Origin of the sequence: Agromyces agglutinans, from assembly GCF_009647605.1 — a bacterium.
Lineage (GTDB): Bacteria > Actinomycetota > Actinomycetes > Actinomycetales > Microbacteriaceae > Agromyces > Agromyces agglutinans.
This window is the reverse complement of record NZ_WJIF01000004.1, coordinates 230,687-284,572: the sequence shown is the minus strand read 5'-3', so window position 1 is coordinate 284,572 and position 53,886 is coordinate 230,687. Positions and strand designations below refer to the sequence as shown.

Here is a 53,886-nt window from a genome sequence, read left to right as displayed (position 1 = left end):
CGCGGCGCGCGCCGCGAACCGCTCGACGACGGATGCCCCGCCGAGCGCGTCGACCCACACCACGATGTCGACGCCCTCGCCGATGCGGGCGAGGCCGGCCTCGCCCTGGTCGAAGCGCACCTGGTACTTGCCCTGCGAGGCGGGCGGGTAGCTCGTCATGCCCTCACGCTAGCGGGGGCGGCGACCGCCGGACGTCAGCCGTGTGATCCGTCGTAACGTGCGAGGGCCTCGGCGTCGGAGGCCCGCGCGGCCGCTCGCCGGGCGGCGTCGAGCGCGGCCACCGGGTCGGGTTCCTGGCGGGCGATCACGAGTTGGCGCTCGGCCTCGGCGAGGCGCGTGCGCGCATCGGCGCCGACATGCGAACGGCCGCGGTCGACGAGTCCGCGCGCGACGAGGATCCGGCTCTCGGCGATCGCCAGCGCTCCGCCGAGCGCCGACCGGGCGCCGTGCAGCCGCGACGACGCGCGACGCGCATCGGCGCGGGCGGCCTCGACGCGGTCGCGCGCGGCCCGCAGTCGGTCTCGCAGGAGGAACGGGTCGGCGAGCGCGGGCGCCGGTTCGGCGAGCAGGGCGGATGCCTGCCGCAGGGCGGCGCCGAGATCGACCGCGGCGGCCGCGACACCGGGTTCGGCGGCGTCCGAGCCGTCGGCCAGCCCGTCGCGTTGGGCGCGCGCCTCGGCCAGCTCGACATCGAGGCGTGCGGCCTCGGCGCGGGCCTCATCGGAGGCCGTCGCGAGGTCGGCCTCGAGGCGCTCGACGGCCTCGAGTCGGCGCTCCGCCTGTTCGGCAGCCGCGCGGGCCCGGCCGAGCAGGTCCGCGGCGGGCTCCTCGGCGGCATCGCCCGCTCCGGCCGTGGCGGCGCGCTGCGCGGCCACCTCGACCGCCACCCCGGCCTCGGCGACGGCGGCCGACGCCCGTCGCCGATCGGCGTCGGCCGCCGCCAGCGTCGAGGAGGCGAAGCGTCGGCCGAGATGCTCGAGCGCGGCATCCGCGGTCGCGAGGCGGCGCTGCAGTTGCGCGATCCGCTCGCGCAGCACCGGCAGCTCGTCGGCGACGTCGCGCTCGGCGGCGCGCGCGGCGGTCAGCTCGGCCGTCGCTGCGTCGACCAGGGCGATCGCGGAGCGGCAGCCGTCGGCGATGCGCGAGCTCCAGGTGCGACGTTCCGCGGCGGTGTCGGGCTCCGCGTCGTCGAGCCGCTGCTGCAGCAGCAGCGCCTCCCGCAGCAGTCCCCCGGCCCGGTCCACCGCCTCGCGCAGCGGGGCCGCGCGGGCCGCGCCGAACTGCGCCTCGGCGAAGGCGACCTCGCGGCGCCCCTCGCGCACGCTCTCGTCGGCGCGCACGATGAGGCCCTTCGCCTCGATCTCGAGCCTCCGCCCGGCATCCAGCTCGACTTGCCCGCGACGGGAGGCGGCACGCCGCACGCCGACCATGACGAGCACGGCACCGACGGCGGCCGCGCCGAACACGACCACCGACGGGAGCCACCACGCAGCCTCGAGCATGCGGGCGAGTCTAGAACGCCGAACCGACCGGGACCCGAACCCCTCTCCGGCTTGGCCGCGTCGGGCGTCGCGCCTACGCTCGGCACATGCGGGTGCTCCTGAAGCTGACGCTCGACGCACCGGTCGACGCCGTCTGGCGCGCGATCCGGTCGCCCGCCGTGCTCCGCGAGGTCATCACCCCGTGGCTCGACTTCGCGTCGCTCGAGGACGGGGGCCTGCCCACCACCTGGCCCGAGGGGCGGCACCGCCTGCGGGCGCTCGCGTTCCGCCGCGTGCCCGCGGGCGAGGAGGTCGTCGACATCTCGTACCCTACGTCGATCCCCTCGGGCGTGCGCATGCTCCGCGACGGCGGCGGCGCGGTCACCGGGCCGCTCGCCGCATTCTCGGAGTGGGACCACCGCATGGCCGTCTCGCCGCTGCCCGGCGGACGGACGCTCTACCGCGACCGGCTCCTCGCCTCGAGCGGCGCGCCGGTGCTCGACGCGGCGCTCTGGTACCCGACCTGGCTGTTCTGGCAGTGGCGCGGTGCGCGATTGCGAGCGCTCGCGCCGACGTGGTCGTTCGACCCGCCGGGTACGGCCGACGCCGTCGACGCGAGCGCCGGCGCCGCCGAGGGTGATGACGCCGGTGCAGGCGCCGACCCCGGAGCATCCGGTGCTGCGCCGACGACGGGCCGCACGGAGACCGCCGCATGACCGCGTCGCTCGGCACGCTCCAGCTCGCCGACTGGCGGCGCCGCGTCGCGGGCCTCTACGCGGGCGTGCGCCAGTTGAGCGCGACCGACCCGGCCGCGGGCCACGAGCTGTGGCGGTCGGGGCGAGACGAGCTGTTCGCGGGGCATCCGCAGTCGCCGCTGCTGCCCGACGACCGCGCGCGGTTCACGGGCCTCACGGTCTCGCGCTACGACCCCGACTGGCGGTTCGAGCTCGAGGTGCGCCGCACCGCCGAGCCCGTGCGCATCGTCGTCGACTCGGCGACCGACGGACCGATCCCGTTCACGCTCGTGGGCACCGTGCGCGTGCCGGCGACCGGCACGCTCGACCTGTGGCGGGTCGCCGGGTACGCGGGCGGCCTGTTCCTGCCCGTGAAGGACGCACTCGCGGGCGCGCCCGGTGGCACCTACGGCGGCGGCCGCTACCTGCTCGACACCATGAAGGGCGCCGACCTCGGCGCGGGTGCGGGCGACGACACGATCGTCGTCGACTTCAACTTCGCCTACAACCCGTCGTGCGCGTACGACCCGTCGTGGTCGTGCCCGCTCGCGCAGGCCGGCAACACGGTGGCCGAGGAGATCCCGGTCGGCGAGCGGATGCCCCGCTGACGCGCCGGCCCGCGATGCTGAGTGCCCTTCGCAGGCCCATGGGCTATGCTCGACCACGGTGTGCGCGTTGCCGCGTCGCCCGCGTCGTAGAACGCTTCCGGGCTTCGGGCCCGATGACTCATTCATACGGCGAACGGATTCGCCGACCGGCGACTTCGCCATGCTCCCACCGTCGGGCCCTGAACCGGCTGCCTCGCAGTCGTTGGACCGACCGTGGCACCCTGCCCGAAAGGCACCACCCCTTGACCGAAACCACGTTCCGCACGCTCGGCGTGCCCGCACCGCTCGTCGCCGTCCTCGAGGCCGACGGCAAGACCACCCCGTTCCCGATCCAGGCCGACACGCTGCCCGACACGCTCGCCGGGCGCGACGTGCTCGGCCGCGGCAAGACCGGATCCGGCAAGACGATCGCGTTCGCGCTGCCCATGGTCGCGCGCCTCGGCACCTCGCTCGCGGGCGGCAAGCGCCGCCCCGGTCGCCCGCTCGGGCTCGTGCTCGCGCCGACTCGCGAGCTCGCGACGCAGATCGATGCGGTGCTCGCGCCGCTCGCCGCCGCGTACGGCATGAAGACCACGACGATCTTCGGCGGCATCAACCAGAAGCGCCAGGTCGAGGCGCTGCGCGCCGGCGTCGACATCGTCGTCGCCTGCCCCGGACGCCTCGAGGACCTCATGAAGCAGGGCTTCGCGAGCCTCGACGCGGTCGAGATCACGGTGCTCGACGAGGCCGACCACATGGCCGACCTCGGCTTCCTGCCCGTCGTCACGCGCATCATGGACAAGACGCCCCAGTCGGGCCAGCGCCTGCTGTTCTCGGCGACCCTCGACAACGGCGTGGACAAGCTCGTCAAGCGCTTCCTCCACAACGAGGTGCTGCACTCGGTCGACGAGGCCACCTCGCACGTCGCCGCGATGACCCACCACGTGTTCCAGGTCGACGACCTGGAAGCGAAGAACGACCTCGTGAAGACGCTCGCGTCGGGTACCGGGCGTCGCATCCTGTTCATGCGCACCAAGCACCAGGCCAAGAAGCTCGCGAAGAAGCTCACCGAGCAGGGCATCCCCGCCGTCGACCTGCACGGCAACCTGTCGCAGCCGCAGCGCGACCGCAACCTGGCCGCGTTCGGCGACGGCTCGGTCAACGTCATGGTGGCGACGGATGTCGCGGCGCGCGGCGTGCACGTCGACGACATCGAGCTGGTCATCCACGTCGACCCGCCCATGGAGCACAAGGCGTACCTGCACCGCTCGGGCCGCACGGCCCGCGCCGGCAGCGAGGGCGACGTCGTGACCATCGCGATCCCGTCGCAGATGGACGACCTGAAGAAGCTGCTCCGCAAGGCCGACATCCGCGTGACGCCCGAGCGCGTGACCCCCGAGTCGCGGAACGTCGTCGCCCTCGTGGGCGACGTCGCCCCGTACGTGAAGCCCGCGCCCCGCGCCGAGACCCAGCACCAGGGCGGCGGCGGTCGATCGCAGGGCGCCAACGCCCAGCGCAAGCGCGCCGCTCGCGACGAGCGCAGCGGCGAAGCGCGGACGGGCGGCGGCCAGGGTCGCGGTCGCGGCCGCGGCGGCAACGGCGGTCAGACGGATGTCGCGAGCGCCCCCCGTCGCGACCGTTCCGGCCGCCCCGCCGAGGCCCGTGCGAACGCCCCGAAGCAGGGCGGCGGCCAGGGCCGCGGCGCCCAGTCGACCGGCGCTCAGCGGAGCACCTCCAACCGCTCCTCCGGCGGCAAGGCGCCCCTGCGCGTCGGCAGCCTCGTGTCGCCCTCGGGCAACTCGCGCAGCAACCGCCGCGCACAGGGCTGATCCAGCCGCACGAGCACCGACGGCCCGTCACCTCGCGGTGGCGGGCCGTCGTCGATTTCGGAGTTCGAGAGGCGTCGCCTACCCTTGGTGGCATGAGCACCGATGTCGTTGCCACCGTCGTCCGCCCCATCCGCGACTCCGATGTCGAGGCCCTCGGTCGCGTCCACGCGACCTGCTGGCACGAGACGTACGACCACCTGATCAGCGCTGCCGCGTTCGAGCACCTCTCGCCGCGCCGCATGGCCGAACTGTGGAACCACTACGCCGAGCGCGGCGAGGAGTACTCGCAGTACGCGGCCCTCGTCGACGGCGAGATCGTGGGCTTCGTCGGCTCGGGCCCCGCTCGCGACGAGAACCCGCCGCGCGAGCGCGAGCTGTACTTCATCTACCTGCTCGACGCGTACCACGGCACGGGCATCGGGCAGCAGCTCTTCGACGCCGCGTGCGGCGAGGACCCCGTGTACCTGTGGGTCGCGTCCGACAACCCGCGCGCGCACCGGTTCTACGCGCGCAACGGGTTCACGCCCGACGGGGCCGAGCAGGTGCAGCCGTTCCTCGGCGAGGAGATCCACGAGGTGCGGCTGGTCCGCTGACGCGGCGGCCGGCGGCCGGCGGTCGAGGAGCTACCCGAGCGCGCCGACCGACGCGAGCGCCTGCCGCACGAGCACGCCGCGGCCGCCCTCGAGCTCGTCGCCGACCGACTGGGCGACGGCCTCCTGCGGCGGCATCCAGGTCACCTCGAGCGCGTCCTGCCGCGGCTCGCACGTGCCGGTCACGGGCACGACGTAGACGAGCGACACCGCGTGCTGGCGCTCGTCGGTGAACGGCGTGATGCCCGGCATGGGGAAGTACTCGGCGACCGCCGCGGGCACCGGGCTCGCGGGCAGCAGCGGGAACGCCATCGGTCCGAGGTCCTTCTCGAGGTGGCGGAAGAGCGCGTCGCGCACGGTCTCGCCGTACATCACGCGCCCGGAGACGAGGGTTCGGGTCATCTCGCCGACCGCGTTGGCGCGCAGCAGCAGCCCGACCTCGGTGACCTGGCCGAGCCCGTCGACGCGCACCGGCACCGCCTCGACGTACAGGAGGGGCAGGCGGCCTCGCACCTCGGCGAGCTCGAGATCGGTGAGCCAGCCGGGGTTCGCCGGGGCTCGGTCGTCGGGCTCGTCGTCGTGCCAATCGGGGTCCGGGGTGCGCACGCTCATGCGTCGATTCTGCCTCACCGGGCGCTCGACGCCGTGGCGTACGCTGCTCTGATGCGCATCGACGACGACGCCGTCCTCTGGTCGGCCTCCCCCGCCGACCGGCAGGGGCGGCCGCTGCTCGTGCTCCTGCACGGGTACAACTCGCACGAGGGCGACCTGTTCGGCCTCGCGCCCTACCTGCCGTTGCAGCCGGTCATCGCGTCGCTGCGCGCCCCGATCGCCGCCGACTTCGGACACGCCTGGTTCGCGCTCCTCGACGAGGGCCGCCAGCGCTCGGTCGATCAGGCGCAGTCGGCCACGACCGCCGTGATCGACTGGCTCGACCGGGTGTGGCCGGGCGAGGCATCCGTGGGCCTGCTCGGATTCTCGCAGGGCGGTGCGATGGCGCTGGAACTGCTGCGTCGCGACCCCGATCGCTTCTCGTACGCCGTCAGCCTGGCGGGCTTCGCCCTCCCGGGCGAGCGCGAGGCCGACGATCGCCTCGCCGAACTCGCACCGCCCGTGTTTTGGGGGCGCGGCACGGCCGACACGGTGATCCCGGGCGATGCCGTCGAACACACGCGCACCTGGCTGCCGGCGCACTCGTCGCTCGACGAGCGCATCTACGAGGGCGTCGCGCACTCGGTCTCCGAGGCCGAGCTCGCCGACGTCACGGCGTTCGTGCGTGCGCAGTACGCCGCCTGACGCGGCGCCGGACCGGCGGGCGGAGCGTCAGACCCCGCCGCCTCCGGAACGACGGGCATCGGATGCCCCGCGCGCGGCGCGCTCCTTGTCGCGCTCGGCGACGCGCACCTTCTCGGCGCGCACGGCCGCCTGCGTCGCGCGCTCGGTCACGAGCCACTCGGGCGGAGCGGCGAGCAGCGCCTTGATCTCGGCGGTGGTCAGCGGGTCGGTGATGCCCGAACGCGCGAGGCCCGAGTTCGAGATGCCGAGCTTCTCGGCGACGACGCGCTTGGGGTGCGGGCCTTCGCGGCGCAGCGTGGCGAGCCACTCGGGCGGGTCGGCCTGCAGTGCGGCGAGCTCGTCGCGGGTCACCGTGCCCTCGCGGAACGACTCGGGCGCGGCCTCCAGCAGGATGCCGAGCTTCTTCGCCGCGTTCTCAGGTTTCATCGACTGGCTCACCCTCATACGGTAGCCGATGCCGCTGGGAGCTGGCCGGTCCGCGGCGGGCCCGCCGAGGCCCGGCCGGCCGGTCGAAGGGACCGGCCGGCCCGCTCCCTCAGTTCAGCGTGAACGTCAGCGTCGTGGCGTTCCCCGCGACGTCGTACACGACGAGGGTGTTCGCGCCGCGCACGGCCCCGAAGACGCCGGGGCGGAGGAAGTTCACGTCGGACCACGCGTGGTCGTTCAGGTCCTTCACGACGCCGTTGATGCTCACGCGGTCGACCTTGCCCGCGTCGTGCAGCTTGTAGCTGACGCGGTCGTAGGTGTCGCCCGTCGGCACGGTGAACGACGGGCCGTCCTTCACCGTCACGGTGGGCGCCGTCGCGTCGACGGTGAATCCGAACGTCCCGGTCTTCGAGATGTTCCCCGCGAGGTCCTGCGAGTTGAACTTCACGGTGTAGGCGCCGTCGGCCAGCGGCACCGTCGCGGTGTGCGTGCCGCTCGTCGCGCCTCCGGCCACGGCCGACTGCGTGCTCTTCACGAGCTTGCCGTCCCGGTACACGTTCGCCACGATGCGCGAGAGACCCTGGTCGTCGGTCGCGTCGACCTGCACCGCGAGCGACTGGAACGGCCCCGCGGTCGACGGCGACACGAGCGTCGCCGTGGGCCGCTCGGTGTCGACCGCGAGCGTCGATGTGCAGCTCGCGCACGTACCGCCCAAGGTCGCGACCGACGCCGTGGCCGTCATCGCCCCGCCCGGCGCGCCCTTCGACACCGTCGCCTCGAACGAGACGGTCACGACGGGTGCGCCGACCGCCGCCTCGGGGACCGTCCACGCGAGCGTGGTGCCGTCGAGCGTCAGGCCGTCGGGCAGCTCGCCGGCGTCGATCGCCGCCCGCTCGAGCACCTCCGCGAGGTCGACGGTGACGACCGAGCTCGCCAGCGGCACCGGCCCGGTGTTCGTCGCGCGCAGCGTGTAGCCGACGACGTCCCCCGCCGCGAGCACGCTCGACGCGGCGTCGGCCACGAGTTCGACGGTGAGCTTCTCGGGCCAGGCCGGCTTGCCCGGCTCGAGGATCCAGTCGGCGTAGAACGCGTCGAGGTCGCGGCCCGACAGCTCCTCGGCGAGCGCCTTCAGGTCGGCGCCCGTCCGACTCGTGCCGGCGTAGCGCGTCTGCCACTGCTCGATCAGCGCGAAGAACGCGTCGTCGCCGATCGCCACGCGCAGCGCGGCCCAGAACTGCGCACCGCGCGTGTAGGTCTGGTAGCCGTACAGCTCGGCCGAGTCGGTCTGCGAGCCCGGCGGGATCGACCAGTTCGGGCTGCTCGCGGCCTGCCCGTTCCACGAGTTGAAGTACGTCGTCTCGCTCGGCGTGGTGCCCGTGCCGAAGCCCTCGGCCGAGTTGTAGTACGAGGGACCCCACGTGGCCATGCCCTCGCCGATCCAGATGTCGGTCCAGGTCGTCGGCGAGACGTTGTCGCCGTACCACTGGTGCACGAGCTCGTGGATCAGCGTGTTGCCGGCCACCGAGTTCGTCGACGGGAAGAACGAGCGGTCCTGCGTCTCGAGCGCGTAGTTGATGCCGCCCGGGACCGTGTCGACCACGACGCCCGTGCTGCCGCCGGGGTACGGGCCGTACAGCGTCTCGAGGTTGCGGATGATCGCCCCGAGCTGCGCGGCACGGTCGCGGATGCGGGTCTTGTTCGCCTCGGACAGCGCCGAGTCCATGAACGACCACGACGGGATGACCCGGCCGTCGGTGAGCTCGAACTGCGCCTCGATCACGTCGTACCGGCCGATCGAGACGATCGCGAGTTCGGATGCCATCGGCCTCGCCTGCTCCCACACCCAGGTGGTGCGGCTGCCGTCGGCCGACGGCGTGCGCGCGACGAGCTCGCCGTTGCCGACAGCGGCGCCCGCACCGGGTGCCGTGCCCGAGACGTCGTTCAGCACGGTCGGGATGTCGAGGGTGAACGTGTACGTCGCCTTGTCGGCCGGCGTGTTGTTGTGCGGATACCCCGCCATCGAGCCGATCGGCTGGCCGAGCATGATCGCGCCGTCGGAGGTGCCGTTCCAGCCCTCTGAGGAGCCGTCGAGGTCGGTGTGGGAGCTCGGCACGCCGTGGTAGTCGACGGTGACCGTGAACTCGCCGCTCACGGGCGTCGCCGGCGTGACGACCAACTTGTACTTGATCGCGTCGGGGTCGGTGTCGCGGACCCAGGCGGCCGGCACGCCGTCGACCCGCACGGCGTCGACCTCGAGCCCCTCGAAGTCGAGCGAGAAGCTCCGCAGCGGTGCGGGCGCCGTCGCGGTCATCGTGGTCGATGCGACGATCGAGCCGGTGATCGTCGTGCCGGTCTGCGCAGCGTCGGGAGTCCAGGCGATGGCGACGTCGTAGTCGAGCGCGTCGTAGCCGCCGTTGCCGACGTTCGGGAACATCGGATCGGTCGAGGTGCGCGCTCCGTCGACGGGCTCGGCGGCACCGGCCGGCGCGACGGGGCCCATGGCGATCAGCCCGGCGACGAGCAGGCCGGGTGCCGCGAGAGCGAGCGAGCGACGGAGGCCGCTGCGGCCCCGTTCGCGGATTCGGGTTGGGGATGTCATCGAGGCTCCTCCGGTTGGGCTACCGCGCCACGCCGACCGGGCGGGCGTTCGAACGGTATCGGCGAGACGTTTCGGCAGTGTGCCGCGCGCGTTGCGATCGTCGTCGATCGGTGCGCCGGCACCTGGCTCGACCATATTCGGTTCGCACGCGCAGGGGAATGGGCGTTCCAGCACCGGCCGGTAGGCTGACCGGATGACCCTGAGGCTCGGCTACGTCGCGGGCGTGAGCCCCGGGCGCTGGCTGCGCACCTGGGCCGATCTCCGCCCCGACCTTCCCCTCGAGGCGACCCGGGTCGAGCAGTCGGCGCAGCTCGACGGCATCGTCGACGGCTCGCACGACGTCGCGTTCGTGCGCCTGCCGGTGCCCACCGAGGGACTGCACGCCATTCCCCTGTGGGAGGAGGTCGCCGTCGCGGTGCTGCCGAAGGAGCATCCGTTCGCCGAGGCCGAGTCGATCGTGCTCGCCGATCTCGAGGGCGAGCCGGCGGCGCCCGTGCAGCACGAGGCCGCGATGACCGTCGAACTCGTCGCCGCCGGCACCGGCTACGCGATCCTGCCGCACGGCGTCGCGCGGCTGCACCACCGTCGCGACGTGGTCGCCGTCACCGTGACGGATGCCCCGCCCACGCGCATCGCGCTCGTATGGCGCGTCGACCGCGACGACGACGACATCCAGGAGCTGGTCGGCGTCATCCGCGGCCGCGGCGCGAAGAGCTCGCGCGGGCAGGCCGGCGACGAGCCGGCGCTCTCGCCGGCGAAGGCCGCGAAGCGCGCGGCCGCCGAGCGACGCGCGGCCGAGGCCGCGAAGGGCGGCAAGGGCAAGAATGGCGCCAAGTCCGCGAAGGGCGGGAAGACCGGCGGGCCGGCCCCGCGCACGGGCCGGGGCGCCAAGCAGCGCAACACCCGGAGGGGTCGATGACCGGTCCGCGGCCGTTCCTGCTGGTGTCGGCGCGGCCAGAAGTCGAGGCGGTCGGGCCCGAGTACGAATCCTTCCGCGGCGCCACCGGGCTCGACGCGGGCCGGCTCGAGCACCTGCGCCTCGACGTCGACCCGCTCGAGACGGTCGACCTCGCCGGATTCGCGGGCGTGATGGTCGGCGGCAGCCCGTTCAACGTGGCCACGCCCGAACACCGCAAGCATCCCGTCCAGGTGCGCGTCGAGGCCGACCTGGCCCGACTCGCCGAGCATGCACTCGAGGCCGACCTGCCCGTGCTGTTCACCTGCTTCGGCATCGGCGTCCTGACGCGCGTGCTGGGCGGCGAAGTGGGGCGGGAGCATCCCGAGCAGGCCGCGGCCGTCGAGCTCCGACTGACCGACGCCGGTCTCGCCGATCCGCTCACCGCGGGCCTGCCGCCCCGGTTCCAGGCACTGGCCGCGCACAACGAATCGACGTCCCGGCTGCCCGACGGCGCGACGCTGCTCGCGTCGTCGGCGGCATGCCCGGTGCAGCTCTACCGCGCCGGCCGCCGGGTCTACGCGACGCAGTTCCACCCCGAGGTGACCCCCGCCGACTTCGCGGCCCGCGCCCAGGTGTACCGTCACCACGGCTACTTCCCGGCGAGCGAGCTCGCCGCGGTGCGCGAGCGCCTGGCCGCGGCATCCATCAGCGAGCCGCAGCGGATGCTGCGCCGCTTCGTCGATCTCGCCGACGCCTGATTCCGGGCACGCCGCAGACCCCGGCCGTCGGGCCGGGGTCTCGGCGTTCGCGGATCGAGTGAGACGGGGTCAGGCGGCCGTGCGGTCGCGGCGGCCGACGATGAGCCCGTAGATGAGCAGCACGATGATCGCGCCGGCGATCGCCAGCAGCCAGGTGCCGAGATCCCAGAACTCGGTGAGCGGCCGGTTGAGGATGAGGCTGCCGAGCCACCCGCCGAGCAGGGCGCCGACGACGCCGAGCAGCAGCGTGATGAACCACCCGCCGCCCTGCTTGCCGGGCAGGATCAGCTTGGCGATGGCCCCGGCGATGAGGCCGAGGAGGAGGAAGCCGAGGAAACTCATGTGAACTCCTTCGATTCGGATGCCTCAGGAAACCACCGGCGCCGGTGCGCGACAACCCCTTGCGTGGTACCCGTCGGGCGCGCTACGGGGCGCGCACAGTCGCCGAGGAGCGGGAAGCCCTCAGGCCCGGGCGAGCGCCTTCACGCGCTGCTTCGCCTTCTTCTCGACGAGCACGGGCACGAAGTCGCGCACCGGGCGCCCGTCGAACGCCTCGTGCTCTTCCGCGACGATGCCCTGGATCAGGGCCGGATCGATGTCGGGGTACTTCTCGCTGAGGCGACCGATGACCTCATCGACGCTTCGCTGTTCGCTGTCTTCCGGTCGGGAGGTTCCGCTGCCCATGGTGCGAGTCTCAGCGCCCGCGCGTTCGTTGTCAATTCAGGATCGGGCGACGGCCCTCTGTGCCCGGGCGCGCCCGCGGAGTACGGTGAGAAGGTCTCGAGACGAACCCCGAGGGGGCGACGATGCCGAAGAAGAAGGTCGTCAAGGCTGCGAAGCGGGCGCTGGCCGAGGCCAGGGCCGCCGTGACCGAAGCCGAACGCGCCGTGGCGAAGCTCGAACGGCAGTCGCGCCGCGAGGCGAGCGACCTGCGTCGCGATCTGGAAGCGGCCGAGAAATCCGCTCGCAAGACCGCGAAGCGCGACGCGCGGAGCGCGGAGCGGCGCGAGCCGGAGCGGCCGAACGCCGCGCCGAAAGACGCGCCGAAGGCCGGGTCGAAGGCCGTGCCGAAGCCGCGGCCCGCCGCCGACGCACCCGACGCACCAGAGGCCGCCGACGCGCCGAGCTTCCGTGAACTGCGAGCCCGGGCAAAGGACAAGGGCGTCCGCGGCTACTCCCGCATGGACAAGGCTGCCCTCGAGGCCGCGCTCCAACAGTCCTGACCGCCCCGACTCCGGCGCCGGATCGGTTCAGGCCGGCCCGCCGCCGAGGTCGCCGAAGAGGAAGCCGGCGCGCTGCTCGCGCGCGCGCCGCTCGACCTCCATCGGGTCGAGTTGGTCTCCGTCGTCGGCCACGACAGCGGCGCGGCCGGAGTCGTCGACCACCGCGACGGGATCGGCCTCCTGCCGCAGCCGCTCGTCGGCCGCATGCTCGACGAGCGCGGGCAGGTATTCGCGGACCGGGTTGCCGGCCAGCCGGGTGACCTCCTCGTCGATCACGGCCCGCACATGCGCACGGCCCAGCGACGGGTAGCGCGCGTCGAGTCGTTCGACGACGTTCTGGATGGCGTGCTGCTCCACCGGATCTCCCATCCGTGCATTGTCGACCGCCGCGCACCGGCCGGGCAAGGCTTCGCAGGCGACGAACGGGTGAACGACGCCGGCCTCGCGGCCCCGTCATGCCGTGGCCTGCGGCGGCACGGGCAGCGGGAAGCGCCGGCGCAGGAGCATCCGTTGCACGAGGGTCCACGCGACGGTGACCATCAGGTAGAGCCCGGCGGCGAGCGGCACGAACGCCGCGATCACCGCCGTCAGGTACGGCAGGAACTGCAGCGCGCCCAGCAGGCCGGGCGGCACGGCGGCCGGCTGGGCCGCAGTCGGCTGCGCGGCGGCGGCCGGCACCGGACGGAACACCCGCCGGGTGACCTCGGCGATGGCCGCGATCACGAGGATGACCGCGCCGAACACCAGGAGGTCGGCGACCGTGAGCGTACCGTGCACGACTTCGCCGACGAGGCTCGAGCCGAGGGGCACGCCCGCGAACGTCTCGGTGAGCAGGTCGTTCGGGTGCCCGTTGACCGTCGGCAGGATGAACAGGGCGTAGATCACGCCGACGACCGGCGCCTGCACGAGCATCGGAAGGCAACCGGCGAGCGGCGACGTGCCCTCATCGGCGTAGAGCTTCATCATCTCTCGCTGCAGCCGTTCGGGGTTGTCACGGTGCTTCTGCTGGATGGCCTGCAGCTTCGGGGCCAGCCGGGCGCGCGCCTGCTCGCCCTTCGACATCGATACGGCGGTCGGGATGAGCGCGGCGCGCACGATCAGCGTGACGAGCACGATCGCGGCGGCGGCGCTGGTGACGCCGATCAGCGGCTCGAGCAGGCCGGCGAGGCCCATGAGCAGGGCGTAGGCGCCGTCGAGGACGGCGGCGATGGGCGGGAAGGCGTAGAGGTCCATGAGCGTGCGCTCCTTGCGGTCGGTCGGATATCGGCATCCGTCTGGCCGCGCGGGCTCGCCGCTGCCACCCCGGCACGGGGTGCGCGAAGGCGGCGACTACGCGGCCGGGATGCCCCGACCGGGCGCCCTGGGGCGCGCGCGTCCGGGCGCGTCGGGGTCGCTCTGCGAGAGGAGGCGCCACGGATCGGCGGTCTGCCGAAGACGCTGCGAGGCCCCGGCGGGATCGGCCGCGACGAGCGCGGGCACGGCGCGCGAGGTGATGATCACCACGGCGAGCGCTGCGGCGCCCACCACGCCGACGAGCATCGCGGTCAGGCCCGAGTCGGAGGCCAGGGCGATCTCAAGGACGGCCTGGTGCGAACGCCAGAGGGCGACGAACGTCTCGATCACGTCGGCTCCCTCCGGGTCTCGCTCGCCGCGCGGAGCGCGGCACGTCGGCCACGCTAACACGCGGGACCGCGTGCGGCCCCGTCGCGGGGCATCCGGACGCGTCGGTGCCGGCTTCGCGCAGCCCGCCGCGCAGCCCGCACCGCCTACGCGTCGACCCGCTCGACGGTGTAGCCGGCCGCCTCGGCCGCTGCGAGGAATCCGTCGAGGTCGGACGCCTCCCGCAGCAGCTCCCCCAACTCGCCCTCGGTCTCGGCGGTGTGGAACGTCGCAGTCGCGAAGGGATGCGTCACCGGACCGGTGCCGGGCCTCGGCGGCGGCGCCGAGACGCTCACGAGGATCCCGGGTTCGCCGCGGATCTCGAGCACGAGCCGGCCGTCGCGGCTCAGCCGGTACTGCTCCGGCACGTGGGATGCTGCGGATGCCTCGGGAGCTTCGGATGCCTCGTTCACGGTGTTCCTCCGGACTGGTAGACCTGCTCGAGCAGCGTGAACATGCCCGCGTCGTTCGTCTCGAGCCACGCCCGCGTGTACTTCGCGACCGTCGCCTCATCGGTACTGTACGGATGTCCGTGGTACGCCGCGACGGAGTTCGCGAAGTACTCCTCCTTGTTCGCGGCCGAGTACCACGCGGGGTCGAGCCAGATGTCGGTCGCGGGGCCCGCGGGCGTCGTCTGGGTGATCGGCCCGCTCGTCGTGAGCCGCGCCGCGTGCAGCGCGGTCAGCTGGGTGACCTGCTCCGGCGTGAGGGCCGAGGCCTGCAGGCCGTGGCCGCCCTCGTGCGCCGCGAGGAATCCCGGCCCGTAGCCCGCGGCGGTGCCCGGTACCGAGACGAGGTCCTCCTCGGCGATCGCGACCCGGCGCACGCCGTTCACCTCGGTCTGGATGCCCCGGACGTCGTCCCAGAGGCGGCCGTCGAACGTCCTCGTCCCCGCGAGGTGGGCGTAGGGCGCGAGTTCGGTGAGCTTCTGGTCGTGCGGGATCACGTCGATCGTGATCGGGTCGGCCTCCATGCGCGTGCGGTTCTCGGCCGCGATGCCGCCGTACAGCTCGATCGCCTGCACGCGCGCCTGCGCGACCGCGGCGTCGGAGGAACCGTGGCCCTCGATCGTGCAGATGCCCTCGAGCGGGTCGGCCTCGGGTTCGGGCTCCGGCTCGGGTTCGGGCTCCGGCTCGGGACCGGGACCGGCGTCGAGCGCGCCCCAGGTGAGCGGGCCGACGATGCCGTCGACGGCGAGCCCCTGCTGCGTCTGAAATGCGCGCACCGCGGCATCCGTCAGCGGGCCGAAGATGCCGTCGACGGCGAGCGGCGGCTGGGCGCCGCGCTCGTTGAGCCTCGTCTGCAGGTCGTTCACCGACGAACCGACCGAACCGCGCCGCAGCATCGGGCGGGCCGGTGCGCCGGTCGCGGCGCCGGCGCCGGCCCCGCCCGCCGTCGTCGGCGCCTGCGGCAGCTGCGCGGGCCCGGCCTCCGTCGGTGCCTGGCCGAGCGATCCCGGGCCCGCGGGCTCCTCCTCGACGGACTGCCGGGAAACGACGACGAGATGGGTCGTCGCGCGGTTGCCCGCGGCGTGCTGGAGCCGTTGCACCATCGGACGGGCGGCCGAAGGCGACACCGATGCCAGGCCGGGGGCCGCGGCGGTCGCGGTCGTCGTCGCGCCCTGCTCCGCGCCGGCCGCGGCCGGCGAGGCATCCGATGCGACGGCGTGCGCCGCATGGTCGAGGTCGTCACGATCGCCCTGGGCGTGGGTTCCGTGCATGCTCCGAGGATGCCCGGCCCGGCCATGGCGCGCAGCAGGGGCCAGTCCGTCGACCGGGCAGCGCCGGGTGCCCCATCGGGCAACGAGGCGGGCGGCCTCCTACTCGCCGCGTTCCGCCATGGGATCGCCCGGCCGCGTCGTGGCGTCGTCGGCGATGTCGATACGCGTGACGCCGTCGTGCTCGGTGACCTCGACCTGCGAGGGGAGGTCTTCGGGGTTCTCGATCTCGCCGACCTTCTCGGATCGATCGCCGGTGCTGCTCGTGGCCTGGCGGCCGTCGGAATCCGACACGGGTGCCCCTCTCGGTTCGCGGTTCGGTTCGAACGTACGCCTGCGGCCCGCCGGCGTCGAGGCGCTTGCCCGCTGGGCGCGGGTGGGATACGGCGATCGCCGCGGAGGCCTACGCTGAGACGGTCGAAGCCCCCTCCTTCCCGCGGAAACACGGGAGGGAAAGGGCTTCGGAGTGGCGGTACCGGTGGGATTTGAACCCACGGTGCGCTTTCACGCACACAACTTTTCGAGAGTTGCACCTTCGGCCGCTCGGACACGGTACCGGGATCGATCTTAGGCGAACGTTCCGAATCAGGCAAAACGAGCGGATGCCCCGCGCCACACCGGCCCGGCCTCGTAGCGCGCGCACGGCGGGCGCTCAGCGGCCGTCCAGCAGCCGGTCGTATCTTCCTGCGCATGAGGGACGAACCGCGGGCCGAGGCATCCGTCATCGAGGCGATCGCGCCCGTCGCGCTCGTCGGCGGCCTCGTCGTCGGCACCGCGCTGGCGGCGCGCGCCGCGTGGCAGGCGTTCCGCGCCAGGCTCACGCGCAACAGCCTGATCCTCAACGAGACGCTGCCCGTGCACTCGAAGTGGTGGCGCGACCACGCGAAGGCGCCGGGCGAGGTGCTCTACGTCGCCCTCGGGGACAGCGCTGCGCAGGGCATCGGCGCGAGCCGGCCCGACCACAGCTACGTGGGCGTGCTCGCCCGCGAGATCCGATCGGTCACCGGGCGCAGCGTCCGCGTCGTGAACCTCGCCGTCTCGGGGGCGACGGTCGAACTCGCGGTGCGCGACCAGCTGCCGAAGCTCGCGAAGTTCCGGCCCGACGTGATGACCGTCGCCATCGGCGCGAACGACATCGCGGTGTGGGACGAAGCGGCGTTCGAACGCGGCATCCGCACGATCCTCGCGGCGGTGCCGCCGCACACGCTCGTGGCCGACCTCCCCTACTTCTACTTCCCGCGCAACGAGCGGCGGGTGGCGGTCGCGAACCGGATCATCCGCGCGGTGGCCGCCGAGCACGGGCTCACCGTCGTGCCGCTGCACGACGAGACGCGCTACCAGGGCGTCCGCCGCATGTTCACGCACTTCGCGATGGACTGGTTCCACCCGAACGACCACGGTTACCGGGTCTGGGCCGACGCCTTCCGGCCGTCGCTGGTCGCGTCGCTCACGGCGCGGTTCCCGGCCGATCCGGCGATCGCGCCGTCTGCGACCGATGCGGCGACGGTGGATGCCTCGGCCGATGCCGTGGCGGATGTCACGGCGGATGTCGCCGCCGGTGTCGGTGGCGCCCGCTAGTCTCGCCGCATGGCCAGACCCCCCGCATCCTCGTTCCGTTGCAGCGAATGCGGGTGGACCACCGTCAAGTGGGCGGGGCGCTGCGGCGAGTGCCAGCAGTGGGGCACGGTCGTCGACGTGGCCGAGCAGACCGGCATCGTGCGAGCGCTGAAGCCGGTCGCGCCATCGGGCGACCGCCGTGCACGCCCGATCGCCGAGGTCGAGGTCGCCGAGACCCCGCACCGGCCGAGCGGCATCGGCGAGTTCGACCGCGTGCTGGGCGGCGGCATCGTCGCGGGCGCCGCGATCCTGCTCTCGGGCGAGCCGGGCGTCGGCAAGTCGACGCTGCTGCTCGAGGTGGCCGCGCGCGCGGCCGCGGGCGGGCGGCGCGTGCTGTACGTGAGCGCCGAGGAGTCGGCGGCGCAGGTGCGCATTCGCGCCGGTCGCACCGGCGCGCTCACGCCCGAGCTGTACCTCGCCGCCGAGACCGACCTGGCGACGATCCTCGGCCAGGTCGACGAGGTCTCCCCCGACCTGCTCGTCGTCGACTCGGTGCAGACCGTCTCGAGCTCGCTCTCCGACGGCCTGCCGGGCCAGCCGAGCCAGGTTCGCGAGGTCGCGTCGACGCTCATCCGCATCGCGAAGGAGCGCCAGCTTCCCGTGCTCATCGTCGGCCACGTCACGAAAGACGGCACGATCGCGGGCCCGCGCCTACTCGAGCACCTGGTCGACGTGGTGTGCCAGTTCGAGGGCGACCGCCAGACCTCGCTGCGATTCGTGCGTGCTCTCAAGAACCGGTTCGGGCCGACCGACGAGGTCGGCTGCTTCGAGATGACCGGCGACGGCATCGCCGAGGTGCCAGACCCTTCCGGGCTCTTCCTCAGCCGGTCGCGGGCCGCGGTGAGCGGCACGTGCGTGACGGTCGCCCTCGAAGGTCGTCGAGCGCTGCCAGTCGAGGTGCAGGCGCTCGTCGTCGAGTCGAAGGCACCGCAGCCCCGCCGGGTCGTGAACGGGGTCGACCCGTCGCGCGTGGCGATGATCCTCGCCGTGCTCGAACGCCGCGCGGGGCTGCGCAGGCTCGCCGAGCACGACGTGTACGTCTCGACCGTCGGCGGGGTCCGCCTCGTGGAGCCCGCCGCCGACCTCGCCATCGCCGTCGCGATCGCGTCGGCCGTACGCGACCGCGCCGTGCCGCACGAGCTCGCCGCGTTCGGCGAGATCAGCCTCGCGGGCGAGGTGCGGCCCGTCACCGCGGCCAAGCAGCGCAGCGCCGAGGCATCCCGGCTCGGCTACTCGGCCATCCTCGACGTCGAGGCCGGCAGCGTTCGCGCGGCCGTCGACCGCGCGATGATGGCGTCGACGAGCCCGCGCGAACGCGAACTCGACGCGGCGTTCTGAGGGCCCGGCGTTCAGCGGGCCCGGCGTCTCCAGGCGGTGCTACACCTCGAGCGCGCGCAGCAGCTCGGCGGGCGGCGCCTGCATCGGGTGCGGCCCGGCGATGTCGAGGAACACCGTGGTGATCGTCGACTCGTAGCGCTTGAGGAACGTCTTCAGCCAGCCCGGGCTCTGCAGGCCGACGGCGGGCGGAAGGTTGGCCGGCTTGTTCGCGGCATCGCTGAACAGCAGGAGTGCCACGTCACCGGTGTTCGGGTCCTTGTAGGTCCACACCTCGCCGCCGTCGAGCGGCTTGTCGCGCGGGCCGGGCTTGATCAGCGGCACGACGGTGTTGCCGTTGCGCAGCGCGAGGGCGACGGCCGCCATGTCCTGCCGTTCGAGCGCCTCGGCGAGTGCCTGCGAGCGGAACTCCACGGGCTCGGCCGGCTTGCCGGACTTCTTGCGCGCCTTGCCTGCCATGCCTTCCAGCCTACCCAGCGAGCCCAAGGCCCGATGCCTCCCCAGCACGCGCTGTGATGTCGCGCAATCTGTCTCCATCCGGCCCGAGTGCGCGCAGTTTGCGCGACATCACGCGGGCGGGCGGGCACACGGCGGGCGGCGGCTGGGCGGGCACGCGGCGGGCGGCGCGCGCGTCAGTAGAGCAGGAACTGCTTGGACTCGGCCGACTCGAACCCGTCGACGGCGACCGAGAGGTGGTACGACGCTCCGCCCGCGGGCACGGCCTCGCGGGCTCCCTCGCAGGTGTCGACGCTCGAACGCGTGCGGTCCCAGATGATCGGCACGCTCGACGAGATCGGGGTGCCCGGCGTGAGCGACACCTCCGCGTCGACGGGGTCGACCTGGCAGTCGGTCGAGGTCCAGTAGACCTCGTCGCCGCTCTTGATGGTGAACACCTGCGCGTTGGTGCCGGCGTTCAGCACGCACGCGTTCTTGCCCGTGTTCGTGATCGTCACCGAGAGGTTCGGCTGCTCGCCGGCCGCGTACTCCGTCTTGTCGGTGACCGCCTCGACGAGCACCTGCGACTCCTTGCAGGCGTCGCCGTCGGCCGCGACCGACTCGGTCGGGATCGTGGTCGGCGGCGGCTCCGTGGCCTCGGTCGACGGGGAGGTCGAGGGCGAGGCATCCTTCTCGTCACCCTGACTGGCACCCGGGCGCACGATGATGAGCACCACGGCGACGATCACCGCGACGAGGCCCAGCAGGACGACGAGACGCCTCCGGCGGTAGACCGCGGGCGAGACCCGCCCGGTCGGGGTGCGGTTCGTCGACATGTGCACAGGGTACGACCGCGGAGGGCGCTCTCCGGGACGCGCGCCCGGCGCGCCACGCGAGGCTCAGAGCAGTTTCAGCATCCGCGTGTTGCCGAGCGTGTTCTGCTTCACGCGCGCGAGGTCGAGGAACTCCGCGACGCCCTCGTCGTGCGAACGCACGAGCTCGGCGTACACCTCGGGGTCGACCGACTCCTGCCCCATGTCCTGGAAGCCGTGCCGCCCGAAGAAGTCGACCTCGAACGTGAGGCAGAACAGGCGGCTGAGCCCGAGCTCGCGCGCATCGTGCTCGAGTGTCTCGAGCAGCGCGTGGCCCACGCCGTGTCCGAGCCACGCATCGTTGACGGCGAGCGTGCGCACCTCGCCGAGGTCCTCCCACATGACGTGCAGGGCGCCGCAGCCGATGACCTCGCCCGCGTCGGTCTCGGCGACGACGAACTCCTGCAGCGACCCGTAGAGGTCGACCCGCTCCTTGCCGAGCAGGATTCGTCGCTGCACCAGCGGCTCCACGAGGTCGACGATCTTCACCACGTCGCTCGTGCGCGCCCGGCGCACCTGGAATCCGGTCATCCGTTCATCGTATTCCCGGCCGGATGCCGCTCCGCCCATGTCGCCCACCCCGACGGCCGACCACGCACGCCGCTCGCGCCAGCCCATTCAGGAGGAATGGCGCGACACGCCGACAGGGGACGCCGCCGAAGCGGCGTGTCGCGAAGAATTCCTGAATCGTCGGGACCGCGCCGGACCGGTACACCGGACGGCAGCGCGGGAACGCCGCGTCCCGGCGTACGACGAAGGGGCGGATGCCGCAGCATCCGCCCCTTCGTGAACCCGTGCCTACTCGCCCGAGGCGGCGGCCAGGTCGGGCGTCGCCGGCCCGGTGCCGAGCGCGGCACCGGCGTTCACGCCGACCCCGACGGGCAGGGCCCGCTGGGTGGTCGTGAACACGAACTCGCCGTCCTGGAAGTCGACGTGCACGTGGTCGCCCGAGTTGAGCTCGCCGTGCAGGATCTTCTCCGACAGCCGGTCTTCGACCTCGTGCTGCACCGCGCGGCGCAGCGGCCGGGCACCGAGGGCCGGATCGAATCCGACCTCGATGAGCCGTTCCTTCGCGGCCTGCGCGAGCTCGATCGTCATGTCGCGGTCGAGCATGCGCTCGCTGAGGCGCTTGATGAACAGGTCGACGATCTGCAGCAGCTCGGGCTTGGTGAGCTGCGGGAACACGATGATCTCGTCGACGCGGTTCAGGAACTCGGGCTTGAAGTGCTTCTTCAGCTCGTCGTTCACCTTCGCGCGCATGAGGTCGTACCCGGTGCGCGTGTCGCCCTCGATCTGGAAGCCGACCGGCCCGCCCGAAATGTCCTTCGTGCCGAGGTTCGTGGTCATGATGATCACGGTGTTCTTGAAGTCGACGACGCGGCCCTGGCCGTCGGTGAGGCGGCCCTCCTCGAGGATCTGCAGCAGCGAGTTGAAGATGTCGGGGTGCGCCTTCTCGATCTCGTCGAAGAGCACGACGCTGAAGGGCTTGCGCCGCACCTTCTCGGTGAGCTGGCCACCCTCCTCGAAGCCGACAAACCCGGGAGGGGCGCCGAACAGCCGCGAGACGGTGTGCTTCTCGCCGTACTCCGACATGTCGAGCGAGATCATCGCGGCCTCGTCGTCGAAGAGGAACTCCGCGAGCGCCTTGGCGAGCTCGGTCTTGCCGACGCCCGTGGGGCCGGCGAAGATGAACGACCCCGACGGGCGCTTCGGGTCCTTCAGACCCGCACGCGTGCGGCGGATCGTCTTGGAGAGGGCGGCGATCGCCTCCTCCTGGCCGATGACGCGCTCGTGCAGCGCCTTCTCCATGAAGACCAGGCGCGAGCTCTCCTCTTCGGTGAGCTTGAACACGGGGATGCCGGTCGCCTGGGCGAGCACCTCGGCGATCAGGCCCTCGTCGACGACCGCGGTCGTCTTGACGTCGCCCGACTTCCACTGCTTCTCGAGGCGCAGCCGCTCACCGAGCAGGTTCTTCTCCTCGTCGCGCAGCGACGCGGCCTTCTCGAAGTCCTGCTCCTCGATCGCGGTCTCCTTGGCGGCGCGAACGACGGCGATCTTCTCGTCGAACTCGCGCAGCTCGGGCGGCGACGAGAGGATCGAGAGGCGCAGGCGTGCACCGGCCTCGTCGATCAGGTCGATCGCCTTGTCGGGCAGGAACCGGTCGCTGATGTAGCGGTCGGCGAGGTTCGCGGCGGCGACGATCGCGCCGTCGGTGATCGAGACCTTGTGGTGCGCCTCGTAGCGGTCGCGCAGGCCCTTCAGGATGTTGATCGCGTGGGGCAGGCTCGGCTCCGCGACCTGGATCGGCTGGAACCGGCGCTCGAGCGCGGCGTCCTTCTCGAAGTGCTTGCGGTACTCATCGAGCGTCGTGGCGCCGATGGTCTGCAGCTCGCCGCGCGCGAGCAGCGGCTTGAGGATCGAGGCCGCGTCGATCGCGCCCTCGGCGGCGCCGGCACCCACGAGGGTGTGGATCTCGTCGATGAAGACGATGATGTCGCCGCGCGTGCGGATCTCCTTCGTGACCTTCTTCAGGCGCTCCTCGAAGTCGCCGCGGTAGCGGCTGCCGGCGATGAGCGAGCCGAGGTCGAGCGAGTAGAGCTGCTTGTCTTTGAGCGTCTCGGGGACCTCGTTCTTGACGATCGCCTGCGCGAGGCCCTCGACGACGGCGGTCTTGCCGACGCCGGGCTCGCCGATCAGCACGGGGTTGTTCTTGGACCGGCGGGAGAGGATCTGCATGACCCGCTCGATCTCCTTCTCGCGCCCGATCACCGGGTCGAGCTTGGACTCGCGAGCGGCCTGCGTGAGGTTGCGGCCGAACTGGTCGAGGATCTGCGACCCGCCCTGCGGCTGCACCTGGTCGTTGGCGCCGACCTGCACCTGCTCCTTGCCCTGGTAGCCCGAGAGCAGCTGGATGACCTGCTGGCGCACGCGGTTGAGGTCGGCGCCGAGCTTGACCAGCACCTGGGCCGCGACGCCCTCGCCCTCGCGGATGAGGCCGAGCAGGATGTGCTCGGTGCCGATGTAGTTGTGGCCGAGCTGCAGCGCCTCGCGCAGCGACAGCTCGAGCACCTTCTTGGCGCGCGGCGTGAACGGGATGTGCCCGGTCGGCGGCTGCTGGCCCTGGCCGATGATGTCTTGAACCTGCTCGCGCACCGCGTCGAGCGAGATGTTCAGCGACTCGAGCGCCTTGGCGGCCACGCCCTCACCCTCGTGGATGAGGCCGAGCAGGATGTGCTCGGTGCCGATGTAGTTGTGGTTCAGCATCTTGGCCTCTTCTTGGGCCAGGACGACGACACGACGGGCTCGGTCGGTGAATCTCTCGAACATGCTCAACTCCTCACGACCCCGGGTGCGGACGGGGCGCCGTTAGAACGAGCGTAAACAGATCGGATGCCGCGTGGGCCGGTGTTCGCCGTAGGCGCAGCGATGCTTGACCCTTCGGGACATCCGGCCTACCATATCGATATTCGTTGTTATCGACTTTCGATATGGAGATCCCGGATGTCCCTGACCAGCGCCACCACCCGCCTGAGCGCCGGCGATCGCGTCGGCATGTACCTGACGGTCGTGCTCGCGGCGATCGGCGTCGCCGTCACCGCCTGGGCGGTGGGCGCCCGCCTGGTCGAAGTGCTGCCCGGTACGGATGTCCCGGTGCTCGTGCCGTTCGTCGGCGAGCAGGCGACGCTGCCGATCGGACCCGACGGCGCGCCGGTCGAGGTCGACGTCGACCGGGCGGTCGTCACCGTCCCGCAGCCGGCCGCCGCGACGCAGTTCGCCCTCGTCGCCCAGCCGATCGTGACCGGCGCCGCGACCATCGCCGCGATCGCGATGCTCGCGCTGTTCGCCTGGAACGTCGCGCGCGGCCGCGCCTTCGCCCGCGCCAACGTGCGCATCGTGATCGCCGCGACGTTCACCCTGCTCGCCGGCTGGGTCTTCGGCAGCCTCTTCACCACGATGGGCGTGAACGGCGCCCTCTCGGCGGTCAGCGAGTACACCTACGACGGAGTCCTCTTCTCGACGGACTGGACGGCGTTCTGGGGCATCCTCGCGCTCGGCGCGCTCGGCGCCGCGTTCCAGATCGGCGAGCGCCTGCAGCGCGAGACCGAGGGCCTGGTCTGATGACCCCGGCCGAACCCGACGACTCGGGCGACATCCACTGCCGGCTCGACGAGCTGCTCGCCGATCGCGGCCTGACGCTCGCCCGGCTCAGCGAACTCGTCGGCGTCAGCGTCGTGAACCTCAGCGTGCTGAAGAACGACCGGGCCCGGGCCATCCGCTTCACGACGCTGCAGGCGATCTGCGAGGCGCTGGACTGCGAGGTCGGCGACCTGCTGGTGAGACGACGAGAGGGCCGGCACGGGCCGACCCTCTCGGAAGCTGCGGACGAACCGGCTACTTGACCGGGACCTCGATCTCGGTGCCGTCGATGTGCACGGTGAAGACCTCGGTCGGCGCGATGTTCATCGGGGTCCAGAACACCGAGGTGTAGGGCACCAGGTCCATGGTGCAGACCTGGTCGTCGGGGTACTGCTTGGTGATGATCTCGACGGCGTTGCCCTGGCCGGCGGGCTCGAGCACGCGCAGGTCGGTGCCGACCACCGGGCAGGTCGACGAGCCCCACGTGGTCACCGCGAACTGGCCGCCCTGGCCGAGCCAGACCGCGCTGGTCTCGCCCTCGACGGCGTGCTCCTCGCTCTCCTCGGCGGCCTCCTCGTCTTCTTCGACGGCGTGCTCGATGACCGGCTCGCCGGGGAAGGTCTCGGCGACCGACTTCGGCGGCGCGCACGCGGCGAGGACGAAGACGGAGGCGAGCGCGACGCTCGCGAGCACGGCGCGACGGATCGAGGTTGAGGCCATGCCCGCAATCGTACCGGTTCGCGACCCCTCGGACCGAGCGCCGGGGGTCGCGTCGGCGACGCCGCGTCGTCGCATCGCGCGCGTAGGATTCCGCCCATGAGCAACCTCGAACGCGAGCCCGTCGAACTGCTCTGCCCGCCGGAGCCCGCGCGGTCGCCGTCGATCGAGGTACTGGCCCCTCGCGACGTGCCGCTCGGCGGTCCCCGCGCGATGCAGGTGCGGCGCACCCTCCCCCAGCGCGGCCGCACGACGATCGGCGCCTGGTGCTTCGCCGACCACTACGGTCCCGACGACGTCGCGGCCACCGGCGGCATGGTCGTGCCGCCGCACCCGCACACCGGCCTGCAGACCGTGAGCTGGCTCTTCGAGGGCGAGATCGAGCACCGCGACTCGACCGGCAGCGTCGAGCTCGTGCGGCCCGGCGCGGTCAACCTGATGACCGCCGGACGCGGCATCTCGCACTCCGAGGTGTCGCTCGCGACGACGTCGACGCTCCACGGCGTGCAGCTCTGGGTAGCGCTGCCGGATGCCTCGCGCCACGGCGTGCCGTTCTTCGAGCACGCCGACACCGAGGAGGAGCGGGTCGACGACGCCCGCGTGCGCGTGTTCGCCGGGGCGCTGCCGGGGCTCGGGCGCGGGGCATCCGTCACCGTGTTCTCGCCGCTCGTGGGCGCGCAGGTCGAGCTGCCGGCGGGCGGCGAGGCGTGGATCGACCTCGATCCGGCGTTCGAGCACGGCGTGCTCGTCGACCGCGGCCCGGTGCGCGTGACGATCGCCGCGCTCGACGACGAGCCCGACGACCGGCCCGACGACGCCGATCCGCTGACCGAGACCGGTCATTCGTCGCTCGTCGAGTGGAGCGAGCTCGCGTACCTTCCGACGGGTCACGAGGGCGTCCGGCTGACGGCGACGGATGCCCCGGTTCGCGTCGTGCTCATCGGCGGCGTGCCGTTCGGCGAGGAGCTCGTGATGTGGTGGAACTTCATCGGTCGCAGCCACGACGAGGTCGCGGACTCGCGACGGCAGTGGCAGGCCGAGGTCATCGACCACGGGGACCCCGCGGGGCGGTTCGGCACGGTCGGCGGCTACGACGGCTCGCCGCTGCCGGCGCCCGAGCTGCCGACCGTGCGACTGAAGCCGCGGGCCTGAGCCGAAGGGCCGGAGCGACCGCATGCGCTCGATCCCGATCGCGCCGGCCCTCCTGCTCGCGCTGCTCGCCACGGTGCGTGCCGCCAGGCTCGGTCCTTCGCGCGACGAGCTCGCGACGCAGGCGTTCGCCGCGCTCGACCTCGACGCCCTGTGGCGCGCGGTCTCGCACGTCGACCTCGTGCTGGCGCCGTACTACGTCGTGGCGCACACGGCGTCGCGGATGGTGCCGGGCGACCTCGGCCTGCGCATCCCGTCGATCGCTGCGGCCGCCGTGGCGATCGGGGCCATCACCTGGCTCGCCCGCCGCTGGTGGGGCGCCGGCGCCGCGCTCGTCGCGGGCTTCGCCGCGGCATCGAACCCGCTGGTCGTCGAGCTCGCCTCGACCGCACGGCCGTACGCGCTCGCGATCGCGTTCGTGGCCCTGGCCGCCCTCGCGGCCGACCGCGCGGGCTCGACTCGGCAGTGGGCGCTCGTCGCCGCGCTGCTCGTCGGAGCGGGAGCCATGCACCTGTTCTCGCTGCTCGCGGCGGTGCCGCTGCTGCTCGTTCCGGCCTTCGGGCGCGGGCCCCGCGCCGTGCGCGGCGCGCTCGCGGCGGGGGGCGCCGCGGCGGTCGTGCTGGCGCCCTTCGCGGTCGCGGCGGCATCCCAGCGCCGGCAGATCGACTGGATGACCGCACCCGACCCGCCCACCGCGCTCGCCGTGCTCGCCAACCTCGTGAGCTCGCCCGACCGCCTCGCGCCCGACGCGCTCGACCTCGCCGCCTGGGTCGTCGTCGCGGGGCTCGTGGCAGCGGCGGGGGTGCTGCACGTCCTGGGCCGCCCTGCCGACGGTGACACCGATGCCGCCCGGCTCGCCGACCGATCGCGGTGGATGGGCGCGTTCGTCGCCACGCTCGGACCGTGGGCGGTGCTCCTCGCGGTCAGCGCGCTCGGGTCGCCGTCACTGCGGACCGCCTACATCGCACCGTCGGCCGTGGGACTCGCGCTGCTGCTCGCGGGGTCGCTGCACCGCATCGTCGGCGCGATCGGCCGTCGACGCGCGAGCGTGCGGCCCGTCGCCGCACGCGCGTCCGCCGCACCCGCGTTCGCCGCACCCGCGTTCGCCGCCGTCGCGGCGACGGTCGGCCTGATCGCGGCGGTGGGCCTGAGCGCGGCGGCGGACCCGCGCGAGGCCAGGCAGGACGACTTCGCGGGCGTCGCCGAGTCGCTGACCCGCTCAGCTGAGCCGGGCGACCTGCTCATCGTCGCGCAGCGCCACCACGAGACCGGCCTGGCCGCGGGGCTCGCGCGATTCACCGACGACCGTCGCTTCGCCCGCGACGTCGCCGCGCGCCTGCCGGGCGGTTCCCAGCCGGCCGTCGAGGTGCGGGTCGTGGTGTCGACCGAGCCGCTGCGGACGGTTCGTGTCGACGGCTCCCTCGACGCGACACCCGACACGCGACCGACCGGCACGGCCTGGATCGTCACGTCGGGGATCCCGCTCGCCGCCGCCGACTGCGCCGAACTTCCCCAGCGGCCGGCCGGATGCGCCGGGCCCGCCGAACGCAGCGAGCGCCACGGCGGCCTGCATCTGGCCGTCGTGGCGGCTTCGACTCAGTCCTGACGGCGACGGCGCGAGCCGACGATCGCGAGGGCGCGAACCGATGCCGGGACCGCCTCGACTACTGCAGCGCGCTCGTCAGCCGTGCGAGGTTGTCGAGCACGGTCGAGCGCAGGGGCTGGTTCATCCACTCGTGGAGCACCAGTTCGCGGCTGTCGCGACGGTACTCGGCCTCGACCTCGCGCATCTCGCGCACGAACGAGGCCCCGCGCACCAGCAGGGACACTTCCATGTTCAGCTCGAACGAGCGGATGTCCATGTTGCTCGAGCCGATCACCGCGACGTCGTCGTCGATCGTGAAGTGCTTCGCGTGCAGGATGTACGGCGCCTGATACATGAAGATGCGCACGCCCGCGCGCAGCAGCGCCTCGTAGTAGGAGCGCTGCGCGTGGTACACGAGCGCCTGGTCGCCGATCTCCGAGACGAAGAGCTCGACGTGGATGCCCCGCTGCGTCGCGCCGCTGATCGCGCGAAGCATCGCCTCGTCGGGCACGAAGTACGGCGACGTGATGATGATGCGCTCCTTCGCCGCGTACAGCAGCGCGAGGAACAGCTTCAGGTTGTTCTCGTTCGTGAACCCGGGGCCGCTCGGCACGACCTGGCAGTCGAGGTTCTGCGCCTCGCCGGGCTGGTCGAACCCGACGATCTCGTCGCGCGTGAGCGCGTCACCGGTCTCGAGGTACCAGTCGGTCGCGAAGATCGCGTCGAGGCCCGTGACGATCGGGCCCTCGAGCCGCGCCACGAGTTCCTTCCACATCAGCCCGCGGCGGAGGTTGCTGCGCTTGTTGTAGCTGCGGTCGATGATGTTCTGCGAGCCGAGGAATCCGACGGCGCCGTCGACCACGAGGATCTTGCGGTGGTTGCGCAGGTCGGGTCGCTGGTACCGGCCCTTCCACGGCTGCACCGGCAGCATCAGCTGCCAGTCGACGCCCATGGCCTTCAGCCGCCTGATCGTGCGCCGGTACCCCTTCGCGCGAACGGATGCCACGTGGTCGAGCAGCACCCGCACCTCGACGCCGCGCGTCACCGCGTCGCCGAGCGCGTCGAAGAACGGCTCGGTCGTTCGGTCGAGGGCGAGGATATAGAACTCGACGTGCACGTACCGCTCGGCCGAGCGGATCGCGGCCGTCATCGCGTCGAGCGAGCCCTGGTAACTGCCGATGAGCCGGGCACTGTTCGAGCCGATGAGCGGCATCGCGCCGAGGTTGCGGTTCAGCCGCACGATGCCCTCGAACCAGCTCGGCCATGCGGCGCTGTCGCTGACGCGCTCGGTGCCGTGCGTGGACTCGCGGATGAACCGGTCGACCTCGGCCTGCTTCTCACGCCGCCGCTTGGGCAGCTTCGGGTTGCCGATCAGGAGGTAGAACAGCACCCCGACGAAGGGGATGAAGAAGATCGCGAGCAGCCACGCCATCGCGGCGGTCGGCCGACGGTTGCGCGGCACGACGATGATCGCGACGATGCGGATGGCGAGGTCGATCAGCAGCAGCGCAGCCGCGAGGATCAGTCCCCACGGCGCGCCGGAATCCCCCATGCCCGGTCAGCCGACCGGGCGCTCGCGACCGAGCTTCGCGCGCTCCTCGGCCTCGATCTTCGCGTAGACGTCGCGCTCGGTGCGGTCGGCGCGCATGATCGCGCGCATGATGAACCAGAAGAGCAGGCCGATGAGCACGGTCGGCGCCAGCGACCAGATCGCGTTCGCCCAGAAGTCGTCCATAGTCCCCCAAGGATACGCCGGTGAATCTCCGAATCCGCCCGTGGCCGGGCCGCGACCCGCTCAGCCGGCGGTGACGATGCCCCAGATGCCCGACCCGAGCAGGTACAGGCCGATCGCGCCGACGATGATCCAGATCGCGAGACGCGTGGGCGAGGGCTTGCGCGGGTCGCGTTCGGGTTCGAGTTCCTTCTTCGGCAGGTAGTCGTTCATGCGAGCAATCCGTTCAGTCGAGGCATCCGGTCGATTCGAGGCATCCGGTCACTTGACCAGCGGGAAGAGGATCGTCTCGCGGATGCCGAGCCCGGTGATCGCCATCAGCAGCCGGTCGATGCCCATGCCCATGCCGCCCGACGGCGGCATGCCGAACTCGAGCGCGCGCAGGAACTCCTCGTCGAGGCGCATGGCCTCTGGGTCGCCGCCGGCGGCGAGCTTCGCCTGCTCGACGAAGCGGTCGCGCTGCACGACGGGGTCGACGAGCTCGGAATAGCCGGTCGCGAGCTCGAAGCCGCGGATGTAGAGGTCCCACTTCTCGACGACGCCGGGGATCGACCGGTGCCAGCGCACGAGCGGGGAGGTGTCGAGCGGGAAGTCCATGACGAAGGTCGGCCGCACGAGGCCGCCCTTGACGTGGTGCTCCCAGAGCTCTTCGACGTACTTGCCGGGCAGCGGGTGGTCGACCTCGATGCCCTCGGCGTCGGCGAGCTCGCGCAGCCGCGACATCGGCGTCTCGGGGGTGATCTGCTCGCCGACCGCGTCGGAGAGCGAGCCGTACATCGAGATGCGGTCCCAGTCGCCGCCGAGGTCGTACTCGGTGCCGTCGGCCCAGGTCACGACGTGCGAGCCCGAGACGGCGAGCGCCGCGTCCTGCACGAGGGACTGGGTCAGCTCGGCCATGCCGTGGTAATCGCTGTACGCCTGGTACGCCTCGAGCATCGCGAACTCGGGCGAGTGCGTCGAGTCGGCGCCCTCGTTGCGGAAGTTGCGGTTGATCTCGAACACGCGCTCGATGCCGCCGACGACGGCGCGCTTGAGGTACAGCTCGGGCGCGATGCGCAGGTACAGCTCGGTGTCGAACGCGTTCGAGTGCGTCACGAACGGGCGCGCGGATGCCCCGCCGTGCATGACCTGCAGCATCGGGGTCTCGACCTCGACATAGCCGCGGCCGGCGAACGTCTGGCGCAGGCTCTGGTTGACCTTGGCGCGATCGACCACGTTCTTGCGCGCCTGCTCGCGGGCGATCAGGTCGAGGTAGCGGCTGCGCACGCGCGTCTCCTCGGAGAGCTCGGTGTGCAGGTTCGGCAGCGGCAGCACGGCCTTCGCGGCGATGCGCCACTCCTTCGCCATGATCGACAGCTCGCCACGACGGCTCGTGATGACCTCACCCGCCACGAAGACGTGGTCGCCGAGGTCGACGAGCTCCTTCCACGCGGCGAGGCCCTCCTCGCCCACCTCGGCGAGCGAGATCATCGCCTGGATGCGGCTGCCGTCGCCGGCCTGGAGCGCCGCGAAGCACAGCTTGCCGGTGTTGCGCAGGTGCACGACGCGGCCGGCGACGCCGACCTGCTCGCCGCTCGCCTCGTCGACGCCGAGGCCCACGAACCGGTCGCGCACCTCGGCGATGCTCGCCGTCACGGGCAGGCTCACCGGGTAGGCGCCGCCGCCGAGGTCGGCGCCCGAGTTCAGCCGGTCGCGCTTGGCCAGGCGCACCGCCTTCTGCTCCGAGATCTCCTCGGCGGTCGGCTCGGGTGCGGCATCCGTGGGATTCTCGGCCATCGTTCTCTCTCGTCGCGCGGAAACGTGCAGGGACCAGCCTACTTGCGCCCGTCGTCGCCGCCGGTCGACGCGGTCACCCCAGCCGAATGCGCGCGTTGTCGATCAACCGCGTACTGCCGACGCGGGCCGCGACCAGCACGACCGCCTCGCCAGTCGCACCGGGCTCGACCGGCAGGAACGTCGCCGGGTCGACCACCACGAGGTAGTCGGGCTGCACGGCCTCGTGCGCGCCGAAGGCGGCGTCGGCCTCGGCGAGCACCTCTTCGACGCCCTGCGGGCCGGCGGCCTCCGCGGCTCGGAGCGCCTCGGAGAGCGCGAGCGCTGCGCGTCGGTCGTCGGCCGAGAGGAACCGGTTGCGGCTCGAGAGCGCGAGCCCGTCGGCCTCGCGAACGGTCGGCACGACCTCGATCGCGAGCGGGAAGTCGAGGTCGCGCACCATGCGGTTCACGAGGAACACCTGCTGCGCGTCCTTCTGCCCGAAGCACGCGACGTCGGGGCGCACGATGTGGAAGAGTTTCGCGACGACCGTCAGCATGCCGTCGAAGTGCCCGGGACGCGATGCGCCCTCGTAGAGCGAGCCGACCTCGCCCGCGACGACGCGGGTCGAGGCCGCGCCGCCGGGATACATCTCGGCGACGGTCGGGGCGAACACCGCCGCGACGCCGAGGCCGTCGAGCGCCGCGAGGTCAGCGTCGAGCGTGCGCGGGTAGCGGTCGAGATCTTCGCCGGGGCCGAACTGCAGCGGGTTCACGAAGATCGAGACGATGACGACGTCGGCGAGCTCCCTCGCGCGCGCGACGAGCGCGAGGTGGCCCTCGTGCAGTGCGCCCATCGTCGGCACGAGGGCGACGGATGCCCCGCCGGCGCGCCGCTCGTCGACGACCGCGCGGAGTTCGGCGATGGTGCCGGCGACGCGGGTGCGCGGAACGGCTGCGGTCACACGGCACCTCCTGGCGGCCCGACGATTCCGGCCCCGTCGATCGTACCCGTGCCGTCGAGGCCGGGCCCGGCGTCGTGGCGCGCGAGCGCGTTCTCGACGGCGCTGCGCACGAGCGGGGCGAGCACGGCGCCTGGCCGCGCGACGCCGATGCCGTCGAGCTGGTCGCTGGCCTGGTCGACGATCGCGGTCGAGAACGACACGGCGGTGTCGATGGCCTCCGCGTACGCGGTGCGGTCGGCTTCGGCGACGACGAACGGCTCGCCGCCCATCTCGACGACGAGCGCCTGCGCGATCGGCAGCACGGGCGCCGGAGCGGTCACGGCGAACCAGGTTCCGGCGAGCCGTGCCAGGTCGATCGAGGTGCCCGTGAAGCTCATCACCGGGTGCACCGCGAGCGGGATGCCTCCCGCGCGGAGCGCGGGCTCGAGCACGCCCGTGCCGTACCGCGCGGCCGTGTGCAGGACCAGCTGTCCGGGTTGCCACACGCCCGCCGTCGCGAGGCCGGCCACGAGCGCCTCGAGTTCGTCGGCGGGCACCGCGAGGAGCACGAGCTCGCTGCGCTCGACGATCTCGGGCACGGTCAGCACGGGCACGTTGGGCAGCATGACGTCGGCGCGGCTCCGGCTCGCCTCCGACACGGCGGCCACACCGGTCAGCGCGTGCCCGGCGCCGCCGAGGGCGGAGGCGAGCACGGCGCCGACGCGTCCGGCGCCGATGACCCCGACGCCGAGACGGCCGGCGCGCTGGTCGGGCCGGTCAGGCATGCGCCGCCCCCCAGTGATCGCTCGTGTCGAGCGCCGCGCGCTCGACGGCCTCGCGCGCCACCGACTCGAAGGCCTGCTCGGCGTCGATGGCGTCGACGGCCGGGAGCGTGGCGGTCACGGGGCCGGTCACGGTGTGCAGCCGCAGCGACGCGAGGCGGAGCATCCGGCGCACCGGCCCGCGCTGGATCGCGACCGACTGCAGGCGCGCGAGCGGCACGACCACGAGCCCTCGCAGCAGCACGCCGCGACGGATGGCGGCGATGCCGTCCTGCTCGATCCAGCCGATGCGCCGCCACGAGAGGGGATGCAGCCACGCCGAACGTCGCGGCGCGGGGCGGAATCCGCCGTCGGTGCCGCGGCCGGTCAGGCCCGCGCCGATGACGTCGGCGAGAGCGATCGCGCTGCCGGGCACGAGGAGGTCGAGCACGCGGCGCACGTCGTCGGCGGTGCCGACCGGCAGCACGAGCGTGCGCTGCGCCGCGTCGCTGCCCGCCGAGATCGACTGGCCGGCGACGTTGACCCGCACGGTCCACCAGCCGAACGGGCGCCACAGCAGCCACTGGGTCGCCTCGATCGCGTGCACGCGCCCCGGCGGGATGGTCTGGTTGCCCGTCGAGAGCAGGCCGTGGCCGATGCGCACGCCGTCGGGCGTGCCCGCGATGGAGTACCGCAGCGACTTCGTGATGCGCGACCAGGCGTAGCTGACGAGGCCGATCAGCGCGGGGACGAAGCTGAACAGCACCCACCACTGCTGGGTGAAGATGCCGGCGGCCAGCACGCCGACGAGGATGACCGTCCAGATCATCGCGCCGCCGAGCAGCGTCGAGCCGATCACGCGCCCGAGCGGGATGTGCACGACCGACTCCGGTGGCGCGAGCTCGGGATCGAGTTCGGGCGCCATGAACTCGCCGACGCGCCGGCCCACCAGCTCGGAGACGCGCCCCTTGCCCGCTGCGGATGCCTCGTCGAGCGCGTGACCCGGAACCCCGTCGGCCACGGGTTCGCCCGCCGCCGCGGCATCCGCGATCGCCGCGACATCCGCCGCCGAGTCGGGACGCACGCCGGCGGCCTTCGCGGCGCGCGCGCCCGACGCGAGGCGCAGGATGTCCGCGCGCAGACTGTCGGCCAGCGTCGAACCGAGGTACGAGAGCTGCACGTCACCCGACTGCCCGGCGACCGAGAGCTCGAGCTTGGCCGCGCCGAAGAGGCGCGCGAACAGCGGGCGCTGCACGTTGATGCCCTGGATGCGGTCGAGACGGGCGCTGCGGTGCGACCGGAAGAGGATGCCGCTTCGCACCTCGACGGCCTCGCCGGTGATGCGGAAGCTGTGCATGCGCCACGACAGCCAGAACCCGCCGACGATGCCGGCGAGCACGAGCACGACCGCGAGCAGCGCCCAGCCGACGAGGCCGTTCAGCACGATACCGCCGATCGGGTCGTTCGCCCAGTCGCCCTGCCAGTCGGAGAACTCCCGGTCGACCTCGCCGCCCAGGTCGGGCGCGAACACCGGCAGGAACATCTCGACCAGGCGCTCGCGCAGGTTCGCGATCACGAAGCCGATGATCGCGATGAGCGCGAGCCCGCCTCGCAGCAGCGGACTCGCGGGGTGCAGCCGGTGCCACTCGCCGTCGGCGAGATCGGTCGCCCGGCGGGCGGCCGCGGGCGCCGCAGCGCCGCGATCGCGGTCGGACTCGCTCACAGCCCCGCCCGGCGGGTCTCGGCGAGGGCGACGAGCTCGTCGCGGAGGCGGTCGGCCTCTTCGGCGGGAAGCCCGGGCACGGTGACGGCGGTCGCGGCGGCCGCGGTCACGAACTTGAGGTCGGCCAGGCCCATCGCGCGCGCGAGCGGACCGCGGGTGATGTCGACCAGCTGCATGCGCCCGTACGGCACGGCGACCTGGCGCTGATACATGATGCCGCGCCGGAAGACGAGGTCGTCTTCACGCAGGCGGTACGCGATGGAGCGCACGCGTCGCGGTTCGAACGCGATCGAGACGATGCCGAGGACGGCGGCGGCGATCGCGACCCAGAGCGCCCACTGCTGGCCGAAGACGAAGTGCACGACGAGCATCGCGCCCACGAGTATCGCCTCGCCGATGATCGACCCGATGACCTCGACGACGACGTACTTCGGCGACACGCGCCGCCAGTCGGCGTCGACGTGCGAACCGGCGGATGCCTCGGGCGCGGCGGCCTCGGGCGTCCCCGCCTCGGGCGTCCCCGGCTCGGTCGGCACCGCCTCTGGCGGCACCGGGACCTCGGCCTCGTCGTACGGGACCTCAGGCATGCGCGTGCTCCTTCTCGTCGGCCTCGGGGTCGTCGGGCGGCAGGGTGCAGAACCATTCGGCGACGAGTCCGCCGGCCAGCAGCACGGCCGCGCCGATCGAGGTCGCGAGGGCGAGCCACAGCGTACCCGGGTTCGGCAGGACGGCGCGGGTCGCGAGGAACAGCGCGATGCCGAGTCCGAGGCCGACCATGAGCGCGCCCGAGAGGCTCGACGCCTTCGCGAGCACGGCCACGCGCATCGCGCGGAACGGGTCGACCCGCTGCTTCGACGCGCCGGTCACGGCGCGCCGGATCGGCCACGCCAGGATGAGCACGATCGCCGCGACGCCCGCGAGCGTGATCGGCAGCGACAGGGGCGGCACGATGACGTTCGCGCCCGACGTGACGAGCAGCAGCTCGCCGAGATATCCGATCACGGCGCCGATGGCGGCGGCGGCGATCAACGACGTCGCGTGCGTGCGCTTCATCGCCTCGTCACCTCGTCGGATGCCTCCGCGCGCAGGCGCGCGACGGGGCCGCGGCCGGCGATCACGGCATCGGGGTCGACGTCGAGCCACGGCGCGAGCACGAAGGCGCGCTGCCAGGCCCGCGGGTGGGGCAGCACGAGCCGGTCGTCGTCGATGCGGCAGCCGTCGACGTCGATGAGGTCGAGGTCGAGCGTGCGGTCGCCCCAGTGCTCGGTGCGCACGCGGCCGTGCACGGCCTCGATGGCGAGCAGGCGGTCGAGCAGGTCGTGCGGCTCGAGCGCGGTCTCGACGGCGACGACGCCGTTGAGGTACCCGGGCGCCTCGTGGTCGACGCCCGCGTCTTTGATCGCCGCCGACTCGTACACCGGCGACACCTGCAGCAGGTCGACGCCCTCGGTCTCGGCGAGCTCGCGGATCGCGGCGGCGATGGTCGCCTCGCGGTCGCCGAGGTTCGCACCGAACGCGATGATCGCCCGGCTCACGGCCGGCCTCGCACGATGGTGACGGCGACATCGCCGAAGGGCACGGCGATCGGGGCATCCGGCTTGTGCACCGTGACCTCGACCTCGATGACCGGCCCGAACCCGAGCGCCACCGCGGCGACCCGCTCGGCGACCGTCTCGATGAGGTCGACCGGATCGCGCTCGACGGCGGCGACGACCGCCTCGGCCAGGTCGCCGTAGTGCACCGTCTGCGCGAGGTCGTCGCCCGCGGCCGCGGGCGCGAGGTCGACCCAGGCGGTCAGGTCGACGACGAACGGCTGGCCGGCCTCGCGCTCGAAGTCGAAGACGCCGTGATGGGCGTGGACGCGAAGGCCGGTCAGGGTGATGCGATCTCGCCGGTCAGCCACGTCGTCCACTCTGCCATGCACCCACCACGTCGAGCGCACGCCGGGTCGCGGTCACGTCGTGCACGCGAACGGCCCACGCGCCGGCCTCGGCCGACAGGGCGCTGATGACGGCCGTCGGCAGGTCGCGCTCCTCGACCGGCGCGCCCTCGGGCAGCAGGGCCCCGAGGAACCGCTTGCGCGACGCGCCGACGAGCACCGGGAAGCCGAGCGCCTGCAGTTCGCCCAGCCGCGCCAGCATCTCCCAGTTGTGCGCCGCGCGCTTCGAGAAGCCCAACCCGGGATCGAGGATCAGCCGGTCGGGCGCGATGCCGGCGGCCACGAGCGCGTCGACCCGCGCCGCGAGCTCGTCGCGCACCTCGTGCGCGACATCCGCGTACTCGGCCTGGCTGTCGTCGACGTCGAGGTGGCCGCGCCAGTGCATCGCGACGTACCGGGCGCCGGTCTCGGCGGCGATCGCCGCCATCGCCTCGTCGGCGAGCCCGGCCGACACGTCGTTGATGATCTCGGCCCCGGCCTCGACCGCGGCCGCTGCGGTCGCCGCGTGCATCGTGTCGACGCTCACCCGGATGCCCCGACCCGCGAGTTCGCGGATCACGGGCACGACGCGCCGCAGCTCTTCAGCCGGCTCGACCCGGGCCGCACCCGGACGCGTCGACTCGCCGCCGACGTCGACGATGTCGGCACCCTGCGCGACGAGGTCGAGCCCGTGGGCGATCGCCGCGTCGGCGTCGAACCAGCGGCCGCCGTCGCTGAACGAATCGGGTGTCACGTTGACGACGCCCATGACGAGCGGGAGCACCGGCTCAGGCATCCTCGCCGCCCGGCATGCCGATCAGCGCGATGATCTCGGCCCGGGCCGCGGGCTCGGCGAGCTCGCCGCGACTCGCGATCGTGATGGTCGAGCTGCGCTCCTGGCGCGCGCCGCGCGTCGTGACGCAGCGGTGCTGCGCGTCGAGCACCACGAGCACGCCGCGCGGCTCGAGGCCCGCCACGAGCGTGTCGGCGATCTCTTCAGTCAGGCGCTCCTGCAGCTGCGGGCGTCGCGCGAGGGTGTCGACGACCGCGGGGATGCGGCCGAGGCCGACGACGTGGTCGCCCGGCAGGTACGCGATGTGCGCGGTGCCGACGAAGGGCAGCAGGTGGTGCTCGCACACCGAGCGGAAGGACAGGTCGCGAAGCACCACGGCGTCGCCCGTCGCCGGCAGGTCTCGCTCGGCGCCTCCCCCCGCACGGCGCAGCGCCGACTCGACCGCGACCGGATCGCCCAGGTGGCTGAGCGGGTCGACCGCCAGCCCGCCGAAGAAGTCGGCGTACGCCTCGGCCACGCGCTGGGGCGTGCGCGCGAGCCCTGGGCGCTCGGGGTCTTCACCGATCGCCAGCAGGATCTCGCGCACCGCCCGCTCGATGCGTGCAGCGTCGACCTCGACCATGCAGCCCTCCGTGGGGTGGGTTCGGGTGGTTCTACGCCGTCGCGGGCCGCGGGTTCGACCGCGGCTGGCGCGGCGCGACGGGCTCGCCGACCGGCGTCTCGTCGGAGTCGACCCCGCCGTCGACCATGCCCTCGTCGATCGGGAGCTTGTCGTCGGGGAACGTGATCGGCGGGAGGTCGGACACCGGACGCTTGTCGCTCGAGAGCCACAGCGGGCGCTCGGGCAGCTTGCGCACGTCCTTGAAGATCTCGGCGATCTGGTGGTGGTCGAGCGTCTCGTTCTCGAGCAGCTCGGCGGCCAGCTTGTCGAGGATGTCGCGGTTGTCGTTCAGCACCTGCCACGCCTCGTCGTGGGCCTGCTCGATGAGGGTGCGCACCTCGAGGTCGACCTTCTCGGCGATCTCCTCCGAGTAGTCGCGCTGGTGGCCCATGTCGCGGCCGAGGAAGACCTCGCCCTGCGACTGGCCGAGCTTCACGGCGCCGACGTTCGCCGACATGCCGTACTCGGTGACCATCTTGCGGGCCGTGGAGGTCGCCTTCTCGATGTCGTTCGAGGCGCCCGTCGACGGGTCGTGGAACACGATCTCTTCGGCGACGCGCCCGCCCATCGCGTAGGTGAGCTGGTCGAGCAGCTCGTTGCGCGTGACCGAGTACTTGTCTTCGAGCGGCAGCACCATCGTGTAGCCGAGGGCCCGGCCGCGCGGCAGGATCGTGATCTTTGTGACGGGGTCGGTGTAGTTCATCGCCGCCGCGGCGAGGGCGTGGCCGCCCTCGTGGTACGCGGTGATGAGCTTCTCCTTGTCTTTCATCACGCGGCTGCGGCGCTGCGGGCCCGCGATCACGCGGTCGACCGCCTCGTCGAGGGCGCGGTTGTCGATGAGCTGGGCGTTCGAACGGGCCGTGAGCAGCGCGGCCTCGTTCAGCACGTTCGCGAGGTCGGCGCCCGTGAAGCCCGGCGTCTTGCGAGCCAGCACCTCGAGGTCGACGCCGTTGGCGAGCGGCTTGCCCTTCGAGTGCACCTCGAGGATCTTCTGGCGGCCCTTGAGGTCGGGCGCGTCGACGCCGATCTGGCGGTCGAAGCGGCCCGGGCGCAGCAGCGCCGGGTCGAGGATGTCGGGGCGGTTGGTCGCCGCGATCAGGATGACGTTGGTCTTCGGGTCGAAGCCGTCCATCTCGACGAGGAGCTGGTTCAGCGTCTGCTCGCGCTCGTCGTGACCGCCGCCGAGGCCCGCGCCGCGGTGGCGGCCGACCGCGTCGATCTCGTCGACGAAGATGATGGCCGGCGCGTTCTGCTTGGCCTGCTCGAACAGGTCGCGCACGCGGCTCGCGCCGACGCCGACGAACATCTCGACGAAGTCGGAACCCGAGATCGAGTAGAACGGCACGCCCGCCTCACCGGCGACCGCGCGGGCGAGCAGCGTCTTGCCCGTGCCGGGAGGGCCGTACAGCAGCACGCCCTTCGGGATGCGCGCGCCGACGGCCTGGAACTTCGCCGGCTCCTTCAGGAACTCCTTGATCTCGTGGAGTTCTTCGATGGCCTCGTCGCTGCCCGCGACGTCGTCGAACGTGACCTTCGGGCTCTCCTTGGAGACGAGCTTCGCCTTCGACTTGCCGAACTGCATGACCCGGTTGCCGCCGCCCTGCATGCCCGAGAGCATGATCCAGAAGAAGAGGCCGATGAGCACGAGCGGCAGCAGGATGCCGAGCATCGAGAGGAACCAGTTCGGTTGCGGCACCTCGTCGTTGTAGCCGTCGGACGGGTCCGCCGCGTCGACCGCCTCGACCACGTCGGGGCCGCGGGGCGTCACGTAGTAGAACTGCACCTGCTTGCCGTACTCGTCGTCGGCCTTCTCGAGCGTGAGGTCGACGCGGTTCTCACCGTCGACGATCTTCACCGCGGCGACCTTGCCGTCGGCGAGGAAGTCGAGGCCCTCTTGGGTCGAGACCTGGCGGAAGCCGGACGCGGTGATCAGGCTGGAGCCGATCCACACCGCGACGATCGCGAGCAGGATGTAGATGATCGGCCCGCGCAGGATCTTCTTCATGTTCATGGTCCTGCAAGGCTACCGTCGCGCTGCTGAGCGTCGTCTAGATGTTCGCTGTGGGCGGCACGCCCAGCCGGAGCGCAGCGCGCGCCCGGCGCCGGCGGTTCAGCTGTAGACGTGCGGCGCGAGGATCGCGACGTCGCGGAGGTTGCGGTACCGCTCGGCGAAGTCGAGGCCGTAGCCGACGACGAACTGGTTCGGGATGTCGAATCCGACGTACTTGACGTCGACCTCGACCTTGGCGGCGTCGGGCTTGCGGAACAGCGCGCAGATCTCGACCGACGCGGCGCCGCGCGACTCGAGGTTCTCACGCAGCCACGACAGGGTGAGGCCCGAGTCGATGATGTCCTCCGCGATGAGCACGTCGCGGCCCGTGAGGTCGGTGTCGAGGTCCTTCAGGATCTTGACGACGCCCGACGACTTCGTGCCGGCGCCGTAGCTGGACACCGCCATCCAGTCCATGTTGATGTGGTTGCGCAGCTCGCGCGCGAGGTCGGCCATCACCATGACCGCGCCCTTCAGCACACCGACGAGCAGCAGGTCGCGGCCGTCGTAGTCGGCCTCGATGCGTCGGGCGAGCTCGGCGAGCTTCGCGTGGATCTCGGCCTCGGTGACGAGGACCTCGGTCAGGTCGGCCTCGATCTCGCGCGCGTACATGGGTGCTCCTGTCGTGCTCGGCGAACGGATGCCACGAGCCTACGCGAGCGGCGCCGCCGGGTGTGGTCAGTGGTCGTGCGGGAGCACCTCGGTCGAACCCGTCGTCGAGAACACGAGGTGCCGCCCGGCGCGCGTCGCGCGCACACCCGCGGGCAGGTCGACGGGGCCCTGCCCGTGCCAGTCGGTGACGAGCCGCGCGACCTCGAGCGTCTGCACGCGGCTCAGCGACACCCCGAACTCGCTCGCGACCACATGGCGGATGACCCGTTGCCGTAGCGCCGCCGGGTTCGCGGCGAGCCATCCGGTGGAGATCGCGATGCCGGCCTCCGCGGGCTCGCAGACCTCCTCGATGAACTCCTCGATCTGGGCGTCGAACGCCTGCTCGTCTTCGCGCAGCTGTTCGGCGGTGCGCGCGAGCGCCTCGGCGATGCCGGGGCCGAGCTCGGCCTCGAGCACGGGCAGCACGTGGTCGCGCACGCGGACCCTGGCATAGGAGGCATCCGCGTTGTGGGGGTCGTCCCACGGTTCGAGCCCGGCGTCGAGGCAGGCCTGCCGGGTCGTCGCCCTGCGGATGCCGAGCAGCGGCCGCAGGTACCTGCCCGTGCGCGCCGCCATGCCCGAGAGGCTGCCGCCGCCCGATCCGCGCGCGAGCCCGAGCAGCACCGTCTCGGCCTGGTCGTCGAGCGTGTGGCCGAGCAGCACGGCGGCGGCCCCCGTCTCGGCGGCGGCCGCGTCGAGTGCCGCGTAGCGGGCCGAGCGAGCGGATGCCTCGGGCCCGCCCTCCCCATCGACCACGACCCGGCGCACGAGCACGGGATCGAGGCCGAGCGCCCGCGCCTGCCCCGCCGCTCGCGCGGCGACCTCGTCCGAGGCATCCTGCAGCCCGTGGTCGACGATCACGGCGCCCGCACGAAGGCCTGCGCGCGGAGCCTCGAACGCGGTCGCCGCGGCGAGCGCGAGCGAGTCGGCGCCGCCCGACAGCGCGACGAGCACGAGCGTGTCGTCGGCGAACCCCTCGGCGAGGGCGCCGCGCACGGCCCGGCGCACGTCGGCGATCGGCGGCGTGAGGCGCGGGCGGCGGGCGCCCGAGGCATCCACTCGCGGTTCGGAGGGCTCGTCTGAGGGCATCAAGTAACCTTATTCCGCCGTTCGCGCGCCCTGACCGGGGCGGCCGGCGAGACTTCAGCTGACAGGAGTGCCACATGGGCGAGTACAACGCCGTCATCGAGATCCCGAAGGGGAGCCGCAACAAGTACGAGGTCGACCACGAGACGGGCCGGGTGTTCCTCGACCGCGTGCTCTACACCGGCTTCGTCTACCCGACCGACTACGGGTTCTTCGAGAATACGCTGGGCGACGACGGCGACCCGCTGGACGTGCTCGTGCTGCTCGAGTACCCGCTGTTCCCGGGCGTCGGCGTCAAGGTTCGGCCCGTCGGCGTGTTCCACATGACCGACGACGGCGGCGGCGACGCGAAGGTCATCGCGGTGCCCGCGGGCGACCCGCGCTGGGACCACATCCAGGACGTCGACTCGATCCCCGAGTTCACGCGCAAGGAGATCGAGCACTTCTTCGAGCACTACAAGGACCTCGAGCCCGGCAAGTGGGTCAAGACCGAGGGCTGGGCGAACGCCGCCGAGGCCGACGCGCTGATCCAGAAGGCGATCGAGGCCTACCCGGGTCACTGATCGGCGCTACGCCGAAACGCTTGCGACGAGCGGATGTCCCGGACGGGGCATCCGCTCGTTCGCGTTGCGGCTCGCTCAGCCCGCGGGGCGAGCCGCCGCGGCGGGCGAGCCCCAGATGAAGTACTCGCGCACCGGCACACCTTCACGCGGCGCCTCGAGGATGCGTCCGCCGCCGAGGTAGATCGCGACGTGGTAGTAGTCGCCACCGCCGCCCCAGAACAGCAGGTCGCCGCGTTGGATCTGCGAGAGCGGCACCGCCTTGCCCTGCCCCGCGAGGGTGCGGTACTGGTTGGTCGCCGAGTGCGTGCCGATCGAGATGCCGGCCTGGGCGTACGAGACCTTCGTGAGGCCCGAGCAGTCCCAGACGTTCGGCCCTGCGCCGCCCAGCACGTACGGCTCGCCGAGCTGCTGGCTCGCGAACCAGATCGCCGTCTCGACGGCGCTGGCGTTCGGCGGTCCGGGCACCGATCCCCCGCCGCCGGATGACCCGCCCGGGGTTCCCCCGCCGCCACCACCGGAACCGCCCGGCGCGGGCGGCGGCGGCCGGTTCGCGGCCTGCTCCGCGGCTGCCGCCGCGGCCGCGGCCGCCGCTGCCGCCGCTGCGGCGCGCTCCTGCTCGACGCCCTCGGCGCGTTCGCGCTCGAGTTCCGCCGTCGTGTCCTTGAGCACCGCGAGCTGGGCGTAGAGCTCGCCCGAGCGCTGCTCGGCTTCGGCGACGGCGGCGTTCGCGGCATCAGCGGCCTCGCGAGCCTCGACCGCCTGCTGCTCGGCGCGCAGCGCGAGCCGCTCGCGCTCGGCGGCGGCCGTCGAGGCCTGGTCGCGCAGCGATGCCGCGCTGTTGCGGTCGGCGAGCGCCTGCTCGTACACGGTCTGCGAGCGCTGCCCGAGCTGCGAGGCCATGCCGAGCTGGTCGAGCAGTCCGTCGGGGTCGCCCGAGAACGCGAGCTCGGACGACAGGTCGCCGCCCGCGGTCTTCGCGAGGTGCGCCGCGAGCAGCCCGGCCCGCATGCGCGAGATCTCGGCGACCGCCTCGGCCGCGTCCGCCTCGGCCCCGAGCGTGCGTTCGCGCTCGGCTGCGGCATCCCGTTTCACGACGGTGTTGCGGTACGCCTCGTCGGCGACCATTGACGCCTGGATCGCGGCATCCGCTGCGGTTCGCAGGCCGGCAAGCAGTTCGCCGAGCCGGTTGATCTCGGCCTGCTTGGTCTGCTCGTTCTGTTTGGCCTGCTCGATGTCGGCCCACGACGGGTAGTCGGGCGCCGCCTGGGCGGGTCCGCCGGCGGCGACCGCCGAGGCGGTGACCGCGCCGATCGCGACGGCCGAGAAGACGGTCGCCGGCTTCACCCGCGAGATCGGGCGCGTGCGGTGCTCAGCCAAGGCCCACGCCCCGATCGGCCATGAACGGGCCCGGGTTGATGCGGGCGCCGCCGTGCCAGACCTCGAAGTGGAGGTGGCATCCGGTCGACGCACCCGTCGTGCCGCTGCGTGCGATCAACTGGCCGGCCTCGACCCACTGGCCGCCGCCGACGAGCGTGCCGCCGTCGCGGATGTGCGCGTAGCCGGTCGAGATGTCGCCGCCGTGGTTGATCTTGACGTAGTTGCCGTAGCTGCCGCTCCAGCCGGCGATCGTGACGACCCCGGCGTTGGCCGCGTAGATGGGCGCGTCGCATCCGGTGCCGAGGTCGTAGGCGTAGTGGAACGAGCCCGAGCAGTAACCGCCGCCGCACAGCGAGCTGCGGGGGCCGTAGCCGCTGGTGATTCCGCCGGATGCGGGCCTTGCCCAGCCCGAGCTCGAGACCGTACCGGCGGCACCTGCGCGCAGGGCCGCCTCGAGCGCCTCACGGCGCTTGCGCTCCTCCTCCTTGCGGATGCGCTCGCCCTCCTCGTACGCGGCCGTGGTCTTCGCCTCGACGTCGCGGAGGAACGCGAGTTGCGCCTCGAGCTCGAGCTTCTTCGCCTGCGACTCGGCGAGCGCGGCCTCGGCGGCCGCCTGCGCCTCTTGCGCTGCGACGAGCGCTTCCTCGGCCGCGATGCGCAGCCGTTCGCGCTCGCCCTGCGCGACCTTCGCCTGGTCGCCGAGCGACCGCGCGGTGTTCGCCTGCTCCTGCGCCCGCTCGTAGACCGCCGACGTGCGCTCGACCATCTTGTCCATGCTGCCGAGCTTGGCCAGCAGCGCGTCGGTCGTCGCCGCGTCGCCCGAGTCGAACATGAGGTTCACGCCGAGATCGCTCGATCCCGTGCGGAACAGCTGCGCCGCGACCTGCCCGGCGTTGCGCTTCGCGGTGTCGGCCTCGGCGGCCGAGGCATCCGCCTGCGCCTGGATCTCGTCGGCGCGCCGCACCGCGTCGTCGTAGCGGTCTTGAGCCTCGAGCATCGCGACCATGCGACGCTCGGCCTCGGCACGGGTGGCCTCGACATTCGCCTCGAGCTCCGCGATCAGTCCGATGATCTGCTGCACCGCCGCCGCGCCCGCTGCCGTGTTCGCCTTGGCGGCCTGCAGTTCGTCCCATGACGGGTAGGTCGCCGCGGATGCCGGTGACGCCGGTGCGCCCGGCGCGAGCGGCAGGGTGATCGCGAGGGCGATCGCGGTGAGGCCCGAGAGGGTGCGGCGCAGGGTCGTGCGACGCGCGTTCTGTCCTCGTCGGCGCGTCGTATCGGGCCGGTGTGCAGTGGTTCGGTCCATGGTTCCCCGTCCACGCAGGGTCGGGCTCCCCGCGCCGTATGCAAGCAGGCGGTCAGAGTCACCCTAGGCACGGCCGCGCGGGGATTCCGGGATTCCGGCTCCGCGTGGCGGGAACGGGGCGGGATGCCGCGTCGGGTGGTTCGGCGCCGGTTCGCGGCCTCTATTCCGCGTGCCGCGACGGGCGACGCGCCCGGCTCGCAGCCCCTCGCGGCCTCGTTTTGGAATCTTCTCGAGCCTCGCGTATGCTTTCCTCTCGGTGGTTGTGCCAGACACAAACCTCCGGCCCCATCGTTTAGCGGCCTAGGACACCGCCCTTTCACGGCGGCAGCACGGGTTCGAATCCCGTTGGGGTCACGCCTAACGGCGGGTATAATTTCACAAGCATGGCCCTGTAGCGCAGTTGGTTAGCGTGCCGCCCTGTCACGGCGGAGGTCGCGGGTTCAAGTCCCGTCAGGGTCGCTCAAGGCGACAGCCCTTTCGCAAGAAGGGGCTTTCTCCTTATATCGCGGCAGTCGTTCCACACGGATGCCACGAGGCTCTGTAGCTCAGTTGGTAGAGCGTTCGACTGAAAATCGAAAGGTCACCGGATCGATGCCGGTCGGAGCCACCATCAAAACCCCCGGGTAACCGGGGGTTTTCTTGTTTCAGCGGGCGATCGTGTCGGGCCTGCTCTGAGGGCGGGCCATTGTTGGGCCATTAAGGTCGGCACGGGTCGCCCGGCGGGCCATTTCGGCGGTCTTGCGCTTCGAGCTCTTCGGCGCCGACGCGTCGCCGGCCTTCCCCGTGTCCGCCTCGCCGAGCATCTGATCGAGAGCGGCACCGGCCCGGAGCGCAACGCCTTCGCGAGCGCGTGAGTACCGCTCGGTGACCTGCAGGCTCGAGTGGCCGAGCGTCGCCTGCACGTCGGGAGCGCTGGCGCCGGCATCGAACAGGATCGTCGCGAACGTGTGTCTGAGGTCGTGGACGCGCAAGTCGGGCCGGCCGATCGCCTTTCGCAGCGCCTCCCAGTCGACCCCGCGGCGAGCGTTGTGGTTCGTGAGGCGTCCGCCGTCGGGCCCAGAAAAGAGCAGATCGCTCGGCTGCTTGCCGCGCGCGGCCCGCTCGGCGTACGGGCGCAGCGCGTCGATCAGCGGAACCTCGCGCGACTTGTGGCTCTTCGGCGACTGCTCGATCAGTTCGCCGCGCTGCCCCGGGCTCAGCGACCGACTGACCCGGATGATGCCGCGTTCGAAGTCGACGTCGCCGACGCGCAGCGCCGTCGCTTCGCCCGCCCGCCCGCATGCCGGTGTAGACGAGCGCGGCGACGTAGTTGCGATAGGCGCCCTCGGGTACGAGCTCGAGGAGGGTGCGGACCTGCTCGAGCGTGAGTGCCCGCGAGATCGGCGAGACCGATTCGCGCATGCTCGGTCGCTTCACCTCGCGAGCCGGGTTGTAGTCGATGAACCGCGAGCGCCGCGCGCCATCGAGCAGACGGGACAGCACGGCGAGCGCGTCGTTCTTCGCGGATGCTCCGGCCGACCAGGCGACCATGGCCGACTCGATCATCGGCGACGTGATGTCCTCGAGCCGCTGCCGGCCGAGGCTCGGCTTCACGCGCAGACGCCAGGCCACGCCGTAGCCGCGAGCGGTCGCCGGGCGAACGGATGACTCGATCGCCGGCCAGTACTTCTCGTGCCACTGTTCGAGGGTCATCGAGCCATTCGGGTTGCGACCGGCGACCATCTTCGCGAGCTCGCGCTTGGCCTCGGCGAGCGTCAGGAACATGCGCGAGCGCTCGGCCGCTCCCCCGTCAACGCTCGGGCCAACAACGCGGACCTGATACCGCTGTCTATCGGTACGCCAGGGGATACCCTCGGGCAGCGGCCGACCGGTGCGCGGATCGATCCGCGACGGGGTGTCTTTCGTCGGCCGCCCGGCCATCAGTGTTCCGTTCCACCGCGGGCGAGCAGCTCGTCGATCGTGTCGGCGCTCCAGAGCAGGTGCTTGCCCATCCGGGCGTCGGGCTCGGGGATGAGCCCGTCGTGACGCAGCTTGTCGAAGCTCGAGACCGGGATGCGACATCGCTCGGCCGCCTCGACTCGGCTCAGATACTCGACCCTCAGTGCGGTGTCGACCATGACGCTCCCCCTCGACTCATCGGTCGCCGGCTGGCATCTCGTGCCCGCCGACCCTCGCGCGGCTATTTGCAAGTACCTGAGATTATGCTCTATGTCGCGGGTTTCGGCAAGTACCTGAGTTGTGTGGCAGACTCGTCGCATGTCGGACTCCTCGCACCGCCGAGGCGACCAGTCGCACGACGGCCTGCTGCTCGCCGAAGACCTGCCCGACGGCTGGTACCTGCCCAGCCGGTTTCCCGGCGAGCGGGACGACGACGCGAGCGCGCAGATCGATGCGGTGCTCGGGTACGACGACAGCGCCACGACCGAGTCACAACTGGATGGCGAGCGGACCTCTGGAGAGAACGAGACGATCGACGGACGCTGGCGCTACCTCGAGCACGAGGCCACGCATACCCGCGTGATGATCCGCCTGCAGCGCCAACTCTTCGCCGTACCCGAAGAGATCCGCATCACCGGCGTGATCTACCTCCCCTGGCGCCCGGGCGACCCGATCACGAGCCAGCTCCTGCGCGAGCTGCCGACCGCGCGCATCGAGGCTGCGATCAACAAGCGCCTCTTCGCGATGAAGCGCACCGAGACGATCACCGGCGGCAAGATCGCGCTGCCCTCAGGTCACAAGATCAGCGAGCGCGACCTGCTCAACCCGCTCGGTGACCCAAAGAAGACACCCGACTTCTACGAGCTGGTCGCCCTGCAGCACGGCCACCTCTCCCGGAAGGGCGACAAGAACCCGAGCGCGACCATGGCAGAGATCAATAGCGTCGCCCTCTCCACCGCGCAGGGCTGGGTCACCAGAGCGCGAGAGCGCGGGTTATTGCCGCCTGGAAGGCGCGGTCGCGCCGGCTAACACTACACGTGAGAATGAGAGCTGAGGCACTACGTTTGGTAGCTGCTCTGAAGCCGCCGGCTACAGCTCCGACCGATCAGAGGCACCGGCTTTCGAAACACCAAGCCGCCACTTACCGGCAACAGAAGGCCGCTATCTAACGGCGAAAGTCACAGCGCCCAGTGACTTTCAACGAAGCGTGGATCGCGTCGCTGCAGGCTCGATCGGGAAGCGCGGAGGAGGTCCGCGGAGATGAATGGAGCGTGGGGACCGGAGCTGTCGCCTCGGGCCCGCGTTGTCGGCTCATCGCGGCCCCGAGGCGGGGATGGAAGGCAGCGGCCACCCTCCTTGGGAGAGATGTCTTTGAAGCGCTCGTACGGCGACAAGGCGAACGATAACAGCCGCTTGGAGTTGCACTCCACAAGTAACCGCGCGAGGTTCGCGATGTTACGGTGATCGTTTTGCGAGACAGCTAGACCGCGCACACGCACGCCGACGTTCGCGTGCTACAAGCACTCGATGAGGACAACCGAACTTCCGGTCGTTTCAGAAGAGCCGTTGTCCGGTTTCTCTCGGACATCTTCGAGAAGGAGAGACCGAATCTCACTGAGCGGCGAACCTCACACTCCGACGTCATCGTTGCCGCACTAAATTGGCCAATACCGGATCACGACGCCTAGTTCGCCCCGGGGGCAACGATCAGTCGAGTTCTCATCCCGAAGTAGAGCTGGAGATCTTCATGGCGCGTGCCACAACGGCCTTCTACCGCGGGCGTGTGAACGTCCGACCTTGGCGTGTCGGTCTGCTCGTCGACACATCTGACGACGCGGAAGTGCGTGAAGCGATCAGAGCACTATGCCGTGTCTGGGGTGGAATCCATCTTCCAATCCTTGATCGCAACACACCGGTCGCCGCATTGCGCGAGCAAGCACGCCTGTTCAATCTGGACAGCCTCTACGCCGATCACGCCGACGGTGAGCTCGCCGAACTGCTGCGTGTCCCTGGCTACGCGTGGAGAGGGCGAGGAGAGTGGGGACCATTCTCGACGGGCGAATTCGGGCTCGTGAAGGGGCTCTTGCCGGCCGCGGTCCTCCAGCAGACCAAGCTCTACAACCCTTGGTCAGGACCAATGGTGCCTCGCCTCACCGTCGAGGCGCTCATGGGACTCGCGCAACCTGACTCGCACGGTATGAATGCGCCTGTTCAGGAATCGGGTCGATTGCTTCGCCTTGAGAAGTCATACGTCGATCCCTTGCCGCGGGGGCTCTGCGTGGTGCGCAATGACGATCCCAAAGACGTGGCCTGGTTCTGGAACTGTCGTTCGGTTAGTGGGGAGACGTATCCACTGGCCTCCGGGGCGGTGGATTTCAACCGCGCCGTTTTGACGATGATGATGGATCGGGGGGTGCCCCAACGCGATTCTCCATCGGAAGGCGCGGAGCAAGCAAAAGACGTACACATATGGGGTCTCGAGGATCTGGGAGCACGCGAACGCGAGCACTTAGAACTGTGGGCGCGAGAAGCTGGTGTCAGCGTTCATGACCACCCGAGAGACTCGGCGCTTTCGGGTGCATGGTTTCCGGGTCACGCTCCAATTGCCTCATCGCCATTCCGCGTTGAGGAAAACGCATCCTCCCGCACCATCCACATCCCAATCCCCACCGTTCCGCTCGCCGATCCCAGCGGCCCTTTCCAGGGCGTAGTCGCCGCGGAGGTCGATTTCCATGATGCCTCGGGTATTGACCCACGTCTCACTGTGGCTATCCCACCGCATCGCCGGCATGCTCGTCTGATCGAAGGTGCCTTGGCGCGAGGAGCAGACCACGTTCGTGTATCTGCTGTCGGCCCAGTGGTTGCGATCCAAGCCACTGCAGGAGAAGTAGCCATTCCGAGCGCATACAACTTGGAAGTTATGCGACTCCTGTTCGACGATGACCGGGTCGTTGTTGACCAGTCGGATGAGGGAAAGTTTCAGACGCGCGCGGCCGAACTATTCGGAGGACCAGAAAGCGGCGCGCTCGCTCAGCCGGGCCTCCGGGAGGTGATTCAGACAGCCGCAGCTCGGACCGGGGGGATGACACTTCAAGAGATCGAGCAGACGCTACTGGCGCACCGCGGCGACTGGCCCGATCGACTCATGGCGCACAACACCGAGCCGATCGACTACGTACGCACCGAGGTGAGAAGACTGCTCAACTCGGGCCTCCTCGTCCCCGTACTCGAACTGCAATGCCCCCAATGCCGCGTTCGCACCCGCTCGTCGGCCGAGAACATCGCAACCGTGTTTCAATGCGAGTTCTGCGGTGAGAACATCAGGCTGGCGCTTGCGCTGGCGCTCACGAAGCCCGTTTGGAAGTTTCGGTTAGCTGCTCACCTTTCGCCCGAGAAGGTTCGTGCTTTCCTCCCGGCGATGGCGACGCGCGCTGTTCTTGCGGGGTTGCGTCACGTCGAGGGTCCTCCCCAGAGCACGGTCTTCGGTCTCGAGGTGAAGCTACCGGAACGGCGACCTATCGAAGTCGACCTGGCCACGATACTTCCTGAGGACTCGTGGACAGTCGTGATCGGCGAGGTCAAGAATCGAAACGCAATCGACGCCAACGACGTCGAGAACCTCTTCGCTATCCAGCGTGCACTGACTGTCAAGGACATGTCCTCCATCGTGCTGTTCGCGACCCTCAAGGAATCGCTTTCACAGGCCGAGACCACCACGATTCGTTCGGCAGTCGAAGAGTATGGCGGTTGGATTTCGCTGCACCGTCGCAAGATCCCTTTGATGCCATTGATCCTCACCAATCGAGACCTCTCGTTGCCGCCGTACCACGACGACCATCCATGGAGATGGGGACAACCGGGAAGCGGCCTCGGTGTCTTTGGCACCGCAATCGAGTCGTGTCGCCGGAATCTCGGGCTGCGCGAGTACAGAGCATCCTCCGACTCGGGCGGCCCGGAATTCAGTTGGGCGAATTGAAAGGGCTCACCCCACCGAGACGCGGAGACAGGGCACGCGCTCATTCCGGGCTGAGCGAAAGGTTGACGCTTGAAGCGTCGTATCCGTTGGAGGCCCCGCCAGATCGCGCACGCGCAAAGGTGGTCGATCGCCTGCGAGGGGAGGCGAACAGCCTTCGGTGCCATTGAATGTGCCGTACAGACCGCTCGCCTCCGGCTTCTGGTCAGAAGTCGCGCAAGGCCATCCCATCTGGGCTCGGCACGCAGCCGCCAGCGAGTGCGCGCCGCGCCAGCCTGTGCACCACACGTGCCAGGACGTGGTCGGAGGGGACATGGCTGTAGAACCGCGCGAGCACGAGGTCGCCACGAGTCCCGGTTGCCCGCTCATCGAACCGATTTCCAAGCCATGAGCGAAGTTCTTCTCGGCGCGGGCATCGCGCTGGCCGGCGGGCTCCTTGGCGTGCTCCTCATCGAGTTCTTCCAATCCCGCCGAGCACGAGAAGCCCGCGCTGAGGCTGGTCGCACTCGGGATGAGGACCGAAGGGCCGAACTTTGGAATCTCTCACGGCCGGCGGCGGCGCGCATCCAGGACCAGCTGATGACCGTTCTACACATGGCGCAGCCGCCGATCCCGAACAATCGGCCCCACGACTCTGAGCTGCCGTTTGACGAGGGTTTCCCCGATTGGTGGAACGACCGGGACCGGCTACTTGAGCGCGAGATCGCGCTGCTGCCCTCGTCGGAGTTTCGTGGAGCTGTGACGGACGTCCGTCGCAGCATCGGTGAGGCCTGGGCTCTCCCGAGCAGTGGTTGCGGACGCAACCACGAGGACGCCGTGCGCCGCGTCACCGAGCTCGGGCTCGAGGCGATCGCAGCTTGGCTGCGGGATGAACGGACGCTGTCCAGAGACGTCGCTGACGCTTTGGCCGAGCTCGGGCAGCACAGCAGTGCGGTCGAGGAGTGGTGGGCGCAGCAAGACGAGGATAGACGGGCATACGAAGCCTTGAGGAAGGCAGCAAGGGACGAGTCGTCCGCGCCCTAGAGAGGCTCGGATCATCCGACGTCACCGAGTCGACGAAGCAACTCGACCCCGACCTGACGCGAAAGCGTCGCGGCATCGTCGAGCCCGAATCTCTACCACTCCGACGACAACTCCACCCCGATGCGAGCACCGGCCGCCTCCGGATTTCAGTCGGACGAAGCTGCACGCGTCCCAATCCACATCATTGAGTCGGTCGATGAACTCGACAATCGGGTGTAGGCCAGAGGACTATCGCGACGATTCCCACCGTTTCAATTCACACGCGGGCACCCGAATGGACGTATGCTACCGTGGGTAGTTGCAAGAACCTGAGCTGGCTCGGAGGAACGCAATGCGTGGTGGAGTGATCCTGTACCGAGGTTCCGGGGCCGACGCGCGCCGATACCTCGAGTCCGATCGCTCCCGCGCCGACGACTACTATCTCGAGGGCGGCACGGCGCTGGCCGAGTTCTCGGTCGTCGACGGCAAAGGTGATCTGATCGGCGAGGGCGCGCTCGCTCCCGACCAGTACGCGCAGTGGGTCGACTGGATCAACCCGCTCACCGGCGAGTCGATGGGCACGCCCCGCCAGGCTGGAGACTCACGCCACGGATCGCCGCGGTTCGCTGAGATGGTCGTGAACGCGCCGAAGTCGCTGTCAATCGCCGCGGCGCTGCACCCCGAGGTATCCGATGCCCTCGATGCGGCGCAGCGCGAAGCGGTCGCCGAGATTCGCGTCTGGCTCGGGCAGCACTCGGTGACGCGTGCCGGCCCGCGCGGGGCACAGCGAGTAGTGCCGGTCGAGCAGCTCGAGACGGTCGCGGTCTCGCACAAGACCTCGCGGGCCGGCGACCCGCACCGGCACATCCACTTCCAGATCGGCACACGAGTGTGGGCGGATGCCGCGTGGCGAGGTCTCGATACGGCCGCGTTGTTCCGGCAGCAAGGTGCCATCCGCGCGCTCGGCACCGCCGTGATCGCGGCGCACCCGCAGCTCGCGGCCACGCTCGATGCACATGGCCTCACGCTCGATCCGGTGACAGCCCAGGTCACCGAGCTGCAGCCGTTCAACGCGGCGATGAGCAAACGCGCCGAGCAGGTTGCACGGAACCTGGCGCAGTTCGAGAAGGGCTGGCGTGCGACGCATCCGGACCAGGAACCCGGGCCAGCCGCGATGTCGCGGCTGACCGCGATGGCTTGGGATCACGAGCGGCCGCACAAGAAGCCGTCCCAACTCGGCAGCGAGTATGCGTGGCGACGGGAGCTCGAGGCATCCGGCTATCGACCTGATCTCGAGCGCGTGCCGACGCAACGGGCCCTCGCGCTCGATGAGCTGAGCGTGCAGGAAGTCGCGTCCCGCGCGCTCGATCGTTGCGCGGCCGCCGCGTCGACGTGGACGGTGCACGACATCCAGGAGCGCGTTTCGCACCTCGTGACCGAGGGCGGCGTGCAGGCCGACCCGACGCCGCTGCGCGAGTTCATCACGCTCGCCACCGAGCTCGCCAAGGAGAATTGCCTGTCAGTGCTTCCGCCCGATGGGCCGCGTCCTGAGCACGTAGCGCACCTGACGAGCGTGCACGTGATTGCCGTCGAGACCCGGCTGCGCGATCTGCTCACGGCCCGTGCCGCGCGGCCGCGGCAACGCACGCCGGACTTGTCGCGCATCGCTCAGCGACTCGGACTCGACCCGGCACAGACGCGCGCAGCTGCGGCCGTGGCATCCACTCAATCGCTCGTCGTCGTGGAAGGCGCGGCCGGCGCGGGCAAGACGACGATGCTCGCCGCTGCGATCAAGGCGGCGGCGATACAGGGTCGCAAGACCCGCGTGGTCACGCCGACGAAGAAGGCGGCCGACGTTGCGCGCCAGGAACTCGGGGTTGCGGCCGACAGCATCGCCAAGCTCGTGCACGAGCACGGGTGGCGGTGGAATCGCGACGGCGTGTGGACCCGGCTTGCCGTCGGCGACCACGACCCCGAAACGGATGCCGCATACGCTGGCCCCGCGGCATCCGC

At 71.4% G+C, this 53,886-nt stretch carries 57 protein-coding genes, 4 tRNA genes and 1 pseudogene (2 of these 62 only partly in view); 22 read left to right on the top strand and 40 right to left on the bottom strand.

What is annotated here, in order from left to right; all coding sequences use genetic code 11:
• Together GE115_RS09910 and GE115_RS09905 are read right to left on the bottom strand one after the other, a co-directional pair.
• Window positions 1-159 carry the 5' end (the start) of a hypothetical protein gene (locus GE115_RS09910; RefSeq protein WP_153684623.1) on the bottom strand. 408 nt of this gene lie to the left of the window's left edge, so 159 of the gene's 567 nt are visible here — the first part of the coding sequence; it begins with the start codon at window positions 157-159; its stop codon lies off the left edge, out of view.
• A gap of 35 nt (window positions 160-194) precedes the next feature.
• A complete protein-coding gene (locus GE115_RS09905; protein ID WP_153684622.1) occupies window positions 195-1,502 on the bottom strand; it encodes a coiled-coil domain-containing protein in 1,308 nt (435 codons plus the stop codon).
• 86 nt (window positions 1,503-1,588) lie between these two features.
• On the opposite strand from GE115_RS09905, the gene GE115_RS09900 reads away from it, so the two are divergent.
• The 4 genes from GE115_RS09900 to GE115_RS09885 all read left to right on the top strand — a co-directional run bounded on the left by GE115_RS09900 (window position 1,589) and on the right by GE115_RS09885 (window position 5,224).
• Complete coding sequence (locus GE115_RS09900) at window positions 1,589-2,197, top strand: hypothetical protein (protein WP_216648809.1); 609 nt, start codon at window positions 1,589-1,591, stop codon at window positions 2,195-2,197.
• Window positions 2,194-2,823 carry a DUF1684 domain-containing protein gene (locus tag GE115_RS09895; RefSeq protein ID WP_153684621.1) on the top strand — a complete coding sequence of 210 codons (630 nt, stop codon included), beginning with the start codon at window positions 2,194-2,196 and terminating at the stop codon, window positions 2,821-2,823. Before GE115_RS09900 ends, GE115_RS09895 begins: the two co-directional genes overlap by 4 nt.
• Window positions 2,824-3,065: 242 nt before the next feature.
• Complete coding sequence (locus tag GE115_RS09890; RefSeq protein WP_153684620.1) at window positions 3,066-4,631, top strand: DEAD/DEAH box helicase; 1,566 nt, start codon at window positions 3,066-3,068, stop codon at window positions 4,629-4,631.
• 92 nt (window positions 4,632-4,723) lie between these two features.
• Window positions 4,724-5,224 (top strand): GNAT family N-acetyltransferase, encoded by a 501-nt coding sequence (locus GE115_RS09885; protein ID WP_153684619.1) that lies wholly within the window; start codon window positions 4,724-4,726, stop codon window positions 5,222-5,224.
• Between the two features lie 30 nt (window positions 5,225-5,254).
• Here GE115_RS09885 and GE115_RS09880 read toward each other — a convergent pair whose 3' ends face one another.
• Window positions 5,255-5,833, bottom strand: a complete 579-nt coding sequence (locus GE115_RS09880; protein ID WP_153684618.1) for an NUDIX hydrolase family protein — start codon at window positions 5,831-5,833, stop codon at window positions 5,255-5,257.
• Between the two features lie 51 nt (window positions 5,834-5,884).
• Here GE115_RS09880 and GE115_RS09875 point away from each other — a divergent pair, with 51 nt between their 5' ends.
• The gene (locus tag GE115_RS09875) at window positions 5,885-6,517 is read left to right on the top strand and encodes an alpha/beta hydrolase (RefSeq protein ID WP_153684617.1); all 633 of its coding nucleotides are present in this window, start codon (window positions 5,885-5,887) and stop codon (window positions 6,515-6,517) included.
• Window positions 6,518-6,544: 27 nt separating this feature from the next.
• On the opposite strand, the gene GE115_RS09870 is transcribed toward GE115_RS09875, so the two are convergent.
• Both GE115_RS09870 and GE115_RS09865 read right to left on the bottom strand, forming a co-directional pair.
• Complete coding sequence (locus tag GE115_RS09870; protein WP_216648811.1) at window positions 6,545-6,943, bottom strand: DUF5997 family protein; 399 nt, start codon at window positions 6,941-6,943, stop codon at window positions 6,545-6,547.
• Window positions 6,944-7,052: 109 nt separating this feature from the next.
• A complete protein-coding gene (locus GE115_RS09865) occupies window positions 7,053-9,542 on the bottom strand; it encodes a M1 family aminopeptidase (protein ID WP_153684615.1) in 2,490 nt (829 codons plus the stop codon).
• A 193-nt stretch (window positions 9,543-9,735) separates the two neighbouring features.
• Between GE115_RS09865 and GE115_RS09860 the strand changes: the two genes are divergently transcribed.
• Window positions 9,736-10,461, top strand: a complete 726-nt coding sequence (locus tag GE115_RS09860; RefSeq protein WP_153684614.1) for a LysR family substrate-binding domain-containing protein — start codon at window positions 9,736-9,738, stop codon at window positions 10,459-10,461.
• On the top strand, window positions 10,458-11,198 hold the full coding sequence (locus tag GE115_RS09855) for a glutamine amidotransferase (RefSeq protein ID WP_153684613.1): 741 nt from the start codon (window positions 10,458-10,460) through the stop codon (window positions 11,196-11,198). The genes GE115_RS09860 and GE115_RS09855 overlap by 4 nt, the downstream gene beginning before the upstream one ends.
• A 69-nt stretch (window positions 11,199-11,267) precedes the next feature.
• On the opposite strand, the gene GE115_RS09850 is transcribed toward GE115_RS09855, so the two are convergent.
• Window positions 11,268-11,540 carry a GlsB/YeaQ/YmgE family stress response membrane protein gene (locus GE115_RS09850; RefSeq protein ID WP_153684612.1) on the bottom strand — a complete coding sequence of 91 codons (273 nt, stop codon included), beginning with the start codon at window positions 11,538-11,540 and terminating at the stop codon, window positions 11,268-11,270.
• A 120-nt stretch (window positions 11,541-11,660) separates the two neighbouring features.
• Window positions 11,661-11,882, bottom strand: a complete 222-nt coding sequence (locus tag GE115_RS09845; protein WP_153684611.1) for a three-helix bundle dimerization domain-containing protein — start codon at window positions 11,880-11,882, stop codon at window positions 11,661-11,663.
• Between the two features lie 122 nt (window positions 11,883-12,004).
• Between GE115_RS09845 and GE115_RS09840 the strand changes: the two genes are divergently transcribed.
• On the top strand, window positions 12,005-12,421 hold the full coding sequence (locus tag GE115_RS09840; protein WP_153684610.1) for a hypothetical protein: 417 nt from the start codon (window positions 12,005-12,007) through the stop codon (window positions 12,419-12,421).
• A gap of 27 nt (window positions 12,422-12,448) precedes the next feature.
• Here the strand turns inward: GE115_RS09840 and GE115_RS09835 are convergent, their stop codons facing one another.
• The 7 genes from GE115_RS09835 to GE115_RS09805 all read right to left on the bottom strand — a co-directional run bounded on the left by GE115_RS09835 (window position 12,449) and on the right by GE115_RS09805 (window position 16,354).
• Window positions 12,449-12,790 (bottom strand): three-helix bundle dimerization domain-containing protein, encoded by a 342-nt coding sequence (locus GE115_RS09835; RefSeq protein WP_153684609.1) that lies wholly within the window; start codon window positions 12,788-12,790, stop codon window positions 12,449-12,451.
• 84 nt (window positions 12,791-12,874) lie between these two features.
• Complete coding sequence (locus GE115_RS09830) at window positions 12,875-13,654, bottom strand: YidC/Oxa1 family membrane protein insertase (RefSeq protein ID WP_153684608.1); 780 nt, start codon at window positions 13,652-13,654, stop codon at window positions 12,875-12,877.
• A 96-nt stretch (window positions 13,655-13,750) separates the two neighbouring features.
• The gene (locus tag GE115_RS09825; RefSeq protein ID WP_153684607.1) at window positions 13,751-14,044 is read right to left on the bottom strand and encodes a DUF6412 domain-containing protein; all 294 of its coding nucleotides are present in this window, start codon (window positions 14,042-14,044) and stop codon (window positions 13,751-13,753) included.
• 143 nt (window positions 14,045-14,187) lie between these two features.
• A complete protein-coding gene (locus GE115_RS09820; RefSeq protein ID WP_153684606.1) occupies window positions 14,188-14,493 on the bottom strand; it encodes a hypothetical protein in 306 nt (101 codons plus the stop codon).
• The gene (locus GE115_RS18555; protein ID WP_246190673.1) at window positions 14,490-15,800 is read right to left on the bottom strand and encodes a peptidoglycan-binding domain-containing protein; all 1,311 of its coding nucleotides are present in this window, start codon (window positions 15,798-15,800) and stop codon (window positions 14,490-14,492) included. The genes GE115_RS09820 and GE115_RS18555 overlap by 4 nt, the downstream gene beginning before the upstream one ends.
• A 99-nt stretch (window positions 15,801-15,899) precedes the next feature.
• A complete protein-coding gene (locus GE115_RS09810; protein WP_153684605.1) occupies window positions 15,900-16,091 on the bottom strand; it encodes a hypothetical protein in 192 nt (63 codons plus the stop codon).
• Between the two features lie 173 nt (window positions 16,092-16,264).
• Window positions 16,265-16,354 (bottom strand) — tRNA-Ser (locus GE115_RS09805).
• 133 nt (window positions 16,355-16,487) lie between these two features.
• On the opposite strand from GE115_RS09805, the gene GE115_RS09800 reads away from it, so the two are divergent.
• Window positions 16,488-17,375 (top strand): SGNH/GDSL hydrolase family protein, encoded by an 888-nt coding sequence (locus GE115_RS09800; RefSeq protein WP_153684604.1) that lies wholly within the window; start codon window positions 16,488-16,490, stop codon window positions 17,373-17,375.
• 9 nt (window positions 17,376-17,384) lie between these two features.
• A complete protein-coding gene (gene radA, locus GE115_RS09795; RefSeq protein ID WP_153684603.1) occupies window positions 17,385-18,752 on the top strand; it encodes a DNA repair protein RadA in 1,368 nt (455 codons plus the stop codon).
• 39 nt (window positions 18,753-18,791) lie between these two features.
• On the opposite strand, the gene GE115_RS09790 is transcribed toward radA, so the two are convergent.
• The 4 genes from GE115_RS09790 to GE115_RS09775 all read right to left on the bottom strand — a co-directional run bounded on the left by GE115_RS09790 (window position 18,792) and on the right by GE115_RS09775 (window position 23,383).
• The gene (locus GE115_RS09790) at window positions 18,792-19,208 is read right to left on the bottom strand and encodes a dehydrogenase (protein WP_153684602.1); all 417 of its coding nucleotides are present in this window, start codon (window positions 19,206-19,208) and stop codon (window positions 18,792-18,794) included.
• A gap of 173 nt (window positions 19,209-19,381) precedes the next feature.
• Window positions 19,382-20,020 carry a hypothetical protein gene (locus GE115_RS09785; protein ID WP_153684601.1) on the bottom strand — a complete coding sequence of 213 codons (639 nt, stop codon included), beginning with the start codon at window positions 20,018-20,020 and terminating at the stop codon, window positions 19,382-19,384.
• 63 nt (window positions 20,021-20,083) lie between these two features.
• On the bottom strand, window positions 20,084-20,587 hold the full coding sequence (locus GE115_RS09780) for an amino-acid N-acetyltransferase (protein WP_153684600.1): 504 nt from the start codon (window positions 20,585-20,587) through the stop codon (window positions 20,084-20,086).
• 267 nt (window positions 20,588-20,854) lie between these two features.
• Window positions 20,855-23,383, bottom strand: coding sequence for an ATP-dependent Clp protease ATP-binding subunit (locus GE115_RS09775; protein ID WP_153684599.1), 2,529 nt, complete (start codon window positions 23,381-23,383; stop codon window positions 20,855-20,857).
• A gap of 174 nt (window positions 23,384-23,557) precedes the next feature.
• Between GE115_RS09775 and GE115_RS09770 the strand changes: the two genes are divergently transcribed.
• Both GE115_RS09770 and GE115_RS09765 read left to right on the top strand, forming a co-directional pair.
• A complete protein-coding gene (locus tag GE115_RS09770; RefSeq protein ID WP_153684598.1) occupies window positions 23,558-24,175 on the top strand; it encodes a hypothetical protein in 618 nt (205 codons plus the stop codon).
• Entirely contained in the window at window positions 24,175-24,456 is a 282-nt protein-coding gene (locus tag GE115_RS09765) for a helix-turn-helix domain-containing protein (protein ID WP_153684597.1), read from the top strand. The genes GE115_RS09770 and GE115_RS09765 overlap by 1 nt, the downstream gene beginning before the upstream one ends.
• Here the strand turns inward: GE115_RS09765 and GE115_RS09760 are convergent.
• Window positions 24,449-24,913, bottom strand: a complete 465-nt coding sequence (locus tag GE115_RS09760; protein WP_153684596.1) for a hypothetical protein — start codon at window positions 24,911-24,913, stop codon at window positions 24,449-24,451. The genes GE115_RS09765 and GE115_RS09760 overlap by 8 nt on opposite strands.
• A gap of 96 nt (window positions 24,914-25,009) precedes the next feature.
• On the opposite strand from GE115_RS09760, the gene GE115_RS09755 reads away from it, so the two are divergent.
• Together GE115_RS09755 and GE115_RS09750 are read left to right on the top strand one after the other, a co-directional pair.
• Window positions 25,010-26,062, top strand: coding sequence for a pirin family protein (locus GE115_RS09755; RefSeq protein ID WP_153684595.1), 1,053 nt, complete (start codon window positions 25,010-25,012; stop codon window positions 26,060-26,062).
• A gap of 22 nt (window positions 26,063-26,084) precedes the next feature.
• Window positions 26,085-27,665 (top strand): glycosyltransferase family 39 protein, encoded by a 1,581-nt coding sequence (locus tag GE115_RS09750; protein WP_153684594.1) that lies wholly within the window; start codon window positions 26,085-26,087, stop codon window positions 27,663-27,665.
• A gap of 58 nt (window positions 27,666-27,723) precedes the next feature.
• On the opposite strand, the gene cls is transcribed toward GE115_RS09750, so the two are convergent.
• From cls to tilS, 16 genes are all read right to left on the bottom strand, one after another.
• A complete protein-coding gene (cls, locus tag GE115_RS09745) occupies window positions 27,724-29,196 on the bottom strand; it encodes a cardiolipin synthase (RefSeq protein ID WP_153684593.1) in 1,473 nt (490 codons plus the stop codon).
• A 6-nt stretch (window positions 29,197-29,202) separates the two neighbouring features.
• Complete coding sequence (locus GE115_RS18335; protein WP_172979808.1) at window positions 29,203-29,379, bottom strand: hypothetical protein; 177 nt, start codon at window positions 29,377-29,379, stop codon at window positions 29,203-29,205.
• Between the two features lie 60 nt (window positions 29,380-29,439).
• The gene (locus GE115_RS09740) at window positions 29,440-29,589 is read right to left on the bottom strand and encodes a hypothetical protein (protein ID WP_153684592.1); all 150 of its coding nucleotides are present in this window, start codon (window positions 29,587-29,589) and stop codon (window positions 29,440-29,442) included.
• Window positions 29,590-29,637: 48 nt separating this feature from the next.
• Entirely contained in the window at window positions 29,638-31,152 is a 1,515-nt protein-coding gene (gene lysS, locus GE115_RS09735) for a lysine--tRNA ligase (protein ID WP_153684591.1), read from the bottom strand.
• Between the two features lie 73 nt (window positions 31,153-31,225).
• Window positions 31,226-32,092: a pantoate--beta-alanine ligase gene (gene panC, locus GE115_RS09730; protein ID WP_312855053.1), complete on the bottom strand. Its 867-nt coding sequence runs from the start codon at window positions 32,090-32,092 to the stop codon at window positions 31,226-31,228.
• A complete protein-coding gene (locus tag GE115_RS09725; protein ID WP_153684590.1) occupies window positions 32,089-32,856 on the bottom strand; it encodes a Rossmann-like and DUF2520 domain-containing protein in 768 nt (255 codons plus the stop codon). The genes panC and GE115_RS09725 overlap by 4 nt, the downstream gene beginning before the upstream one ends.
• Window positions 32,849-34,555, bottom strand: a complete 1,707-nt coding sequence (locus GE115_RS09720; RefSeq protein ID WP_153684589.1) for a PH domain-containing protein — start codon at window positions 34,553-34,555, stop codon at window positions 32,849-32,851. The genes GE115_RS09725 and GE115_RS09720 overlap by 8 nt, the downstream gene beginning before the upstream one ends.
• Window positions 34,552-35,142: a PH domain-containing protein gene (locus GE115_RS09715; RefSeq protein WP_153684588.1), complete on the bottom strand. Its 591-nt coding sequence runs from the start codon at window positions 35,140-35,142 to the stop codon at window positions 34,552-34,554. The genes GE115_RS09720 and GE115_RS09715 overlap by 4 nt, the downstream gene beginning before the upstream one ends.
• Window positions 35,135-35,608, bottom strand: coding sequence for a DUF3180 domain-containing protein (locus GE115_RS09710; RefSeq protein WP_153684587.1), 474 nt, complete (start codon window positions 35,606-35,608; stop codon window positions 35,135-35,137). Before GE115_RS09710 ends, GE115_RS09715 begins: the two co-directional genes overlap by 8 nt.
• Window positions 35,605-36,090: a 2-amino-4-hydroxy-6-hydroxymethyldihydropteridine diphosphokinase gene (gene folK, locus GE115_RS09705; protein ID WP_312855052.1), complete on the bottom strand. Its 486-nt coding sequence runs from the start codon at window positions 36,088-36,090 to the stop codon at window positions 35,605-35,607. The genes GE115_RS09710 and folK overlap by 4 nt, the downstream gene beginning before the upstream one ends.
• Window positions 36,087-36,458, bottom strand: coding sequence for a dihydroneopterin aldolase (folB, locus tag GE115_RS09700; RefSeq protein WP_312855051.1), 372 nt, complete (start codon window positions 36,456-36,458; stop codon window positions 36,087-36,089). Before folB ends, folK begins: the two co-directional genes overlap by 4 nt.
• A complete protein-coding gene (gene folP / locus GE115_RS09695; protein ID WP_216648808.1) occupies window positions 36,451-37,269 on the bottom strand; it encodes a dihydropteroate synthase in 819 nt (272 codons plus the stop codon). Before folP ends, folB begins: the two co-directional genes overlap by 8 nt.
• Window positions 37,262-37,888: a GTP cyclohydrolase I gene (folE, locus tag GE115_RS09690; RefSeq protein ID WP_153684586.1), complete on the bottom strand. Its 627-nt coding sequence runs from the start codon at window positions 37,886-37,888 to the stop codon at window positions 37,262-37,264. Before folE ends, folP begins: the two co-directional genes overlap by 8 nt.
• A 31-nt stretch (window positions 37,889-37,919) precedes the next feature.
• Complete coding sequence (gene ftsH, locus GE115_RS09685; protein ID WP_153684585.1) at window positions 37,920-39,938, bottom strand: ATP-dependent zinc metalloprotease FtsH; 2,019 nt, start codon at window positions 39,936-39,938, stop codon at window positions 37,920-37,922.
• Between the two features lie 99 nt (window positions 39,939-40,037).
• On the bottom strand, window positions 40,038-40,589 hold the full coding sequence (gene hpt, locus GE115_RS09680) for a hypoxanthine phosphoribosyltransferase (protein WP_153684584.1): 552 nt from the start codon (window positions 40,587-40,589) through the stop codon (window positions 40,038-40,040).
• A gap of 66 nt (window positions 40,590-40,655) precedes the next feature.
• On the bottom strand, window positions 40,656-41,717 hold the full coding sequence (tilS, locus tag GE115_RS09675) for a tRNA lysidine(34) synthetase TilS (RefSeq protein WP_153684583.1): 1,062 nt from the start codon (window positions 41,715-41,717) through the stop codon (window positions 40,656-40,658).
• 74 nt (window positions 41,718-41,791) lie between these two features.
• Here tilS and ppa point away from each other — a divergent pair, with 74 nt between their 5' ends.
• Entirely contained in the window at window positions 41,792-42,277 is a 486-nt protein-coding gene (gene ppa, locus GE115_RS09670; RefSeq protein ID WP_153684582.1) for an inorganic diphosphatase, read from the top strand.
• 75 nt (window positions 42,278-42,352) lie between these two features.
• On the opposite strand, the gene GE115_RS09665 is transcribed toward ppa, so the two are convergent.
• Window positions 42,353-43,654, bottom strand: coding sequence for a C40 family peptidase (locus GE115_RS09665; protein ID WP_153684581.1), 1,302 nt, complete (start codon window positions 43,652-43,654; stop codon window positions 42,353-42,355).
• Window positions 43,647-44,960, bottom strand: a complete 1,314-nt coding sequence (locus tag GE115_RS09660; RefSeq protein ID WP_153684580.1) for a M23 family metallopeptidase — start codon at window positions 44,958-44,960, stop codon at window positions 43,647-43,649. The genes GE115_RS09665 and GE115_RS09660 overlap by 8 nt, the downstream gene beginning before the upstream one ends.
• Before the next feature lie 281 nt (window positions 44,961-45,241).
• Here GE115_RS09660 and GE115_RS09655 point away from each other — a divergent pair.
• The 3 genes from GE115_RS09655 to GE115_RS09645 all read left to right on the top strand — a co-directional run bounded on the left by GE115_RS09655 (window position 45,242) and on the right by GE115_RS09645 (window position 45,570).
• Window positions 45,242-45,314, top strand: a tRNA-Glu gene (locus GE115_RS09655).
• A gap of 31 nt (window positions 45,315-45,345) precedes the next feature.
• Window positions 45,346-45,419, top strand: a tRNA-Asp gene (locus tag GE115_RS09650).
• 75 nt (window positions 45,420-45,494) lie between these two features.
• Window positions 45,495-45,570 (top strand) — tRNA-Phe (locus GE115_RS09645).
• A gap of 34 nt (window positions 45,571-45,604) precedes the next feature.
• Here the strand turns inward: GE115_RS09645 and GE115_RS18830 are convergent.
• The 3 genes and pseudogenes from GE115_RS18830 to GE115_RS18330 form a co-directional block, all read right to left on the bottom strand.
• Window positions 45,605-46,276 carry a tyrosine-type recombinase/integrase gene (locus GE115_RS18830; RefSeq protein WP_312855060.1) on the bottom strand — a complete coding sequence of 224 codons (672 nt, stop codon included), beginning with the start codon at window positions 46,274-46,276 and terminating at the stop codon, window positions 45,605-45,607.
• Window positions 46,277-46,511: 235 nt separating this feature from the next.
• Window positions 46,512-46,652 (bottom strand): annotated as a pseudogene (locus tag GE115_RS19355) (tyrosine-type recombinase/integrase); the annotation flags it as partial.
• 227 nt (window positions 46,653-46,879) lie between these two features.
• Window positions 46,880-47,077 carry an XRE family transcriptional regulator gene (locus tag GE115_RS18330; protein WP_172979804.1) on the bottom strand — a complete coding sequence of 66 codons (198 nt, stop codon included), beginning with the start codon at window positions 47,075-47,077 and terminating at the stop codon, window positions 46,880-46,882.
• A 139-nt stretch (window positions 47,078-47,216) separates the two neighbouring features.
• Here GE115_RS18330 and GE115_RS09635 point away from each other — a divergent pair, with 139 nt between their 5' ends.
• From GE115_RS09635 to mobF, 4 genes are all read left to right on the top strand, one after another.
• The gene (locus GE115_RS09635; RefSeq protein ID WP_153684578.1) at window positions 47,217-47,927 is read left to right on the top strand and encodes a hypothetical protein; all 711 of its coding nucleotides are present in this window, start codon (window positions 47,217-47,219) and stop codon (window positions 47,925-47,927) included.
• Between the two features lie 718 nt (window positions 47,928-48,645).
• Window positions 48,646-50,874 carry a hypothetical protein gene (locus GE115_RS09630; RefSeq protein ID WP_153684577.1) on the top strand — a complete coding sequence of 743 codons (2,229 nt, stop codon included), beginning with the start codon at window positions 48,646-48,648 and terminating at the stop codon, window positions 50,872-50,874.
• A gap of 384 nt (window positions 50,875-51,258) precedes the next feature.
• Window positions 51,259-51,894, top strand: coding sequence for a hypothetical protein (locus tag GE115_RS09625; RefSeq protein WP_153684576.1), 636 nt, complete (start codon window positions 51,259-51,261; stop codon window positions 51,892-51,894).
• 343 nt (window positions 51,895-52,237) lie between these two features.
• A protein-coding gene (gene mobF, locus GE115_RS09620; RefSeq protein WP_312855050.1) for a MobF family relaxase crosses the window boundary here: on the top strand, window positions 52,238-53,886 show its 5' portion. It continues 1,036 nt past the right edge of the window; the window shows 1,649 of its 2,685 coding nt (coding positions 1-1,649); its start codon is at window positions 52,238-52,240; the stop codon falls past the right edge of the window.

What these genes read in the sequence shown, in the direction of transcription:
- GE115_RS09885 (WP_153684619.1), top strand. Translation starts at nt 4,724, where the DNA reads ATGAGCACCGATGTCGTTGCCACCGTCGTCCGCCCCATCCGCGACTCC.
- folE (WP_153684586.1), bottom strand. Translation starts at nt 37,888, where the DNA reads ATGGTCGAGGTCGACGCTGCACGCATCGAGCGGGCGGTGCGCGAGATC.
- GE115_RS09635 (WP_153684578.1), top strand. Translation starts at nt 47,217, where the DNA reads ATGTCGGACTCCTCGCACCGCCGAGGCGACCAGTCGCACGACGGCCTG.
- GE115_RS09800 (WP_153684604.1), top strand. Translation starts at nt 16,488, where the DNA reads ATGAGGGACGAACCGCGGGCCGAGGCATCCGTCATCGAGGCGATCGCG.
- GE115_RS09840 (WP_153684610.1), top strand. Translation starts at nt 12,005, where the DNA reads ATGCCGAAGAAGAAGGTCGTCAAGGCTGCGAAGCGGGCGCTGGCCGAG.
- ppa (WP_153684582.1), top strand. Translation starts at nt 41,792, where the DNA reads ATGGGCGAGTACAACGCCGTCATCGAGATCCCGAAGGGGAGCCGCAAC.
- hpt (WP_153684584.1), bottom strand. Translation starts at nt 40,589, where the DNA reads ATGTACGCGCGCGAGATCGAGGCCGACCTGACCGAGGTCCTCGTCACC.
- GE115_RS18555 (WP_246190673.1), bottom strand. Translation starts at nt 15,800, where the DNA reads ATGCACGGAACCCACGCCCAGGGCGATCGTGACGACCTCGACCATGCG.
- GE115_RS09835 (WP_153684609.1), bottom strand. Translation starts at nt 12,790, where the DNA reads ATGGGAGATCCGGTGGAGCAGCACGCCATCCAGAACGTCGTCGAACGA.
- GE115_RS09855 (WP_153684613.1), top strand. Translation starts at nt 10,458, where the DNA reads ATGACCGGTCCGCGGCCGTTCCTGCTGGTGTCGGCGCGGCCAGAAGTC.
- GE115_RS09830 (WP_153684608.1), bottom strand. Translation starts at nt 13,654, where the DNA reads ATGGACCTCTACGCCTTCCCGCCCATCGCCGCCGTCCTCGACGGCGCC.
- GE115_RS09900 (WP_216648809.1), top strand. Translation starts at nt 1,589, where the DNA reads ATGCGGGTGCTCCTGAAGCTGACGCTCGACGCACCGGTCGACGCCGTC.
- GE115_RS09725 (WP_153684590.1), bottom strand. Translation starts at nt 32,856, where the DNA reads ATGCCTGACCGGCCCGACCAGCGCGCCGGCCGTCTCGGCGTCGGGGTC.
- GE115_RS09740 (WP_153684592.1), bottom strand. Translation starts at nt 29,589, where the DNA reads ATGAACGACTACCTGCCGAAGAAGGAACTCGAACCCGAACGCGACCCG.
- GE115_RS09755 (WP_153684595.1), top strand. Translation starts at nt 25,010, where the DNA reads ATGAGCAACCTCGAACGCGAGCCCGTCGAACTGCTCTGCCCGCCGGAG.
- GE115_RS18330 (WP_172979804.1), bottom strand. Translation starts at nt 47,077, where the DNA reads ATGGTCGACACCGCACTGAGGGTCGAGTATCTGAGCCGAGTCGAGGCG.
- GE115_RS09860 (WP_153684614.1), top strand. Translation starts at nt 9,736, where the DNA reads ATGACCCTGAGGCTCGGCTACGTCGCGGGCGTGAGCCCCGGGCGCTGG.
- GE115_RS09865 (WP_153684615.1), bottom strand. Translation starts at nt 9,542, where the DNA reads ATGACATCCCCAACCCGAATCCGCGAACGGGGCCGCAGCGGCCTCCGT.
- GE115_RS09765 (WP_153684597.1), top strand. Translation starts at nt 24,175, where the DNA reads ATGACCCCGGCCGAACCCGACGACTCGGGCGACATCCACTGCCGGCTC.
- GE115_RS09875 (WP_153684617.1), top strand. Translation starts at nt 5,885, where the DNA reads ATGCGCATCGACGACGACGCCGTCCTCTGGTCGGCCTCCCCCGCCGAC.
- cls (WP_153684593.1), bottom strand. Translation starts at nt 29,196, where the DNA reads ATGGGGGATTCCGGCGCGCCGTGGGGACTGATCCTCGCGGCTGCGCTG.
- GE115_RS09660 (WP_153684580.1), bottom strand. Translation starts at nt 44,960, where the DNA reads ATGGACCGAACCACTGCACACCGGCCCGATACGACGCGCCGACGAGGA.
- GE115_RS09625 (WP_153684576.1), top strand. Translation starts at nt 51,259, where the DNA reads ATGAGCGAAGTTCTTCTCGGCGCGGGCATCGCGCTGGCCGGCGGGCTC.
- GE115_RS09630 (WP_153684577.1), top strand. Translation starts at nt 48,646, where the DNA reads ATGGCGCGTGCCACAACGGCCTTCTACCGCGGGCGTGTGAACGTCCGA.
- GE115_RS09845 (WP_153684611.1), bottom strand. Translation starts at nt 11,882, where the DNA reads ATGGGCAGCGGAACCTCCCGACCGGAAGACAGCGAACAGCGAAGCGTC.
- folP (WP_216648808.1), bottom strand. Translation starts at nt 37,269, where the DNA reads ATGCCTGAGCCGGTGCTCCCGCTCGTCATGGGCGTCGTCAACGTGACA.
- GE115_RS09850 (WP_153684612.1), bottom strand. Translation starts at nt 11,540, where the DNA reads ATGAGTTTCCTCGGCTTCCTCCTCCTCGGCCTCATCGCCGGGGCCATC.
- GE115_RS09770 (WP_153684598.1), top strand. Translation starts at nt 23,558, where the DNA reads ATGTCCCTGACCAGCGCCACCACCCGCCTGAGCGCCGGCGATCGCGTC.
- GE115_RS09870 (WP_216648811.1), bottom strand. Translation starts at nt 6,943, where the DNA reads ATGAAACCTGAGAACGCGGCGAAGAAGCTCGGCATCCTGCTGGAGGCC.
- GE115_RS09715 (WP_153684588.1), bottom strand. Translation starts at nt 35,142, where the DNA reads ATGCCTGAGGTCCCGTACGACGAGGCCGAGGTCCCGGTGCCGCCAGAG.
- ftsH (WP_153684585.1), bottom strand. Translation starts at nt 39,938, where the DNA reads ATGAACATGAAGAAGATCCTGCGCGGGCCGATCATCTACATCCTGCTC.
- GE115_RS09790 (WP_153684602.1), bottom strand. Translation starts at nt 19,208, where the DNA reads ATGGCAGGCAAGGCGCGCAAGAAGTCCGGCAAGCCGGCCGAGCCCGTG.
- GE115_RS09775 (WP_153684599.1), bottom strand. Translation starts at nt 23,383, where the DNA reads ATGTTCGAGAGATTCACCGACCGAGCCCGTCGTGTCGTCGTCCTGGCC.
- tilS (WP_153684583.1), bottom strand. Translation starts at nt 41,717, where the DNA reads ATGCCCTCAGACGAGCCCTCCGAACCGCGAGTGGATGCCTCGGGCGCC.
- lysS (WP_153684591.1), bottom strand. Translation starts at nt 31,152, where the DNA reads ATGGCCGAGAATCCCACGGATGCCGCACCCGAGCCGACCGCCGAGGAG.
- GE115_RS09710 (WP_153684587.1), bottom strand. Translation starts at nt 35,608, where the DNA reads ATGAAGCGCACGCACGCGACGTCGTTGATCGCCGCCGCCGCCATCGGC.
- GE115_RS09750 (WP_153684594.1), top strand. Translation starts at nt 26,085, where the DNA reads ATGCGCTCGATCCCGATCGCGCCGGCCCTCCTGCTCGCGCTGCTCGCC.
- GE115_RS09880 (WP_153684618.1), bottom strand. Translation starts at nt 5,833, where the DNA reads ATGAGCGTGCGCACCCCGGACCCCGATTGGCACGACGACGAGCCCGAC.
- GE115_RS09895 (WP_153684621.1), top strand. Translation starts at nt 2,194, where the DNA reads ATGACCGCGTCGCTCGGCACGCTCCAGCTCGCCGACTGGCGGCGCCGC.
- GE115_RS18335 (WP_172979808.1), bottom strand. Translation starts at nt 29,379, where the DNA reads ATGGACGACTTCTGGGCGAACGCGATCTGGTCGCTGGCGCCGACCGTG.
- GE115_RS09785 (WP_153684601.1), bottom strand. Translation starts at nt 20,020, where the DNA reads ATGTCGACGAACCGCACCCCGACCGGGCGGGTCTCGCCCGCGGTCTAC.
- GE115_RS09905 (WP_153684622.1), bottom strand. Translation starts at nt 1,502, where the DNA reads ATGCTCGAGGCTGCGTGGTGGCTCCCGTCGGTGGTCGTGTTCGGCGCG.
- GE115_RS09780 (WP_153684600.1), bottom strand. Translation starts at nt 20,587, where the DNA reads ATGACCGGATTCCAGGTGCGCCGGGCGCGCACGAGCGACGTGGTGAAG.
- radA (WP_153684603.1), top strand. Translation starts at nt 17,385, where the DNA reads ATGGCCAGACCCCCCGCATCCTCGTTCCGTTGCAGCGAATGCGGGTGG.
- GE115_RS09760 (WP_153684596.1), bottom strand. Translation starts at nt 24,913, where the DNA reads ATGGCCTCAACCTCGATCCGTCGCGCCGTGCTCGCGAGCGTCGCGCTC.